The sequence below is a fragment of the Antarcticimicrobium sp. genome (assembly GCF_029212575.1).
GTDB lineage: Bacteria > Pseudomonadota > Alphaproteobacteria > Rhodobacterales > Rhodobacteraceae > Antarcticimicrobium.
Genome location: NZ_JARGPK010000080.1, coordinates 1 through 55924 on the forward strand (window position 1 = coordinate 1; position 55924 = coordinate 55924).

The 55924-nt window shown below is 67.4% G+C and carries 52 protein-coding genes, 1 tRNA gene and 1 pseudogene (1 of these 54 cut by a window edge); 26 read left to right on the forward strand and 28 right to left on the reverse strand.

Annotated elements, in window-relative coordinates:
- Positions 1–872, forward strand: an 872-nt coding sequence (locus P1U75_RS16995; RefSeq protein ID WP_300245316.1) for an aldehyde dehydrogenase family protein, incomplete at its 5' end; no start/stop codon positions are given.
- Here the strand turns inward: P1U75_RS16995 and P1U75_RS17000 are convergent.
- From P1U75_RS17000 to P1U75_RS17025, 6 genes are all read right to left on the reverse strand, one after another.
- On the reverse strand, positions 869–1264 hold the full coding sequence (locus P1U75_RS17000) for a globin domain-containing protein (protein WP_300245317.1): 396 nt from the start codon (positions 1262–1264) through the stop codon (positions 869–871). The two genes, P1U75_RS16995 and P1U75_RS17000, sit on opposite strands and share 4 nt — an antisense overlap.
- 183 nt (positions 1265–1447) lie before the next feature.
- Positions 1448–1921 carry an Hsp20 family protein gene (locus tag P1U75_RS17005; protein ID WP_300245318.1) on the reverse strand — a complete coding sequence of 158 codons (474 nt, stop codon included), beginning with the start codon at positions 1919–1921 and terminating at the stop codon, positions 1448–1450.
- A 145-nt stretch (positions 1922–2066) separates the two neighbouring features.
- The gene (locus P1U75_RS17010) at positions 2067–2885 is read right to left on the reverse strand and encodes a trypsin-like peptidase domain-containing protein (protein WP_300245319.1); all 819 of its coding nucleotides are present in this window, start codon (positions 2883–2885) and stop codon (positions 2067–2069) included.
- Between the two features lie 100 nt (positions 2886–2985).
- Entirely contained in the window at positions 2986–4302 is a 1317-nt protein-coding gene (glcF, locus tag P1U75_RS17015; protein ID WP_300245320.1) for a glycolate oxidase subunit GlcF, read from the reverse strand.
- Positions 4302–5399 (reverse strand): FAD-binding protein, encoded by a 1098-nt coding sequence (locus tag P1U75_RS17020; RefSeq protein ID WP_300245321.1) that lies wholly within the window; start codon positions 5397–5399, stop codon positions 4302–4304. Before P1U75_RS17020 ends, glcF begins: the two co-directional genes overlap by 1 nt.
- An 85-nt stretch (positions 5400–5484) precedes the next feature.
- Positions 5485–6933, reverse strand: a complete 1449-nt coding sequence (locus P1U75_RS17025; protein WP_300245322.1) for an FAD-linked oxidase C-terminal domain-containing protein — start codon at positions 6931–6933, stop codon at positions 5485–5487.
- Between the two features lie 80 nt (positions 6934–7013).
- On the opposite strand from P1U75_RS17025, the gene P1U75_RS17030 reads away from it, so the two are divergent.
- Entirely contained in the window at positions 7014–7724 is a 711-nt protein-coding gene (locus tag P1U75_RS17030; protein ID WP_300245324.1) for a DUF599 domain-containing protein, read from the forward strand.
- Between the two features lie 36 nt (positions 7725–7760).
- Entirely contained in the window at positions 7761–8123 is a 363-nt protein-coding gene (locus P1U75_RS17035) for a hypothetical protein (RefSeq protein WP_300245325.1), read from the forward strand.
- Positions 8124–8147: 24 nt separating this feature from the next.
- Here the strand turns inward: P1U75_RS17035 and rlmH are convergent, their stop codons facing one another.
- From rlmH to P1U75_RS17050, 3 genes are all read right to left on the reverse strand, one after another.
- A complete protein-coding gene (gene rlmH / locus P1U75_RS17040) occupies positions 8148–8618 on the reverse strand; it encodes a 23S rRNA (pseudouridine(1915)-N(3))-methyltransferase RlmH (RefSeq protein WP_300245326.1) in 471 nt (156 codons plus the stop codon).
- A gap of 54 nt (positions 8619–8672) precedes the next feature.
- Complete coding sequence (gene rsfS, locus P1U75_RS17045) at positions 8673–9029, reverse strand: ribosome silencing factor (RefSeq protein ID WP_300245428.1); 357 nt, start codon at positions 9027–9029, stop codon at positions 8673–8675.
- A 178-nt stretch (positions 9030–9207) separates the two neighbouring features.
- Positions 9208–10548, reverse strand: a complete 1341-nt coding sequence (locus P1U75_RS17050; protein ID WP_366915062.1) for a mechanosensitive ion channel domain-containing protein — start codon at positions 10546–10548, stop codon at positions 9208–9210.
- An 85-nt stretch (positions 10549–10633) separates the two neighbouring features.
- On the opposite strand from P1U75_RS17050, the gene P1U75_RS17055 reads away from it, so the two are divergent.
- Both P1U75_RS17055 and leuC read left to right on the forward strand, forming a co-directional pair.
- Positions 10634–10768: an isopropylmalate isomerase gene (locus tag P1U75_RS17055; protein WP_300245327.1), complete on the forward strand. Its 135-nt coding sequence runs from the start codon at positions 10634–10636 to the stop codon at positions 10766–10768.
- A gap of 54 nt (positions 10769–10822) precedes the next feature.
- Entirely contained in the window at positions 10823–12244 is a 1422-nt protein-coding gene (gene leuC, locus P1U75_RS17060; protein ID WP_300245329.1) for a 3-isopropylmalate dehydratase large subunit, read from the forward strand.
- 46 nt (positions 12245–12290) lie between these two features.
- Here leuC and P1U75_RS17065 read toward each other — a convergent pair whose 3' ends face one another.
- The gene (locus P1U75_RS17065) at positions 12291–13220 is read right to left on the reverse strand and encodes a DUF6492 family protein (RefSeq protein WP_300245330.1); all 930 of its coding nucleotides are present in this window, start codon (positions 13218–13220) and stop codon (positions 12291–12293) included.
- Positions 13221–13335: 115 nt separating this feature from the next.
- On the opposite strand from P1U75_RS17065, the gene leuD reads away from it, so the two are divergent.
- The 3 genes from leuD to P1U75_RS17080 all read left to right on the forward strand — a co-directional run bounded on the left by leuD (position 13336) and on the right by P1U75_RS17080 (position 16143).
- Positions 13336–13941 carry a 3-isopropylmalate dehydratase small subunit gene (gene leuD / locus P1U75_RS17070; RefSeq protein ID WP_300245331.1) on the forward strand — a complete coding sequence of 202 codons (606 nt, stop codon included), beginning with the start codon at positions 13336–13338 and terminating at the stop codon, positions 13939–13941.
- Between the two features lie 289 nt (positions 13942–14230).
- Entirely contained in the window at positions 14231–15064 is an 834-nt protein-coding gene (locus tag P1U75_RS17075; protein ID WP_300245333.1) for a hypothetical protein, read from the forward strand.
- A complete protein-coding gene (locus P1U75_RS17080) occupies positions 15061–16143 on the forward strand; it encodes an endonuclease/exonuclease/phosphatase family protein (protein WP_300245335.1) in 1083 nt (360 codons plus the stop codon). The genes P1U75_RS17075 and P1U75_RS17080 overlap by 4 nt, the downstream gene beginning before the upstream one ends.
- Here P1U75_RS17080 and P1U75_RS17085 read toward each other — a convergent pair.
- Entirely contained in the window at positions 16027–16989 is a 963-nt protein-coding gene (locus P1U75_RS17085) for an NAD-dependent epimerase/dehydratase family protein (RefSeq protein WP_300245337.1), read from the reverse strand. The genes P1U75_RS17080 and P1U75_RS17085 overlap by 117 nt on opposite strands.
- Positions 16990–17085: 96 nt before the next feature.
- Between P1U75_RS17085 and P1U75_RS17090 the strand changes: the two genes are divergently transcribed.
- Together P1U75_RS17090 and leuB are read left to right on the forward strand one after the other, a co-directional pair.
- Positions 17086–17973, forward strand: coding sequence for a LysR family transcriptional regulator (locus P1U75_RS17090; protein ID WP_300245339.1), 888 nt, complete (start codon positions 17086–17088; stop codon positions 17971–17973).
- A gap of 135 nt (positions 17974–18108) precedes the next feature.
- The gene (gene leuB, locus P1U75_RS17095) at positions 18109–19212 is read left to right on the forward strand and encodes a 3-isopropylmalate dehydrogenase (protein ID WP_300245340.1); all 1104 of its coding nucleotides are present in this window, start codon (positions 18109–18111) and stop codon (positions 19210–19212) included.
- 4 nt (positions 19213–19216) lie between these two features.
- Here the strand turns inward: leuB and P1U75_RS17100 are convergent, their stop codons facing one another.
- The gene (locus P1U75_RS17100; RefSeq protein WP_300245341.1) at positions 19217–20812 is read right to left on the reverse strand and encodes a Na/Pi symporter; all 1596 of its coding nucleotides are present in this window, start codon (positions 20810–20812) and stop codon (positions 19217–19219) included.
- A 115-nt stretch (positions 20813–20927) separates the two neighbouring features.
- Here P1U75_RS17100 and P1U75_RS17105 point away from each other — a divergent pair.
- A tRNA-Pro gene (locus P1U75_RS17105) sits at positions 20928–21004 on the forward strand.
- Between the two features lie 232 nt (positions 21005–21236).
- Here the strand turns inward: P1U75_RS17105 and P1U75_RS17110 are convergent.
- Positions 21237–21482 carry a hypothetical protein gene (locus tag P1U75_RS17110; protein ID WP_300245343.1) on the reverse strand — a complete coding sequence of 82 codons (246 nt, stop codon included), beginning with the start codon at positions 21480–21482 and terminating at the stop codon, positions 21237–21239.
- A 205-nt stretch (positions 21483–21687) separates the two neighbouring features.
- Between P1U75_RS17110 and P1U75_RS17115 the strand changes: the two are divergent.
- Positions 21688–21993 (forward strand): annotated as a pseudogene (locus P1U75_RS17115) (transposase); the annotation flags it as partial.
- A 263-nt stretch (positions 21994–22256) separates the two neighbouring features.
- Here the strand turns inward: P1U75_RS17115 and P1U75_RS17120 are convergent.
- The 5 genes from P1U75_RS17120 to P1U75_RS17140 all read right to left on the reverse strand — a co-directional run bounded on the left by P1U75_RS17120 (position 22257) and on the right by P1U75_RS17140 (position 28982).
- Positions 22257–23540 carry a folylpolyglutamate synthase/dihydrofolate synthase family protein gene (locus P1U75_RS17120; protein WP_300245345.1) on the reverse strand — a complete coding sequence of 428 codons (1284 nt, stop codon included), beginning with the start codon at positions 23538–23540 and terminating at the stop codon, positions 22257–22259.
- Positions 23541–23560: 20 nt separating this feature from the next.
- Complete coding sequence (locus tag P1U75_RS17125) at positions 23561–23866, reverse strand: monooxygenase (protein WP_300245347.1); 306 nt, start codon at positions 23864–23866, stop codon at positions 23561–23563.
- Positions 23867–23974: 108 nt separating this feature from the next.
- Positions 23975–24925 (reverse strand): acetyl-CoA carboxylase, carboxyltransferase subunit beta, encoded by a 951-nt coding sequence (gene accD, locus P1U75_RS17130; protein ID WP_300245349.1) that lies wholly within the window; start codon positions 24923–24925, stop codon positions 23975–23977.
- Positions 24926–24988: 63 nt separating this feature from the next.
- Positions 24989–25876, reverse strand: a complete 888-nt coding sequence (locus P1U75_RS17135; RefSeq protein ID WP_300245351.1) for a CPBP family intramembrane glutamic endopeptidase — start codon at positions 25874–25876, stop codon at positions 24989–24991.
- Complete coding sequence (locus P1U75_RS17140; protein WP_300245352.1) at positions 25869–28982, reverse strand: ABC transporter transmembrane domain-containing protein; 3114 nt, start codon at positions 28980–28982, stop codon at positions 25869–25871. Before P1U75_RS17140 ends, P1U75_RS17135 begins: the two co-directional genes overlap by 8 nt.
- Positions 28983–29182: 200 nt before the next feature.
- Here P1U75_RS17140 and ilvD point away from each other — a divergent pair, with 200 nt between their 5' ends.
- The 5 genes from ilvD (at position 29183) to P1U75_RS17165 (ending at position 33475) form a co-directional block, all read left to right on the forward strand.
- Positions 29183–30946, forward strand: coding sequence for a dihydroxy-acid dehydratase (gene ilvD, locus P1U75_RS17145; RefSeq protein ID WP_300245355.1), 1764 nt, complete (start codon positions 29183–29185; stop codon positions 30944–30946).
- Positions 30927–31634, forward strand: coding sequence for a hypothetical protein (locus P1U75_RS17150; RefSeq protein WP_300245357.1), 708 nt, complete (start codon positions 30927–30929; stop codon positions 31632–31634). Before ilvD ends, P1U75_RS17150 begins: the two co-directional genes overlap by 20 nt.
- Before the next feature lie 66 nt (positions 31635–31700).
- On the forward strand, positions 31701–32462 hold the full coding sequence (locus tag P1U75_RS17155) for a DUF6478 family protein (protein ID WP_300245359.1): 762 nt from the start codon (positions 31701–31703) through the stop codon (positions 32460–32462).
- An 11-nt stretch (positions 32463–32473) separates the two neighbouring features.
- A complete protein-coding gene (locus tag P1U75_RS17160) occupies positions 32474–32851 on the forward strand; it encodes a hypothetical protein (protein ID WP_300245361.1) in 378 nt (125 codons plus the stop codon).
- 108 nt (positions 32852–32959) lie between these two features.
- Positions 32960–33475, forward strand: coding sequence for an ATP-binding protein (locus P1U75_RS17165; RefSeq protein WP_300245364.1), 516 nt, complete (start codon positions 32960–32962; stop codon positions 33473–33475).
- Positions 33476–33670: 195 nt separating this feature from the next.
- Here the strand turns inward: P1U75_RS17165 and P1U75_RS17170 are convergent, their stop codons facing one another.
- Genes P1U75_RS17170 through P1U75_RS17185 form a run of 4 tightly spaced genes read right to left on the reverse strand, consistent with a single transcriptional unit; the run spans position 33671 to position 40715 of the window.
- Complete coding sequence (locus tag P1U75_RS17170; RefSeq protein WP_300245366.1) at positions 33671–35002, reverse strand: S41 family peptidase; 1332 nt, start codon at positions 35000–35002, stop codon at positions 33671–33673.
- A 6-nt stretch (positions 35003–35008) separates the two neighbouring features.
- A complete protein-coding gene (locus tag P1U75_RS17175; protein ID WP_300245367.1) occupies positions 35009–36154 on the reverse strand; it encodes a peptidase M23 in 1146 nt (381 codons plus the stop codon).
- Positions 36151–37668, reverse strand: a complete 1518-nt coding sequence (gene gpmI, locus P1U75_RS17180) for a 2,3-bisphosphoglycerate-independent phosphoglycerate mutase (RefSeq protein WP_300245370.1) — start codon at positions 37666–37668, stop codon at positions 36151–36153. Before gpmI ends, P1U75_RS17175 begins: the two co-directional genes overlap by 4 nt.
- Before the next feature lie 35 nt (positions 37669–37703).
- Positions 37704–40715, reverse strand: coding sequence for an error-prone DNA polymerase (locus P1U75_RS17185; protein WP_300245372.1), 3012 nt, complete (start codon positions 40713–40715; stop codon positions 37704–37706).
- Between the two features lie 323 nt (positions 40716–41038).
- Between P1U75_RS17185 and P1U75_RS17190 the strand changes: the two genes are divergently transcribed.
- Positions 41039–41218 carry a zinc-finger domain-containing protein gene (locus tag P1U75_RS17190; protein ID WP_300245374.1) on the forward strand — a complete coding sequence of 60 codons (180 nt, stop codon included), beginning with the start codon at positions 41039–41041 and terminating at the stop codon, positions 41216–41218.
- Between the two features lie 88 nt (positions 41219–41306).
- Here P1U75_RS17190 and P1U75_RS17195 read toward each other — a convergent pair whose 3' ends face one another.
- Both P1U75_RS17195 and P1U75_RS17200 read right to left on the reverse strand, forming a co-directional pair.
- Complete coding sequence (locus P1U75_RS17195; protein WP_300245376.1) at positions 41307–41558, reverse strand: DUF6552 family protein; 252 nt, start codon at positions 41556–41558, stop codon at positions 41307–41309.
- Positions 41548–42252: an SDR family oxidoreductase gene (locus P1U75_RS17200; RefSeq protein ID WP_300245378.1), complete on the reverse strand. Its 705-nt coding sequence runs from the start codon at positions 42250–42252 to the stop codon at positions 41548–41550. Before P1U75_RS17200 ends, P1U75_RS17195 begins: the two co-directional genes overlap by 11 nt.
- Positions 42253–42351: 99 nt before the next feature.
- Here P1U75_RS17200 and P1U75_RS17205 point away from each other — a divergent pair, with 99 nt between their 5' ends.
- The 3 genes from P1U75_RS17205 to P1U75_RS17215 all read left to right on the forward strand — a co-directional run bounded on the left by P1U75_RS17205 (position 42352) and on the right by P1U75_RS17215 (position 46695).
- Positions 42352–43227: a LysR substrate-binding domain-containing protein gene (locus tag P1U75_RS17205; protein ID WP_300245381.1), complete on the forward strand. Its 876-nt coding sequence runs from the start codon at positions 42352–42354 to the stop codon at positions 43225–43227.
- Between the two features lie 88 nt (positions 43228–43315).
- A complete protein-coding gene (polA, locus tag P1U75_RS17210; RefSeq protein WP_300245384.1) occupies positions 43316–46120 on the forward strand; it encodes a DNA polymerase I in 2805 nt (934 codons plus the stop codon).
- Positions 46120–46695 (forward strand): NADPH-dependent FMN reductase, encoded by a 576-nt coding sequence (locus P1U75_RS17215; RefSeq protein WP_300245386.1) that lies wholly within the window; start codon positions 46120–46122, stop codon positions 46693–46695. The genes polA and P1U75_RS17215 overlap by 1 nt, the downstream gene beginning before the upstream one ends.
- A gap of 169 nt (positions 46696–46864) precedes the next feature.
- Here P1U75_RS17215 and P1U75_RS17220 read toward each other — a convergent pair whose 3' ends face one another.
- A complete protein-coding gene (locus P1U75_RS17220; RefSeq protein ID WP_300245389.1) occupies positions 46865–47617 on the reverse strand; it encodes a TIM barrel protein in 753 nt (250 codons plus the stop codon).
- A 146-nt stretch (positions 47618–47763) separates the two neighbouring features.
- On the opposite strand from P1U75_RS17220, the gene P1U75_RS17225 reads away from it, so the two are divergent.
- The 3 genes from P1U75_RS17225 to P1U75_RS17235 are packed head-to-tail and all read left to right on the forward strand — an operon-like array spanning position 47764 to position 50712.
- Positions 47764–49266 (forward strand): caspase family protein, encoded by a 1503-nt coding sequence (locus P1U75_RS17225; protein WP_300245392.1) that lies wholly within the window; start codon positions 47764–47766, stop codon positions 49264–49266.
- A complete protein-coding gene (locus P1U75_RS17230) occupies positions 49263–50060 on the forward strand; it encodes a hypothetical protein (RefSeq protein WP_300245394.1) in 798 nt (265 codons plus the stop codon). The genes P1U75_RS17225 and P1U75_RS17230 overlap by 4 nt, the downstream gene beginning before the upstream one ends.
- 4 nt (positions 50061–50064) lie before the next feature.
- The gene (locus P1U75_RS17235) at positions 50065–50712 is read left to right on the forward strand and encodes a hypothetical protein (protein ID WP_300245396.1); all 648 of its coding nucleotides are present in this window, start codon (positions 50065–50067) and stop codon (positions 50710–50712) included.
- Between the two features lie 9 nt (positions 50713–50721).
- Here the strand turns inward: P1U75_RS17235 and P1U75_RS17240 are convergent, their stop codons facing one another.
- Complete coding sequence (locus P1U75_RS17240; protein ID WP_300245398.1) at positions 50722–51555, reverse strand: M15 family metallopeptidase; 834 nt, start codon at positions 51553–51555, stop codon at positions 50722–50724.
- Between the two features lie 177 nt (positions 51556–51732).
- On the opposite strand from P1U75_RS17240, the gene P1U75_RS17245 reads away from it, so the two are divergent.
- Both P1U75_RS17245 and P1U75_RS17250 read left to right on the forward strand, forming a co-directional pair.
- Entirely contained in the window at positions 51733–52311 is a 579-nt protein-coding gene (locus P1U75_RS17245) for an OmpA family protein (protein WP_300245401.1), read from the forward strand.
- Positions 52312–52341: 30 nt separating this feature from the next.
- Positions 52342–54504 (forward strand): serine/threonine-protein kinase, encoded by a 2163-nt coding sequence (locus P1U75_RS17250; RefSeq protein ID WP_300245403.1) that lies wholly within the window; start codon positions 52342–52344, stop codon positions 54502–54504.
- A 114-nt stretch (positions 54505–54618) separates the two neighbouring features.
- On the opposite strand, the gene P1U75_RS17255 is transcribed toward P1U75_RS17250, so the two are convergent.
- A complete protein-coding gene (locus tag P1U75_RS17255) occupies positions 54619–55341 on the reverse strand; it encodes a protein phosphatase 2C domain-containing protein (RefSeq protein ID WP_300245406.1) in 723 nt (240 codons plus the stop codon).
- Positions 55338–55924, reverse strand: partial view of a type VI secretion system-associated protein TagF gene (tagF, locus tag P1U75_RS17260; protein ID WP_300245408.1) — the 3' portion only. 91 nt of this gene lie beyond the right edge of the window; 587 of the gene's 678 nt are visible here — the last part of the coding sequence; the start codon falls outside the window, past its right edge; the stop codon is at positions 55338–55340. Before tagF ends, P1U75_RS17255 begins: the two co-directional genes overlap by 4 nt.

Below are 55924 nucleotides of genomic sequence, written 5' to 3' on the forward strand. Positions count from 1 at the left end.
TGCTGGCTGAACGCGCTGGCATCCCGGCAGGTGTGCTGAACATCGTCCCGTCGTCCTCGGCGTCCGAGGTCGGAAAAGAGATGTGCGAGAACCCGGCAGTCCGTAAGATCACCTTCACCGGCTCCACCGAAGTGGGCCGCATCCTGCTGCGTCAGGCGGCGGATCAGGTGATGAAATGCTCAATGGAGCTGGGCGGCAACGCACCCTTCATCGTGTTCGACGATGCCGATCTGGATGCGGCTGTCGAGGGTGCCATCATGTGCAAGTTCCGCAACAACGGCCAGACCTGCGTCTGCGCCAACCGGATCTACGTGCAGGCCGGGGTCTATGACGCCTTTGCCGAGAAGCTCAAGGTCGCGGTGGAAAAGCTGAAAGTGGGCGACGGGCTGGACGAGGGCGTGACCACCGGACCGCTGATCAATCAGGACGCCATCGACAAGGTGCTGGAGCATCTGGGCGACGTCACCGCCAAGGGCGGCGCGATCCTGACCGGCGGGCACCGGTCCAACCTCGGCGCCAATTTCTTCGAGCCCACCGTGGTCACCGGGGTCACGCAGCAGATGAAGGTCGCCAAGGAGGAAACCTTTGGCCCGCTGGCGCCGCTCTTTAAATTCGAGGACGTGGACGAGGTGATCGAGATGGCCAATGACACCATCTTCGGGCTGGCCGCCTATTTCTATGCCAAGGATCTGAGCCGCGTCTACAAGGTGGCCGAGGCGTTGGAATACGGCATCGTCGGCGTCAACACCGGCATCATCTCGACCGAAGTGGCCCCCTTCGGCGGCGTCAAGCAATCCGGGCTGGGCCGCGAAGGCAGCCACCACGGCATCGAGGAGTTCCTCGAGATGAAATACGTCTGCATGGCGGTCTAACCCGACAGGTCGATCATGCGCTGGACGAGGGTGTCGGCAACCTTTGTCCAGCGTTCGATCTGATCCGCCGCAACCTCGCCCGTGAGGCTGTTTTCCATCGCCTCGGTCAGGGCGAGGCCGGCGACCCGGAATTCGTCGGCGCTTACCCCGTGGCGGCGATGCGCGGCGACCATTTCGCGGGCAATCTCCTCCAGCGCGTCGGGCGAATCGGCGCTTTGCGCGACCCTGACGATCAGCGTGGCAAAGACGGCCTTTTGCTTGCCAAACCCGCCCATGAAAAAGGCGCGGGTTTCCGGGGCCAGCCGGAACATCGCCTGATAGAACCGATCCGCGATCCGCGCCTTGTTCTGGTAGACCAGCGGCAGCGTCTCGCGCAGGTCGCTTGATGGCATTCCGCCCCTCCGACGTCTCCTCCCCCGGATCAGTCAAGACAGAAAAACCGTAACAAATTGTAAAGGGGGCTTATCCGCCGCGCGCGCCCTGGCACGAAAATCGCCCCGCGCATGGGCGTCGGCTGGGGGGCTTGAAACGGGGGGGCGCCGGGCCGAGGCCCGGCGCGGTTTTCGGTCCGGCGATCAGTTGACCGGCTTGCTCTCGGCCTCCAACACCTCGCGGGTGGCGGGTTTGGAGGAGGCGATCTCGATCCGGCGCGGTTTCAGCGCCTCTGGCACCTCGCGCTTGAGGTCGATGTGCAGCATGCCGTTTTCATGGCTGGCGCCGGTGACGCGCACATGATCGGCCAGAGTGAAGCGGCGCTCAAAGGCGCGGGTGGCGATGCCGCGGTGCAGATAGGTGCGCCCGCCCTCGTCCTCGGCCTTGCGGGCCGCGACGACAAGCTGATGCTCCTTCACCTCGACCGAGAGGTCGGCATCGGCGAAACCGGCCACCGCAATGGAGATGCGATAGGCATCCGCGGCGGTCTTTTCGATGTTATAGGGGGGATAGCTGGGTTGGGTCATGTCATTGGCCATGACCCGGTCCATCAGATCGGCGATCTGGTCAAAGCCGACTGTGGCACGGTGCAGCGGTGCAAAATCAAATGTACGCATGTGTCGTCATCCTCATGGTTCGAGCGATTCACGAAAGGCCCTCCGGTACGGACGGGCGGGTTGGGCCCGGACCCCTGTGCGGCGATCCGGATATCGAAAATGTGGGAAACGGGACCGTGCGTTTCAAGCCCCCGCGCGGGGCGGCTCAGCCGCCGGGGCGGATGAACTTGGCGCCGGTGTCGCGCCGGGCGCGGCCGACAACGACGCGGTTGGCGTCGGGCGCCGGCGGCAGCCCGTAGCCGCGCCCGGCCTTCATGATCGCGCGCAGAAGCGCCAGCGGCTCGCCCAGTTCGGTGCCCAGCGCGACCCGGTCGCCGCGCACCTCGGCCTTGGCCGAGACCACCGAGACGATGCGCGGGGCGTCGCCGGCAAAGGAAAAGATCGGCGCCCCGGAGGAGCCGAAATCGACATCGCAGGACATCACCAGGATTCCCTCCTGCCGGGCCATGACGCCGCAGACCTCCTGCAGCGACGGCGCCTCGGCGCGGTCGCGCGCGTAGGAGACGACGCCGACCTCGTCGCCGGTGGCGGGCCGCGTGGCGGTGTCGAAGGGAATCACGGTGGTGTTGCGGATCGGGTGCTGAAGTTGCAACAGCGCCAGGTCGCGGCGGACCCGGTCGGGCGAGACCACGCTGTCAAAGATATAATCGGGGTGCACCACGGCGCGCCGCACCTGCCGATAGGCCGAGGCGCGGCCATTGCGCCAGCCGGCCAGAAACTCGATCCGGGTGGGGTCGATGCGCCGCTTGCTGGACTTGTCGTAGAGGCAATGGGCGGCGGTCAGCACCAGATCGGGGGCGATCAGCGTGCCGGTGCAGAACCCGATCCCGCCGATGTCGAGCCGCCCGACCGCCTGCCAGGCGCGGCCCGCATCCAGGCTGTCGAGCCGTTGCAGGCGCGAATCGCCGGACTGCGCCGCAAGGGGCAGAACCGCCAGGATGAAAGCCGCCAAAACCCGTTTCACATGCCCCTCCGCCTTAAACCCGCGTTGCCGAAGTCGTCGCCTCTGTCTAGCCGGGGGCTGGGGCGAAAATGCGGCGCGGGCCGGGCAATTAGACGGGCAATCAGGCGCGCAGATCCGGGATCGCGGGGTCGTGTGCGCCCAGTGCCGGGGGCTGCGGTCCGCCGGTGGCCCAGTCGAGCAACTCCACGGTGTGCACCACCGGCACGCCGGTGCCCGAGCCGATCTGCATCATGCAGCCGATGTTGCCGGCGGCGATGATGTCGGGGCTCCTGGCCTCGAGCGTGCGGATCTTGCGGGTCTTGAGCTGGGCGGAAATCTCCGGCTGCATCAGGTTGTAGGTGCCTGCCGAGCCGCAGCACAGGTGGCTGTCGGCCGGTTCCACCACGGTGAACCCGGCGCGTTTCAGCAGGGTCTTGGGGTGGGTCTTGATCTGTTGGCCGTGCTGCAGCGAGCAGGCGGCGTGATAGGCCACGGTGAGCCCCCGGTCGCCGCCCTCGGGCAGGTCGAGTTTCATCAAGACCTCGCTGACATCCATCGCCAGCCCGGCCACCCGCGCGGCATCCCCGGCCAGCGGATCGCCAGCGAACATATGGCCGTAATCCTTGACCGTGGTGCCGCAGCCCGAGGTGTTGATGACGATGGCATCCAGCCCCTCGCCGTCGATCTCCTCCGTCCAGGCGCGGATGTTGCGGGCTGCGCTGGCGTGGCTCTCATCGGATTTGCCCATGTGATGGGTGAGCGCGCCACAGCAACCCGCCCCCCTGGCCACCACCACCTCGCAGCCCAGCCGCCGCAACAGGCGGATGGTGGCATCGTTGATGTCGGTGTTCAGCGCCTTTTGCGCGCAGCCGGTCATCAGCGCCACGCGCATCTTTTTCTCGGCCTTCGGCGCGAAGCTTTGCGGGCTGTCGTTGCGGCTGACCGGCGGAATGGTTTTCGGCGCCATGTCGAGCATGGCGCGCAGCCGCGCGTCGGGGATCATCCCGCGGAACGGCTTGGCAATCTTGGCCCCCAGCAGCGCCAGCCGGAACCGCCCGGGATACGGCAGGATGCGCGCCAGCAGCCAGCGCAGGGCGCGGTCGTGCCAGGGCCGGGTATAGTTTTCCTCGATATAGGCGCGGGCATGGTCGACAAGGTGCATGTAATGCACGCCCGAGGGGCAGGTCGTCATGCAGGCCAGGCAGGACAGGCAGCGGTCGACGTGCTTGACGGTCTTGTCGTCGGGCACCTTGGCGTTTTCCAGCATGTCCTTGATCAGGTAGATGCGGCCGCGCGGGCTGTCCAGCTCGTCGCCCAGCACCTGGTAGGTGGGGCAGGTCGCGGTGCAGAACCCGCAGTGCACGCAGGCGCGCAGGATCTCGTTGGCGCGCGCGGTGCCGGGATCTTTCAGTTGCGCTTCGGTGAATTCCGTCTTCATCAGCCCATCAGCCCCGGATTGAAGATGCCCCTTGGATCGAATTTCGCGCGCAGCCCGGCCTCGATCGCCGCCAGGGGCTCCGGCTGCGGCTGGAACATGCCCAGGCGCGCCCGGGTGTCCGGCGCGGCGCGCATCAGGATGGCGTGGCCATCGTAGTCACCCGCCCGCGCGCGCAGGTCGGTGCCCTCGGGCACCCGCGCCCAGATCAGCCCGCCGCCCCAGTCGAGGAACAGCGCCTCGGCCTCCAGCCGCGCGGCAAGGTCGGGGGCCTGCGACGGCTTGCACGACAGCCGCCATACATCGCCGGGCGCGCCGTGGAACGGGGCGACATCGCGGATCGCGGTCCAGAGCGCCCCGGAGGCATCCGCCTCCACCAGTTCGCCCGCACCGAGCAGCTTGGTCAGCTCCCCCGCGCGATAGGCGACCGAGGCGGCGAATCCCTCGATCCGCAGCAAGGCCGCGCCCTGTGCCGGATCATAGGCGGCGCCGGTGACCTCGTAGGGCGCGCCCAGCGCCGCCGACAGCAGGCGCACCGCCGCCCCGGCATCCGCGGCCGCGATGCGCAGGGTCGCCTCGGTCTCGGGACGCGGCAGCACCTTGAAGGAGACCTCCGACAGCACCCCCAGGGTGCCCCAGCTTCCGGCCATCAGCTTCACCAGGTCATAGCCGGTGACGTTCTTCATCACCCGGCCACCGTTCTTGATCGCCCGGCCCATGCCATCGACGTAGCGCACGCCGAGCAGGAAATCGCGCGCCGCGCCCGCCTGCACCCGGCGCGGACCGGCGGTATTGGTTGCGAAGACCCCGCCGATGGTGGGCGTCCCGTCGGTGCCCAGCAGCGTGCGATAATCCATCGGTTCGAAAGCAAGACGCTGGTTCTCGGCGGCCAGCGCCGCCTCGACCTCGGCCAGCGGCGCGCCGGCCTGCGCCACCATGGTCAGCGCGCCGGGCTCATAGAGGCTGATGCCGCTGAGGCCGGAAACGCTGAGCGTCATGCCCGCCTGCCCGGTCAGCCTTGTGCCGCCGCCACGGATGGCCAGTGGCCCGTCGGCCTGCCGGACGGCCTCGCCCAGCTCTTTTTCTGTCACAGGTTTCAACATCGCCGTCCTGTCAAATCTCGTCTTTTTTTGGCTCTAACTATTCCGGGGGAGTCGCGGCTTGCCGCGATGGGGGCAGCGCCCCTTACTCGGCGGCCATCGGCCGGGCGCGCCGAGTCTCGGTCAGCGCCAGCGGGAACACCTTGGCCGGGTTCAGCAGCCAGGCGGGGTCGAACACGTCCTTGACCGCCAGTTGCGCCTCCAGATCCTCGGGCGCGTACTGGTGCAGCATCAGGTCGCGTTTCTCGACGCCCACACCATGCTCACCGGTCAGGCAACCGCCAGCCTCGACACACAGCTTGAGGATCTCGGCGCCAAAGGCCTCGCAGGTTTCCAGATCGCCGGGCTTGTTGGCGTCGAACAGGATCAGCGGGTGCATGTTGCCGTCGCCGGCGTGGAACACATTGGCGACATCGAGGCCGAAGTCCTTGGACATCTCGCCGATACGGCGCAGCACCATCGGCAGGGCGGAAACCGGGATGGTGCCGTCGAGGCACATGTAATCGTTGATCTGCCCCATGGCGCCGAAGGCCGACTTGCGGCCCAGCCAGATGCGGCCGGCCTCGTCCTCGTCCGCCGCCTCGCGCAGTTCAACCGGATCGTGGCGCCGCGCGATCTGCTTGATCAGGCCCAGTTGGTGGTCGATCTCGGGATCCGATCCCTCGACCTCGATGATCAACAGCGCCTCGCAATCGGGATAGCCGGCATGGGCAAAGGCCTCGGTGGCGCGGATGCAGGGGCGGTCCATGAACTCGATCGCAACCGGCAGCACGCCGGCCTTGATGATGTCGGAGACGCAGGCGCCGGCCACCTCGGAATCGTCGAAGCCGATCAGCACCGGGCGGGCGCCCTCGGGTTTGCGCAGGATGCGCAGCGTCGCCTCAGTCACCACGCCCAGCTGCCCCTCAGAGCCGCAGATCAGCCCGAGCAGGTCGAGCCCCGCCGCATCCAGATGCGCGCCGCCGATCTCCGTCACGGTGCCGTCCATCTGCACCAGGGTGACGCCGAGCAGGTTGTTGGTGGTCACCCCGTATTTCAGGCAATGGGCGCCGCCGGAGTTCATCGCGATATTGCCCGCGATGGCGCAGGCGAGCTGGCTGGAGGGGTCGGGGGCGTAGAAGAACCCCTCCTCCTCGACCGCGCCGGTGACGGAGAGGTTGGTGCGCCCGGTCTGCACCTTGATGATGCGGTTGTCGTAGTCGGTTTCCAGCACGTCGTTCATCCGGGCCACGCCCAGAATCACGCTGTCGGCGGTGGGCAGCGCGCCGCCCGCCAGCGATGTGCCCGAGCCGCGCGGCACCACCGGTACACCGTCTTCGTGGCAGATCCGCAGCACGTCGGAGACCTCTTGCGTACTGGCAGGCAGAACCGCCAGCATCGGCGCGCATTTGTAGGCGGTCAGCGCGTCGCATTCATAGGCGCGGGTCTCCGCCGGATCCTGGATCAGCGCATCCGGCGGCAAGAGCTGCGACAGGCGCGCGACCAGCCGCGACTTGCGCGCCAATATACCGGCGTCGGGTTGTGGCATCTGCATCGGGAGGCCTCCTTTTGGTAAGTTAATATTACCAATTTGACCTGCTGACAAGGAGAATAGATCGAGCCTAGGGTGAGCGCATGAGCTGGATCGACCGATTGTACATGTTCTCGCCGCTGGATTACAGCGCGCTGGCCCTGCTGGTGCTGGGCTGGGCCGGAATCGGCTGGTGGGTCGAAAACCCGCCGCAGGGGCGCCCCTCGGTCGCGCGGATCATGAACGATTATCGTCGCGACTGGATGCGCCACATGGTGACCCGGCAGCCGCGCATTTTCGATTCCAGCCTGATCGGCAACCTGCGGCAGAGCACGGCGTTTTTCGCCTCGGCCACGATGATCGCGCTCGGCGGCGGCCTTGCGCTGATCCGGAACCCGGACCCGGTCGCGGATCTGGCCAGCGATCTGGCGCTGGGTGCGCAGCCCGACGTGGTCTGGGAGATCAAGCTGCTGGTTATGCTGCTGTTCCTGACCAGCGCCTTCCTCAAGTTCGTCTGGGCCAACCGCCTGTTCGGCTATTGCTCGGTGGTGATGGGGGCGGTCCCCAACGAGGTCGAGGACCCGCAGGCGCTGGTGCGCGCGGCGCAGGCGGCCGAGCTCAACATCACCGCCGCGCGCAGTTTCAACCGCGGGCTCAGGACGACCTATTTCGGGCTGGCCTCGGCAGCCTGGCTGCTGGGGGCCGGGGCGCTGGTGGCGGCGGTGCTGCTGACGCTGGCGATGGTGTACCGGCGCGAGTTCGGCTCTTCCTCGCGCGAGGTCCTGCTGAAGGCGCCGCCGGACACGCGGACGTGAGTGTTGCGCCTTCGGTCTGGCGGATAGGCTGCCGCCATGAGACTCCTGACTTTCTCCTCGCTGGCGCTCTGCGCCCTTGCCGCCCTGCCCCTTCGCGCCGAGCCGCCGGTGATCGAGGCGGTCCACGCCCAGCGCAACGGCGAAACCTGGCGATTCGACGTCACCCTGTCCCACCCCGACACCGGCTGGGATCATTACGCCGATGGCTGGCGGGTGCTGGACATGGCCGGAAACGTCCTGGGCCTGCGGGTGCTGGCGCATCCGCACGCGCAAGAGCAACCGTTCACCCGATCGCTCTCCGGCGTGAAGATCCCCAAGGGAACCCCACAGGTGCAGGTGCAGGCGCGCTGCCTGGTGGATGGCTGGAACGCTGGGACCACGGTGATCTCGCTGCCCTGATCCGAGGCCCTCAAGCCCATCGAATCAGGCCCGGTGATAGGGAGAGCCGGCCAGGATGGTGGCGGCGCGGTAGAGCTGCTCGGCGACCATCACGCGGGCCAGCATGTGCGGCCAGACCATCTTGCCGAAGGAGAGGCTGAAATCGGCCTCGGCGCGCAGCCCCGGGTCGATGCCGTCGGCGCCGCCGATGACAATGGCCAGATCGCCGCGGCCCTGGTCGCGCCAGCCGGCGAGCTTCCCCGCGAAATCGGGCGAAGAGATCTGCGCCCCGCGTTCATCCAGCGTGCAGATCACCGCACCCCCGGGCAGCGCCCGGCGCAGGAGCGCGCCCTCGGCGACCATTCCCGCGTTCTTGCGGTCGCCCACCTCCAACACCTCAGCCGGTCCGAGGCCCAGCGCGCGCCCGGTGCGGTCGAAGCGTTTCAGGTAATCGTCGATCAGGGTTTTCTCGGGCCCGGCGCGCAGGCGCCCGACCGCGCAAATCCGGATGCGCATTCAAGGTCCGTTTCCCGGCCCGCGGGGGCGGGCCGACGCCGTCTCGGGCGGATCTCAGGCGGTGGCGGCGCCCTGCGGCAGCCACATCTTTTCCAGCTGGTAGAACTCGCGCACTTCCGGACGGAAGAGATGCACGATCACGTCGCCGGTGTCGATCAGCACCCAGTCGCCGGTGTCCTTGCCTTCGACCTTGGCAATGACGCCGAACTCCTGCTTGAGCCGGTCGACCAGTTTCTCAGCCATCGCCGAGACCTGCCGCGAGGATCGGCCCGAGGCGATCACCATGTAATCGCCAATGGCTGTGCGGCCGCGCAGGTCGATCTGCACGAGCTCTTCGGCCTTGTCGGAGTCCAGAGAGGAAAGAATGCGCGCCAGCAGCGCTTCGCTGCTCGGCAGAGTCTGGGCCGCCATCATACCGGCCCGGTCATCAGCGGGCATCGCCGCTTCTGCGTGGGGTGACAGGACATTGTCCTCCTTCGTGGGCGCCGGCCTGACCCCCGGCGCGGGGTAGTTTGAAGGTAGCAAGCCGCAGGTGACATTTCAATGAATCGTGGGCCTGAGGGGCCGCGAGTGGCGCCAATTGGCCACGTCAGCCGTTTTCCGTGCTGTTTCCGGCGCGCGCGGGGTCGTTGAGGTGGCGCACCTCGCGCTGCGGGAAGGGGATGGAAATGCCGTTCTCCTGGAACGCGTCCCAGAGCGCGAGGAACACGTTGCCCTTGATGTTGGTCAGCCCGTCGGACGGATCGGTGATCCAGAACCGCAGGATGTAATCGACGCTGCTGTCGCCGAATCCTGTGATGTGACAGACTGGCGGATTCGGCTGGCTGAGCACGCGGCTGACCTTTTTCGCCGCTGCCACCGCCACCGCGCGCACCTTGTGCGGGTCGTCGCCATAAGAGGTGCCGAAATGGATGTCGAGGCGGACGAACTTGTTGGTATAGGACCAGTTGACCACCTGGCTGGTGATCAGATCCTCGTTCGGGATCAGGTATTCCTTGCCGTCGCGGGTGACCACCGAGACATAGCGCGCGCCCAGCGAATCGATCCAGCCGAAGGTTTCGCCCAGGCTGATCACGTCGCCCGGCTTGATCGAGCGGTCGAGCAGGATGATGATGCCCGAGACCAGGTTGGAGACCACCTTTTGCAGCCCGAAGCCGATGCCGACGCCCACCGCGCCGGACAGCAGAGCCAGCCCGGTCAGATCGAAGCCCAGCGCGCGAATGCCGGTGATGACCACGAAGCCATAGACCACGACCTGCACCGCCTTGATCGCCAGCACCCGCATCGAGGGGGACATGTCCTCGTTGCCCTGCAGGCTGCGGGTGGCGGTCTGGGTCAGCAGCCGCGCCAGAAGCAGCAGCGCCACGATCATCAGCAGCGCCTTGAGCATGGTCAGGACCGAGAGGCTGAGGCTGCCGACGCCCAGCACGAGGGAATCGAGAAAGGCCAGCGTGCCGTCAAGCACCTCCAGCGCGAAGAGCGTGGCATAGATCCAGGCGCCCCAGGTCAGCAGCCGGCGAAGGGTGCGGTTCTGCACGAAGCGCGACAGCATCGCGATGACCAGCCAGGCGGTGGCCAGGGTGGCCGCGATCCCGATCAGGTAGCTGCGCGAGGGCCAGGTGACCTGCTGCATCACCAGATAGACCGCCCAGGCCCCGAGGGCGAAATAGATCAGCCCCAGCCGCTGGCGGATCTGCACCATCATCCGAAGCCGCCATTTCGGCCAGCCGTCACGGTCCCTTGTCCAGCCCTGCACCCGCGCCTCGGTCAGCAGGCGCAGCAGCCAGGCCAGCGCGATCAGCCCGAGAACGATCAGGATCTGGTTCTGCCGCCAGCCCGGCGTCAGGAACATCTGAACCAGGTCGCCGCCCTTGTCCAACAACGCTGTCAGATGCTCGGCAAGGCCCGGGACGTCGGTGTTCTCTTCCATGCGCTGCGCTCCTTGTCTGGCAGGTTGGAACGGATTGGCGGGGCTGGCAAGCTGCCCCGATCGCGCGGGCCGGCGGTTTCGCACCTTGATCGAAACCCGCGGCGGCTGTATCTGGGACAGCATGACACCGGAATTCGCCCCCTGTTTCGATCTTCAGGACCGCGCGCGGCTGCGCGAACGGTTCTTCGGGGCTGCCCGCACCGTTCTGGCCCGGCTATAATCCGGCCCCGCCAGCCCACGCACGCCATTTCCATGCAAGAACGGGAGAGGACAGATGTCCCCCAAGACCCTTTATGACAAAATCTGGGATGCCCACCTGGTCGACGCGACCGAGGACGGAACCAGCCTTCTTTATATCGACCGCCACCTGGTGCACGAGGTGACCAGCCCGCAGGCCTTCGAGGGGCTGCGCATGGCTGGGCGCGGCGTGCATGCGCCGGACAAGACCATCGCGGTGCCGGACCACAACGTGCCGACCACGCCCGACCGCGAGAAGGGCATCGAGAACGAGGAAAGCCGCATCCAGGTCGAGGCGCTGGACAAGAACGCGCGCGAGTTCGGCGTCAACTATTACCCGGTGGACGACATCCGCCAGGGCATCGTGCATATCGTCGGACCGGAACAGGGCTGGACCCTGCCGGGGATGACGGTGGTTTGCGGTGACAGCCACACCGCCACCCACGGCGCCTTCGGCGCGCTGGCGCATGGCATCGGCACCTCGGAGGTGGAGCATGTGCTGGCCACCCAGACCCTGATCCAGACCAGATCGAAGAACATGAAGGTCGAGATCACCGGCGAGTTGCACCCGGGCGTCACCGCCAAGGACATCACCCTGAGCGTGATCGGCAAGACCGGCACCGCCGGCGGCACCGGCCACGTGATCGAGTATTGCGGCGAGGCGATCCGCAAGCTGAGCATGGAAGGGCGGATGACCGTCTGCAACATGGCGATCGAGGGCGGCGCACGCGCCGGGCTGATTGCGCCGGACGAGACCACCTTTGACTACATCAAGGGCCGCCCGCACGCGCCCAAGGGCGCCCAGTGGGAGGCCGCGCTGGCGTGGTGGAAGACGCTTTATTCCGATGACGACGCCCATTGGGACAAGGTGATCACGCTGGACGCGGACGAGATCGCGCCGGTGGTGACCTGGGGCACCAGCCCCGAGGATGTGCTGCCGATCACCGGCACCGTGCCAAACCCCGAGGATTTCACCGGCGGCAAGGTCGAGGCGGTCAAGCGCGCGCTCGATTACATGGGGCTGACCCCGGGCCAGAAGCTGGCCGACATCGAGATCGACACTGTCTTTATCGGGTCGTGCACCAACGGCCGGATCGAGGATCTGCGCGCCGTCGCGGAGATCGTGAAGGGCAAGAAGATCAAGGAGGGCATCCGCGCCATGATCGTTCCCGGCTCGGGCCTTGTCCGCGCCCAGGCCGAGGAAGAGGGGCTGGCCGAGATCTTCAAGGACGCCGGCTTCGAATGGCGCCTGGCGGGCTGCTCCATGTGCCTGGCGATGAACCCCGACCAGCTTTCCCCCGGCGAGCGCTGCGCGGCGACCTCGAACCGCAATTTCGAGGGCCGGCAGGGCCGCGGCGGGCGCACCCACCTGCTGAGCCCGGCAATGGCCGCCGCCGCCGCGCTGACCGGTCGGCTGACGGACGTGCGCGAGCTGATGGCCGAATCGGAACCGGCCTGAGGCGATGCCCGCCGTTTCGCATGATCCGGCGCCTGCCGCGCCGGGATCAGACCGCCGCGCCGGAGAACATCCGCGAGGCGGCCTCGAAGGACTGCGCGCGCTCCGCGACCGGGAAGCCATGGGTGGACTGCACCGCCATGGCGCAATTCTTCGGCGTCATCCGCGCGACCTGGGTCTTGAAATCGAAAGCAGCGTTTGCGGTCTCCGGCCAGAACGAGTTGCAGAAGGAGTGGGTCTCGGCGGCAAGTCCGCGGTTTTGCGCCACCAGATCGGCGTAGATCCCGTAGATGAAATACTCCGAGATCGTCCCGTGCCGCAAAAGCACCTCGTGATAGGGGCGGCCGTGCGCCGCCTCGATCCGGGCGACCATCCCGCGCGCGGTTTCGCTGCTCCACAGAACGCAGTTGTCGATGTAATGGGTGGCGAAATCCGCCGGCACTTCGATGCCGAGACAGTCGGCCGCCGCCTCGATCCACGCCCGGTGCGCGGCGATGGGCTGCTGGCCCGGCACGTGAAAAAACCGGACCCGGCCCTGGGCGTCGACGGCATCGCGGGCCGACAGGCGGCGCACGAAGAAGACGTCGCTGTCCACATGCATGACCGCGCGCGCGGGACTGTGTCGGGCGAACTCGATCTTCAGGATCTGCTGGATCATCCAGCCGCGCATAAGGGACAGGCGGGGCGTCAGGTAAAGTGGACGCCGCAAGGCGCCGCTGAGGAAAGACAGCGCGGACAGACGGCGCGGCAGCGCGAACAGCCGCATCGGCAGCACGCTTTCCTGCGCGACGATCCGGCGCCGGTCCGAGGCGTATTGCGCAAAGGCGGCACAATCTGCCGCCGGGACGATGACAGTATGGCGGATGTCCGGGTCGACGTGGCGGTCGACGGAGCGCGCCAGCACATCGAAGATTTCGATGTCGCGCGCCATCGAGCAGGTCAGCAGGCCCAGCCCATCGGCGGGGACGTCGTCGGGCATCTGAGATCCCTTCCCTTGTATCCGGCCGCAGCATTGAAAATGGCCGGGCACAAATCAACCCATCATCACAAGGATCGCCGCGCCGATGCGCGCGGCTGAGCATCGAGGACACCCCATGGACAAATTCACCAAGATCACCGGCGTCGCCGCCCCCCTGCCCCTGATCAATATCGATACCGACATGATCATCCCCAAGCAGTTCCTGAAAACCATCAAGCGGTCGGGGCTGGGCGTGAACCTGTTCGACGAGATGCGCTACCTCGACGACGGCAGCGAGAACCCCGACTTCGTGCTGAACAAGCCGGCCTATCGTAAGGCCGAGGTCCTGGTCGCGGGCGACAATTTCGGCTGCGGCTCGTCGCGCGAACACGCCCCCTGGGCGATCAAGGATTTCGGCATCCGCTGCGTGATCGCGCCCAGCTTTGCCGACATCTTCTTCAACAACTGCTTCAAGAACGGCATCCTGCCGATCGCCCTGCCGCAAGAGCAGGTCGACGTGCTGATGAAGGACGCGGAAAAGGGCGAGAACGCCCGCATGACCGTGGACCTGGAGGCGCAGACCGTGACCACCTCGGACGGCGAGGTGTTTTCCTTCGAGGTCGATGCCTTCAAGAAACACTGCCTGCTCGAGGGGCTGGACGACATCGCCCTGACGCTGGAAAAAACCCCGGCGATCGAAAGCTTCGAGGCCAGGGCCGAGATGGAACGCCCCTGGGTCTGAGCCCGGCGTGATGGCCTGCGGCCGCCCGAGCAGCCGCGCAAGACCGGTACAAGATATGGTGTCCGCCCCGCTTTCGGGGCGGATTTTCGTGGTGCATTGATGCAAACGCGCACCAGTTTCTCCATGTTTTTGCCGTAAATTCAGTCTTTTGTGAGAGGGCAGCTTGAGCCCGTGGCTGAAAGTCGGCACAAATATGTCCTAATTGAGGCAAGCCGTCCTTCGGGGCGGGGTCAAGTTGGAACAAAGGCGCGGCATCGTATCGCCCTGTCCAGGTTGAAGGGATCGAACAGTGTTTGCACGCTTCGCTGGCGCGGCCTTGCGGGCAGTCCTGGTGGCTGTCGTCTTGGCGATTCCGTCGCTCTTGCTGCCGGCTTCGGCGGCGGGCGGACCCGAGATCGTGACACTTCTGGCGCTGGTCGCCGGGCTGCTGACCTTTGCCGAATACAGCTCCAACTATCCCAGCATCGTCGAGTTCCGCGATGCGCCGCCGCTGAACCGGATGCGTTTTGCCGCCCTGACGGCGATGGTTCTGGCGCTGACGCTGATCGCCAAGCACGCGGTGGAGCCGACCAACCTGACGGCGCTGTTCGCCGGTCTGGGCCGGCTGATCGGCGGGCTGACCGATTTTCCTTATTCGCCGGTGCGGCTGGCGGTTTTGATGCTGCCCGCCTCGGCGCCGCCCGAATTGCTGGATGCGGTGCGGATCGCCGCCGGCGTGACCTATGCGATCGCGCTGACCGCCGTTGTAACCTTTGTGTTTGCGGTGCGCGTCCTGGGCTGGCCGGTCGGCAACGGGTCTTTCAACGTGTGGATCAACCTGCCGCTGTTCGACCCGACCGCGGGCGGCGACGTGGTGCACCGGCTGCAGCGTGACGGGCAGATCAACATGGTGCTCGGGGCGCTGCTACCCTTTGCCATCCCGGCGCTGGTCAAGCTGGGGTCGGACCTGATCCGGCCCGACGTTCTGCAGGATCCCCAGACCCTGATCTGGGCGATGAGCGCCTGGGCCTTCCTTCCGGCCAGCATGGTGATGCGCGGAGTGGCGCTGTTGCGGATCGCGGTGCTGATCGAAGAAAAACGCCGCCGATCCTATGCCGATACCGAGGCCGTGCAGACCGCATGAGCCGGGCCACCGCCCTTTTCATTCTCCTTTTGTGCGGCCTCTGCGCACCGGGTCACGCCGAGCCCCTGCGGATTGCCAGCTTCAATGCCGAGTTGCAGCGGCAGGGGCCGGGGCTTTTGCTGCGCGACATCGAGCGGGGCGAGGATGCGCAGGTCATCGCCGTGGTCGAGGTGATCGCGCGCTCCGGGGCCGATATCCTGGCGCTGCAGGGTTTCGACTGGGATCACGAGGGGCGCGCGCTGACGGCGCTGGCCGCAAGGCTGGAGGCCGCCGGGGCGCCCTACCCGCACCGCCTGGCGCTGCGGCCCAACAGTGGGCTCGCCTCGGGTCTGGATCTGGACGGCGACGGGACGCTTGGCGGCCCGGGCGATGCGCAGGGGTACGGGGCGTTCACCGGCCAGGGCGGGATCGCGGTGCTGTCGCGGTTCCCGATCCTGCGCGACGGGGTTCGGGATTTCAGCGGGTTGCTCTGGCGCGACCTGCCCGGCGCGCTGCTGCCGGTTCATCCCGACGGATCACCGTTCCCCTCGCCTGAGGCGCTCGCGGAGCAACGGCTGTTCTCCACAGGCCATTGGGTGGTGCCGATCGACGCGCCGGGCGGGGTGGTGACGCTGTTGACCTTCCAGGCCGGACCGCCGGTGTTCGACGGGGCCGAGGACCGCAACGGGCGGCGCAACCACGACGAAATCACCTTCTGGCTCCGATTTCTCGACGGGGCCTTCGGCGCCGCGCCACAGGCGGGGTTCGTGATCGCGGGCGGCGCCAATCTCGATCCCAGCGACGGTGCCGGGCGGCACGCGGCGATTCGTGCTCTGCTGGACGACCCGCGCCTGACGGACCCGCGCCCGGCCAGTGAAGGCGCGGCGCGGGCCGGGGATCAAACCCACGCCGGGCCCGACCGCCTTGATACCGTGGACTGGGACGGGCCGGGGCGGCTGCGGGTGGATTACGTGCTGCCCTCGTCAGACTGGACGGTCGAGGGCGCCGGCGTGGTCTGGCCCGGTCCCGGAGACCCCGGCCGTGCCGCCGCCCTGCGCGCCAGCCGTCACCGGCTGGTCTGGGTGGATCTCGGGCGGTAGCCCGGCCAGCATCACCTCGCGCGGATCACTGGGCTCGAACCCCGGCAGCAGGCGGTGAAACTTTTTCCCCGACAGCCGGTGCGGCATGTCCCAGAGATAGCGCATCTCGCACAGTTCCCGCGCCAGTTCCCAGACCGGCGACGCGAGGCGCATCATCCACCACGGGAACCGCGACAGGCGCAGCGGGCGGTGCAGCTCGACCTCCAGCCGCGCACGCAGTTCGTTGACGGAAAAGCTGTGGCCGGGAAAGGGGACATCCTCGAAATCCGCAAGACTGTCGCGCATTTCGACCAGCGACACCACCGCGCGCGCCCAGTCGGGCATATAGGCATAGGGCTGCATCGCATCCGGGTCGCCCATCGCCTGGATGCGGCCGCGCTTTGCGCCGCCGAGCAGCAGCATGCTCATCACGTCGCCGTTGCGCTCGGGGTCGATGAAGTTGCCGGCCCGCAGGATCAGGGTCTGCACGCCGCTGTCGCGATAGGCGCGCTCCATCTCGACCCGGATCCTGCCCTTGCGCGAACAGGGGGTCTGGGGCGTATCCTCGTCGATATCGTGCAAAACGCGCCCGAAATTGTACACATTGCCCGGGATCACCACCATCGCGCCCGAGGCACGGGCGGCGGCGATGACCTGTGCGGTGATCTTGGGGATGATCCCGGCCCAGTCGTGGTAATTGGGCGGGTTCAGCCCGTTGACGATCACGTCGCAGCCCAGGGCGGCCTTTGTCATGTCGTCGCGGGACCGGTCGAAGAGGCGGACCTGCCAGCCGGCCTTCCGGAAGGCGGCGGCGGAATGGCGGCCGATCTTGCCGGACCCGCCGAGGATGAGAACAGTCTTGGTCATGGGATCGCTCCTTTGCTTGTGCATCTGACAGGAAGATGAGCGAAACATATTCGTTTTGAAATTGCCCAGGATTGACGACATGATATTCATTATTGAATGACAGAATCGCTCGACTGGACCCTGTTGCAAAGCTTCGCCGCCGTGGCGGAGACCGGATCGCTTTCGGCTGCGGCCCGCAAGCTGGGCCAAAGCCAGCCCACCCTCGGACGTCACATCCGGGCGTTGGAGGCGGCGCTGGGGGTCGAGTTGTTCACCCGTGGGCCGAAGGGGCTGATCCCGACCGAGGCGGCGCGCGGGCTGATCGGGCCGGCAGAGCAGATGCGCGCCGCCGCCGCCCGGCTGCGGCTTGCCGCCGAGGGGCAGGATGCGGGGCTGGCCGGAACGGTGCGGGTGACCGCGTCAAGCGTGGTGTCGCATTTCATCCTGCCGCCGATCCTCGCCGCGATCCGGCGCGCGCACCCGGAAATCCAGATCGAACTGGTGCCTTCGGACAGTTCGGAGAACCTGCTGTTCCGCGAGGCCGATATCGCCCTGCGGATGTACCGGCCGACGCAGCTGGACCTGGTGGCGGCCCATGTCACCGATCTGGAGATGGGCCTTTATGCCGCCACCGGGTTGCTTGACCGGGTCGGGCGGCCGCGCACGGTCGAGGATCTGCTGAAGCTCGACTTCGTCGGCTTCGACGCCAGCGACACGATCATCCGCTTCATGCGCGAGGCCGGGCTGGAGGTGGGGCGCACGTTCTTTGCCGTGCGCTGCGACGATCAGGCGGCCTATTGGCAACTGGTGCGGGCCGGATGCGGCATCGGCGGCATGCAGGCGGTGATCGGGGATGCCGAGCCGGGGGTTGAACGGGTGCTGCCCAGACTGGATCTGCCGAGGCTGCCGGTCTGGCTGGCCGCACCCACCGCGCTGCGCCACACCCCGCGCATCCGGCTGGTCTGGGACCGGCTGGCCGAGGCGCTGCGGCACATGCAGCGATAGCCGCTTCTGCCGCCGTCAAAGCACCGGCCCCGCACCGATATCCGGCCGGTTTTCCGCCCCGGCCCGTCGTGGCGATATTGACCGTGGGGAAGCGCCGCGCTAGGCCCTGCCCAACCCAGAAAAAGGAGTGCCCCCATGTCGAACCCTTCGCTTCTCATCCTGCCCGGCGACGGGATTGGTCCCGAGGTCATGGCCGAGGTGTCCAAAATCATCGACTGGTACGGCGCCAAGGGCGGCCTGACCTTCGAAGTGAGCGAGGATCTGGTGGGCGGCTGCGCCTATGACAAGCACGGCGTGCCGCTGGCCGACGCGACCATGGAAAAGGCGCAAGCCGTGGACGCGGTGCTGCTCGGCGCTGTCGGCGGGCCGAAATACGATGCCCTCGATTTCTCGGTGAAGCCCGAGCGCGGGCTCTTGCGCCTGCGCAAGGAGATGGACCTCTTTGCCAACCTGCGCCCGGCGCAGTGCTTTGACGCGCTGGCCGATTTCAGCTCGCTGAAAAAGGACATCGTCGCCGGCCTCGACATCATGATCGTGCGCGAGCTGACCTCCGGCATCTATTTCGGCGAGCCGCGCGGCATCTTCGAGGAGGGCAACGAGCGCGTCGGCATCAACACCCAGCGCTATACCGAGAGCGAGATCGATCGTGTCGCGCGGTCGGCCTTCGAGTTGGCGATGAAGCGCGACAAGAAGCTGTGCTCGATGGAAAAGGCCAATGTGATGGAATCGGGCATCCTGTGGCGCGAGGTGGTGACCAAGGTCGGCGAGGACTATCCGGAGGTCGCGCTGAGCCACATGTACGCCGACGCCGGCGCGATGCAGCTGGTGCGGGCGCCCAAGCAGTTCGACGTGATCGTGACCGACAACCTCTTTGGCGACCTGCTGTCGGATGCCGCCGCGATGCTGACCGGAAGTCTCGGCATGCTGCCCTCGGCCAGCCTCGGCGCGCCGATGGCCAATGGCCGGCCCAAGGCGCTTTACGAGCCGGTGCACGGCTCGGCCCCCGACATCGCTGGCCAGGGCAAGGCCAATCCGATCGCCTGCATCCTGAGCTTTGCGATGGCGCTGCGCTATTCCTTCGACCAGGGGGCCGAGGCCGACCGGGTGGAAGCAGCGGTGGAAAAGGTGCTGGCCGACGGGCTGCGCACCGCCGATCTGCTGGGCGAAGAGGGCGTGCAGCCGGTCACCACGAGCCAGATGGGCGATGCCATCGTCGCGGCGCTGGACGCCAGCCTCTGACGGTTTACCCCTCGGGCAGGGCCTCTTGCTGGAGGCCCTGCCGCGCGGTGCGGTCGTAATACCCGATCCGTTCCGCGTGATGCACCGCGCGCTGAAGCCAGCGCATCGCATCGGTTCGGGCGAACACCTGGGACAGGGTGTAGAGCCCCGCATGTTCCCCCAGAAGCAGCCCACGCCGGTGGCGCGCGGTGCGATGCACCGCCAGGGCCTGTAGCCGCGCCAGCCGGTCCGGTTCCAGGTCGCGGGCGTCAGGGGCATTGGCCCGCGCGAGGATCGCGCCCATCAGCTGCGCGGGACGGCGCAGGTCGGGATCCTCCGACAAGGTGGCGATCCGGTCGGTCTGGTCGACCCGGTGCAGCAGGCGGCGCAGGTGGTCGGCCTCGTGCAGCAGGGCGGAATAGACCTCTTCCTCGGCCGGCAGATCGGCGGGCAGGCGGATATCGGCAAGGAACTGCTCCAACTCGTCGATGGCCTTGCCCATCTCCGGCTTCAGCGCGGCGAGCGGTCGGTAGTCGGGCGTGTCCCGCAGCGCGGCCGAGAGCGCGGCGAACACCCGCCCGGCGATCAGCGTGGCGCCCCCCCGCGCCGCCATCAGCGCCGCCCGCGCATCGGTAAGCAATATCCGGTCGAGCCCCAGCGCCACCCCCTCATCCCCGCGCCCGGGCACCAGGCGGGCGATCAGCGCGGTATACGGACCGGTCACCGGCAAAAACAGCGCGGTTCCCGCCAGGTTGAACCCGGTGTGAAAGATCAGCAGCGCGGTCAGCGGATCGACAAGCTCGGCCAGGTGCTCCAGCCCCGGCCCCAGCGCCAGCAGCAATGGAAAGGCGATCGACGATGTGACGATGTTGAAGCCGAGGTTCGCCACCGCCGCCTGCCGCATCACCCGGGCACCTCCGACCGAGGCCAGCAGCGCGGTAAAGGTGGTGCCGATGTTCAACCCCACCACCAGCGCCGCCGCCTGCATCAGCCCGATGGCCCCGCCCTGGAGCATTACCAGCGCCAGCGCCACCATCGCGCCCGAAGACTGGATGATCACCGTCATCACCAGCCCTGCAAGCGCCAGCGCCAGCATGCCCCAGAGCCCGCCCTGCGGCAGCGTCTCGGGGTTCAGCAGGCCGGTGGCGGTCTCCATCGCGGTCTGCATCAGCTCCAGCCCGGTCAGCAGCAGGCAGAGCCCGGCCAGCACCTGACCCACCCGTGCCACCGCGCCGCGTCCCAGCAGGACCGCCAGGCTTGCCGGCAGCAGCCCGACCATCGCCAGCGATCCCAGCTGCAGCTTGAGCCCGAGCAGGGACACCAGCCAGCCATTCGCCGTGGTGCCGATATTGGCGCCGAACAGGATCCCCATCGCCTGGGGCAGGGTCATCAACCCGGCCCCGACAAACCCCACGGTCATCACCGTGGTGGCGCTGGACGACTGGATCAGCGCGGTCGCCACCGCCCCGGTCAGCACCCCGCGCAGCGGCGTGGTGGTGAACCGCGCGAGGATCGCGCGCAGGTTCGACCCGGCGATATCTTTCAGCGCACGGGTCATGGCATCCATCCCCATTAGGAACATGCCGACCCCGCCGATCAATAGAAAGATATCCGTCTTCATGCGCCCCGCTCCCGGCTGGTAAAGATGCCCCTTCCGCGACCGGCTGACAAGCCGCGCAGCCGTCGATATTGTCCTTGCATATCCTTTGGGAGGCGTATAATTCCGCCGGCACGGTCGGAGTGTAGCTCAGCCTGGTAGAGCACTGTCTTCGGGAGGCAGGGGCCGGAGGTTCGAATCCTCTCACTCCGACCATAAAAACAAGGCGCCTGCGGGCGCCTTTGTTGTTTTCAGATCTGCCGATTTCTGGGGCGCGCCCCAGAAATGGTTGGTATCCAGTCTGAATCAACGCCTCTTTTGGCCCGTCGGCATTGATAAATTCAGCAGGCGCATCCAGCCCGTCTGCATGGCCAAAGCGCGATAAATCTGGCCCTGACCGGGGGCACATCAACATTGGGATCCGGATTCCGATAAAGAAGACCTTTTGTCATGCCCCCGATGCCGTTGTCTTTGACAGGGCTTCCTTAATGCTCTGATACCAAGACAATTTGAAAGCCTGGTCCTGGGCGTGCAGCTTGTAGAGTTCGAGCTCCTCCTTCCTGCGACGCAGCATCACATCCTTCATGATCTTCTCGAATGCGATGTCTCGTGAATACGGATCTGAGTTCTCGCTGTATTTGTCCCGATAGTCTGGATGCGCCTGAACGCTCTTAACGATGTTCAGGAACTTCACCCGTTGCTCCTCGGGGGTCGCGCTCCAGCCTTGGAACCAGCGCTCGTTGAAACTGCGGTTGATTTCTTCGAGTGGATCCTCCTTGACCTCCCCCCTCGGTAGCCTCGGAGATATAGCTGAAAGTTGGTGATGGCCCCTGAGGGGCGGCATATCATGGCGGTGTTCAAGACGCCGTCAATTCTCTGAAGAGAAAGGGATATGCCACATGACGAAGACTACCATCACGCCATTGCCTGATCCAATGGGATTTTTGGCTGATCCGCTGACGGATGTGTTGCGCTCGGGCGCTCGGCGTTTGATCGAGCAGGTCGTGGAAGCGGAGCTGGCCGCTTTGCTTGCCGCCCATGCCGATGACAAGACCGAAGACGGCCGGTCCCGCGGCGTGCGCCATGGCCATCTTCCGGAGCGCGAGATCATGACCGGGATCGATCCGGTGTCGGTAAAGGTGCCCCGCGTGCGGGACCGTGGTGACGGGGAGAAGAAGGTCCGTTTCACCTCCGCGATCCTGCCCCCTAGCCAAGTCATGACGCCGCTACCCACCAATGCGAGAACGGCCGTCCAGATAAGGTTGGCGAGAGATCAATACGATTCCATTCGGACCAGTTTGTCGCCAACACGTGCCATGCGAACCGTCTTATCAATCTTCGCGAGGCAATGCTATTCTTGGTGCGTTTGATACATAAGGCCGACAATACTCTCGCCGAAGGCATCGCGACGTTGCCGCGATCTGGATACGCCCCGGCGGGGATATTCTCGGCGAAAGGAACGGCCGGATCAGCCGTTCTCGCGCAGCACCCCGCCGGCGAGGTAGAGCGAGCCGCAGATCAGGATGCGTGCGCGCGGGTCGGAGCGCGCGACATGCTGCACCGCACCCAGAACGCTGCCGGCGGTCTCGGCCAGCATCCCCACCGCCCGCGCTGCTGCGGCGGTCTCCTCGGCGGGGAGGGTATTGGCCTCGCCCGGGATCGAGACGGCGGTGAGGCTTTGGGCCTGCGCCGCCAGCGGGCGCAGATAGCCGGTCACGTCCTTGGTGTTGAGCATGCCGCAGATCAGATGCGTGGGCCGGTTCGGAAGGCTGGCCAGATGCGCGCCCAGCGCCTGCCCCGCCGCCGCGTTATGCCCGCCGTCGAGCCAAAGCTCGGCCAGCGGCGCGGCCTCGGTGAGCGGGCCGGATTTCAGCCGCTGCATGCGGGCCGGCCACTCGGCGCGGGTCACGGCGGCCTCGCAGGCGGGCTCCTTCAGCCCCAGGTGACGCAGCGCGGCCAGGGCGGCGCCGGCATTCTGGATCTGGTGTGCGCCGGGCAGGTTCGGCAGCGGCAGGTCAAGCAGCCCGCGCTCGTCCTGATAGACCAGCCGCCCGCGTTCCTCGTATGTGTGCCAGTGCTGGCCGTGGGCGATCAGCGGCGCGCCGAGGCGGGCGGCCTGCGCCTCGATCACCTCAAGCGCCTCCTCGGGTTGCGGACCGACAACGCAGGGCACGCCGCGTTTGAGAATTCCCGCCTTTTCAAAGGCGATTTTCGCCAGCGTATCGCCCAGGAACTGCTCGTGGTCGATGGAGACCGGGGTGATGATGGTGAGCTCCGGCCTGGCGATCACGTTGGTGGCGTCGAGCCGCCCGCCAAGGCCCACCTCGAGCAGGGTGTAATCGGCAGGCGTGCGGGCAAAGGCCAGCAGCGCGGCACAGGTGGTGATCTCGAAATAGGTGATGCTCTCGCCGCCGTTGGCGGCGTAGCATTCGTCGAGAACGGCGGTCAGGTCCGGCTCCGAAATCAGTTTCCCCGCGACCCTGATCCGTTCATGGAACCGCGCCAGATGCGGCGAGGTATAGGCATGCGCGCGCCGCCCCGCCGCCTCCAGCCCGGCGCGGATCATCGCCTGTGTCGACCCCTTGCCGTTGGTTCCGGCGATGTGGATCACCGGCGGCAGCCGGTCCTGCGGATCGCCCAGCGCGTGCAACAGCCGCCAGACCCGGTCCAGCGTCAGGTCGATGATCTTGGGGTGCAGCGCCATCATCCGTGCAAGGATGACGTCCGACGCCGCGCGGTTGTGTGTTTGCATCTGGGCCTGCCTGTTCCGCCTCAGAGCGGCGCGCGGGTGATCGCGGAAAGATCTGCGTTCACGTCAAAGCTCAGCGCGTTGATGCCGGTGATGCCGAAGGCACCCAGCCGGGCGGAATGCTTTTCGGTATAGGCCGCTGCCGCCTCGGGCGTCTCGAAGACATAGATGCCGCCAGCCCGCCCCGCCGCCTGATTCTCGGTCCAGATTTTCCAGACGAGGCCTTCCTCTCCGGCGATGTCGCGGGCCAGATCGCCCATCGCACCGGCCATCTCCGCGCCCCAGGGGCCGGAATAGGGAAAGTCGAACTGCACCAGTGTATGGGCCATCATCATCCTCCTGCCGGGGGCTGCGCCCCGTTTGCACCATCCGCACAATGTAGCCGAGTCCGCCGGCCCCGCCAGCCGAATTGTACCGCGGCGGGGTCGGTTTGCGCCCTATGCGTCGGGATCTTGCGGGCTGCCCGCCTCGCCCGCCTCTGGCAGGGCGGCGGCAGTCCCGGCGGGATCGGGCGCGGGCAGGTCGCCGCGGATCGCCGGCGGCAGGCCCAGCAGCATCCGGGTGATGGTGATCAGCTCGTCGCGCATCCCGGTGCGTTTGGTGACCCGGTCCAGCATGCCGTGATCCAGCAGGTACTCGGCGCGCTGGAACCCCTCGGGGAGCTTTTCGCGGATCGTCTGTTCGATCACGCGTGTGCCGGCAAAACCGATCAGCGCATTGGGCTCGGCGATCTGCACGTCGCCCAGCATCGCATAGGAGGCGGTGACGCCGCCGGTGGTGGGATGGGTCAGCACCACGATATAGGGCAGCCCGGCCTCCTTGAGTATCTGGACCGCCACGGTGGTGCGCGGCATCTGCATCAGCGACAGGATCCCCTCCTGCATGCGGGCGCCGCCGGCGGCCGAGAACAGGATCAGCGGGCGCTTCAGCTTGACCGCCTGCTCGGCGGCGGCGATGATGGCATTGCCGACGTACATGCCCATGGAGCCGCCCATGAAGGCGAAATCCTGTGCGGCGGCCACGATGGGTGTGCGTCCCATCTCGCCGGTCGCGACCAGCATCGCGTCTTTCTCGCCTGTGGCCTTCTGCGCCGCGCGCATCCGGTCCGGGTATTTCTTCTGATCGCGGAAATGCAGCGGGTCGGCCACCGGTTCAGCGACCTGCACCTCGGAGAACACGCCACCGTCAAACAGCGCCTCGAACCGCGACCGCGGGCTGATCGCCATGTGATGCCCGCAATTGGTGCAGACGTTCAGGTTGTCGCTGAGCTCGCGGTGGAACAGCATGGTTCCGCACTCGTCGCATTTCTGCCAGAGATTCTCGGGCACATCCCGGCGCGAGAAGATCGAGTTGATCCGGGGGCGGACGTAATTGGTGATCCAGTTCATGTCGGGGCCTCTCGCGGGTGCGTGCACGCTGCGTCAGATAAGCCGGGGCGCGGGCAATTGCAATCAACGCCTGATGGCGATGCGTGCGACCAGCCAGGTGAGCAGCATCAGCGCGAAGTCCACCGCCAGCCAGGCCCGCATCAGGCCGGTATCGGCCGAGGAGAACGGCAGAATGAAGAGCGCCAGTCCATTCAGGCTCTCGGGGACGGAAAAGATCAGCAGCGCCACGACATTGTTGAAGAAATGCACAGCGACCGCCGGGCCAAGGGTTCCCGCCCGGGCGGTGAGATCGGCCATAAGGACCCCGAAGCACCCGGCCCAGAGCGCGATCATCCCGGCGTTCGGCCCGGCCTCGGCCGGTACGAAGTGGCCCAGCGCGAACAGGGCAGAGGGCAGGATCAGCCAGACCACCGGATGTCGGAACCGCGCCGCCAGCGCCTGCTGGAGATAGCCGCGGAACAGGATTTCCTCGGCGCTGACCTGGATCAGGATCGCGATCAGCGCCAGCGGAAGCAGCATCAGCCAGCGCCCGAACGGAAGATTGGGCAAAAGCGGCGCGCCCATGTGGTAGGGCGGCAGGGCGACCAGCACCAGCCCGAACAGCAGCAGCAGGCGCAGCACCCGCCAGAACTGCAGCGCCGCGCGCCCCGGCGGGCCGATCAGCCCCAGCGGCGCGCGCCGCTGAACCTGGTGCGCCGCGGCAAAGACGCCGACGATGACAAAGCCGAAGCTTGCCAGCAGGATCAGCATCGGGCCCGGCCGATGCCCCGTCGCCAGGTCCGCCGCCCAGCCGATCGGACCGGCGGAAAGGAGCGCGGCCTGAACCACCGCGTTCAGGCCAAAGGTGATCACGGCCACCATCACCAGCCCCGCCAGCAGGCGCCAGAGCGCCTTGCCCGGCCGGGCCGGGGCGACCAGCCATTCATGCGCGGCATAGGGGCGGTCAGTCATCGAAATACTCGTTGAACGACTCGGGCGGGATCGGCAGGTTCTTGTCCCGCACGACCTCGGAAAGGTTGATCTGGGCCGAATGCAGCAGTTCGGTGGCGCCGGTCAGATGTGCCGCCACGGCCTCCAGCAGGGCCATCGCCACAGAGGCGTCGTTCTCGATCACCGCGCGGAACTCCTCGGCACCGATGCGCAGGAACCGCGTCGGTTCTATCGCCACAAGATCGAGAAAGCGTTTGTCGCGCGTGATCACGGCCAGGTCGCCGATCAGTCGCCCCGGCCGCACGAAGGAAATCGGCGGCGCCTTGGGGTCGCCCTCCTGCCAGCGCAGTTCCGCCAGCCCTTCGAGACACAGGTAGACCGCGTCGGCAGGCTGGTCGTGAGAGAAGACGATCTGCCCTTGCGCCGCCTCGTACCATTGTGCCGAGAACGCCAGCAGGCGCCGGTTGCGCAAACTGAGTCGCCCGAACAACTCATTGCGCGACAGGGTCGCAAGTTTCCGGCCGAGGTCGTCGGTCCCCTCCGCCCCGAGCGCCGGTTGCAGCGCGCCGCCGTCGATCCTTCCGTCGCGGATCTCGACATACATGTCATAGGCGTCCGGGTTGTCGAACCGGTCCTCAAGAAACAGCATGGTGGTGTTGGGCAGGAGTTCGCGCAGCCGATGGCGCGTGTTGTAACGGCTTTCCGCGTCATGGCTGGCCAGGATGTTGTCCATGATCAGAATGTCGGGGCGCTTGATGCCCGCCCGGCTGAAGCCTGCACGCTCCTGGAAAACGGTGGGCAGGTTGGTGCCGCCGAGCCCGGCGCGCAGATCGTAGAGGATCGCGGCCGCCCGGTGACGCAACCCGTGCGCCTCGAGCACCTCGGCGACGACATTCTCGATCTCCTCGGCCTTGGCGCCGGCCATGATCGAGACCCGGCCATAGATGGCGTTCTCGACCACCGTCAGGAGCGGCACATAGGCCTCGGGATCGACCGGCACGAACAGGTCGGCCAGCCGCCGGCGCAACTCCCCGCCCCGGCTGCGGCGGATCGACAGGATCTTTTCCTTGTATTCCTCGGGAAAATTCGGGCCGATCTGCTCGGCGGTCAGCATGAAGGGTACGATCAGCAGCATCGCCCGATCTTCCTGCGACAGAGATGTCTCGCCGCGCCGCGCCGCCCGCGCCGCGATATCGGACACCCGCAGGTAAAGCTCCTGGTCCAGTCCCAGGCGCAGAAACAGCGGATGCTGGGTTCCGTCCTTGCCGAAGGTCCGGTTGAGCGTGTCGATCACCCCCATGGAGACGGCGATGGCATCATCGGCAAGGCCCTGATCCTGCAACATCTGCATGAACCGTTTCTCTCCTGCCAGCGCCTCGGGCAGGATCTGGCGCGCCGGAGTAGCGAACAGCAGGTTGCCCGCCAGCGGCAGTGCCGGGTTGAACCGGTCCGGGTCGAACCCGAAAACGGCATCGTCCAGCCCGCGTTCGCGCAGCTTCTCCCGGATCTCCGGACGCAGATCGACGATCGCGCGCGCCAGGCCGGGGTGCTGCGCGGGAACGAACCGCGACCGCAGCGTGCGGCGGAACATCAGCTCGTCGATCCCCATCGCCTCGATCAGTTTGAACCACCAGTCGCGCACCTCTGCCCCGTCGGACAGACCGGCGATCTCGGGATCGACCCAATCGGCCAACAACGGATCGGTGCTGTTGCCCGCGCGCGTGGCTTCCAGGGCATGCGCATCATGCGCCGCAGCGAGGTGTTCGGTGTCGCGCGGGCGCATCTTGAGCGGCATGAGCAGGTTGTCGCCCAGGGTGCCGTCGAACAGGTAGGGGCGTGAATTGGCATAGCCGATGCGCGCCGCGATGACCGACTGGTGCAACTGCTCCAAAGGGTAGCCCGACAGCACCACGTCGCCCCGCGTCGGCAGCGTCTCGCGCACCAGAAGCTCGGCCAGCGCGCTGCGCTCGCTCGCCTTGTCGCTCTGGATCGCGACGCGGCTGCGGGGTGGAATGGTCAGGTTGATATCCTCCAGGATGGTATTGCCGTCCTGGTCGCGCACGGTGACATCACGCAGCTCGATCGCCCCGAACAGGTGCGGAATGTTCGACGGTTCGCCGTCGAACAACTCCTCCGGGATCATGTCGCGCGGCGCAAAGCGTTCGGTCACCACGTCCCAGCGCAGGGACATGTCCTGGATCTGGTTGTAATAGGTCAACAGCTCTTTCCACGGGCTCGACAGATCCTTGTAGGCCGACAGCGCCGCCACCAGCGCCCCCACGGTGATGTCCCCCCGGATCGCCAGGTAGCCGCCGACCGAATAGAACATGAAGGGCGTCAGATGCCCGATCATGTTGTTGAGGAACTTCATGAAGTATTTCTTCTGATAGATCCGGAACCGGACCTCGAACAGCTTGCCCAGCCGATCCGTGATCATCGCCTGCCGATACCGCCAGCCGCCGTTGATGCGCAGATCGCTGATGCCCGCGGCGCTTTCGCCGATCTCGGTCGCCAGGTGCCGCAACTCGACGATCCGGTCCTTGTTCAGCAGGTTGATCTGGCGCTGGATCATCGGAATCAGCCAGGCCTGCAGCGGGATCAACGCCACCGAGGCCAGCCCGAACCACAGGCTTTGCATGAACAAAAAGGTCACGATGGTCATCATCTGGCCGAACTGGAACACCGGCTGGGCCACGGCATCGCCCATCAGCCCGCCCATTGGCTCGGCCTCGGATGTTATCATCGCCACCAGCTCGCCCTGGCTGGTGGTGCGGAAATAGGGCCTGGGAAAGCGCAGCATGCGGCTGATCAACGTATAGCGCAGCCGCCGAAGCATGCGCTCGGACAGCACCCCCTTGCGGGTGTTGATATGCATCTTCATCAACCCGCCGATCAGCACCGTCACCAGAAAGGCGACGCAGAGCACAAAGAGGAACTGCACCTGGGTCAGCTCGATCCCCTGGATCTCGGTCCGCTCGGTCGTGGCGCCGATGGCGTCGTTGATGATCCGCTTGGGCAGTTCCAGCGAGGCATAGAGGAACGGGAAGGACACCAGCGTCAGAACCAGCAACCAGAGTTGCTGACGCTTGGAGTGCTTCCAGATGAACGCAAACAGCGTGGATTCCATCACCTGGCCCTTGCCCGACTTGCCAACACCCCGCAACAGAAAAGGCTCCGGCGCCAAGGGGCATTCCGACGGTAAGCATTGCCCCACGCGATTACAAGCCAGCCGGCATCCCGTACAGGGAGTCGCGGGCGGGCGGTTGTCCCTTGTCTCGATCCGGGCGCGGGGCTATTGCCGAGGGAGCATTTTTTTGGAGGCCAGCCATGCTCAACAGCCGTTTCGACAAGTCAAAACTGCCAAGCCGCCATGTGACCGAGGGGCCAGAGCGCGCGCCGCACCGGTCGTACTATTACGCGATGGGCATGACCGACGAAGAGATTCACCAGCCCCTGGTCGGGGTGGCCACCTGCTGGAACGAGGCGGCACCGTGCAACATCGCGCTGAGCCGTCAGGCGCAGGCGGTCAAGGGCGGCGTGAAAGAGGCCCACGGCAGCCCGCGCGAGTTCACCACCATCACCGTGACCGACGGCATCGCCATGGGGCACGAAGGGATGCGCAGTTCGCTGGCCTCGCGCGAGGCGATCGCCGATACGGTCGAGCTGACCATGCGCGGCCACTGCTACGACGCGCTGGTCGGGCTGGCCGGCTGCGACAAATCGCTGCCGGGGATGATGATGGCGATGGTGCGGCTGAACGTGCCCTCGGTGTTCATCTACGGCGGGTCGATCCTGCCGGGCAAGGCGCCGAACCTGGAGGAGATCCCCGAGGATTTCCGCACCCGCGACCTGACCGTGCAGGACATGTTCGAGGCCGTGGGCCGCAACCAGAATGGCACCATGTCGGACAAGGCGCTGGAGATGCTGGAACGCGTCGCCTGCCCCAGTTCCGGCGCCTGCGGCGGCCAGTTCACCGCCAACACCATGGCCTGCGTCTCCGAGGCGATCGGCCTGGCATTGTTGAATTCCTCGGGTATGCCGGCGCCCTATGAGAGCCGCGACCAATATGGCGAGGCCTCGGGCCACGCGGTGATGAAGCTGCTGGAAAAGAACATCCGCGCGCGCGACATCGTGAATCGCCAGTCGCTGGAGAATGCCGCCCGCGTGGTGGCCTGCACCGGCGGCTCGACCAACGCCGGTCTGCACCTGCCCGCCATCGCGCATGAGGCCGGGATCGACTTTTTCCTCGATGACGTCTGCGAAATCTTCCGCGACACCCCCTATTTCGTCGATCTGAAACCGGGCGGCCAGTATGTCGCCAAGGATCTTTTCGATGCCGGCGGCATCCCGGTGGTGATGAAAGAGCTGCGCAAGGCCGGGCTGATCCACGAGGATTGCGTCACCGCGACCGGCCGCTCCATCGGCGAGGAACTGGACCTGATCGAACGCGAGGCAGACGGTCAGGTGATCTATCCCATCGACAACCCGCTGACCAAGACCGGCGGCGTGGTGGGGCTCAAGGGCAACCTCGCGCCCGAAGGCGCCATCGTCAAGGTTGCCGGCATCCCCAGCCAGCACCAGCGGTTCGTCGGCCCGGCGCGCGTGTTCGAATGCGAAGAGGACGCCTTCGAGGCGGTCAAGCAGCGCAGCTATCAGGAGGGCGAGGTGATCGTCATCCGCAACGAGGGCCCCGCCGGCGGCCCCGGCATGCGCGAGATGCTGGCCACCACAGCCGCGCTCTCCGGTCAGGGCATGGGCAAGAAGGTGGCGCTGATCACTGACGGCCGGTTCTCCGGCGCGACCCGTGGTTTCTGCGTCGGCCATGTCGGCCCCGAGGCGGCGCAGGGCGGGCCGATCGCGCTGCTGAAAAACGGCGACGTGATCACCATCGACGCCGTCACCGGCGAGATCAGCGTCGATCTGAGCGACGAGGACCTGGCGGCGCGCAAGGCCGCGTGGAGCGGGCCGCGCGACACCATCTATGCCTCGGGCGCGCTGTGGAAATACGCCAAGCTGGTCGGCCCGACCTATATGGGCGCGGTGACCCATCCCGGCGGCAAGGCCGAGAAGCATGAGTACATGGACCTTTAAGGGGTCCCTCGCGGCTCTGGTTCTGGCAGCTCTGACAGGGTGCGGCGACGGCAGCTTGCCGTTCGGCGCCCCTGCCGATCCGGCCAACCGCGCCGAGCTTGCCGGCGGCGCGGTCACGGTGGCGGCGCCGCCGGGGTATTGCATCGACCAACAGGCGCTGCGCCACGGCCCGCGCGGGGATTTCGTGCTTCTGGCGCGCTGCGACACGCTTGGGCTGCGCGGGGTCTTTCCCGGCCGGCAACTGGCGGTGATGACCGTCACCACAGCCCCTCGTGCGGACGAGGGCCCGCCGCCAAGTCTGGAAGAGTTGCAGCGGTCGGTGCGGCCCGCGAGGGTAATCGAGGCGGGCCAATCGGGCGACCTGCCCCTGGTGCGGCTGGATGCGGATGGCGGCGCCGTCGAAGGGGCCGCGCCGCAGCACTGGCGCAGTGCCTTCGCGCTCAACGGTCAGTTGGTCGCACTTGCGCTTTATGCCCCGGAGAGTGCCTCTGCGGCCCCTGCGGCGGGGGCCGACCTCCTGGCGGACCTGGCCAGCCGGACCCGACGGGCCAGCGCCCGCCCGGTCAAGGAAGCCGTGCCTCCGGCCGATACCGGCGACCCGGTGCAGCCCGTGGCCGAGCCCGGCCCGGAAGACACCGAACAGAAACGATTTTCACCGCTGAAGTTGATTGGCGGTTTGTTTGACTGACCGGCTTTCGCTAAACTGACCTCAATCACGGCAATTTCGCCCGAGAGGCGCGGGACGGAACGGAACATGGGCAGTATGTTGGATCGGCTGTTACACAGGCGCGCGCTGCGCAAATGGCGACTTGCGGCAAGTCGCGCCGACGACACCTCTTTGTCCCTGCTCCGGGTAGAGCGCAACCAGGCGCGCCAGTTGCGCACCCATCTGGACCAGTTGATCCATGTCGCCGATGGACGGCTGGCCCTGCCGCAGATCGGAACCTCCTATTTCCCCAAGCCGCATGGCACCGACTGGTCCTGGCGCCCCGAGCTTTGGCGGGGGCCGCTTCCGACGCCGGGCCTGAGTTCGGCGCCCAGCAAATCGAAGCTGGGCAACGAGGTGACGTTGTTTCACGATTGCCACTTCTCCGAGCTGACCCTGCGCCAGCTGCGCAACACCCGCGAGGCGGACCTTGCCGCCTATGGTCTGCGGATGGACGTGTTCAAATTCGACGGCTCCTTCCTGTCGATCGTGATCGACCTGCCGGATTCGGCTAGACACGGGCTGACGCGCGAGCACATCCTGCGCGTGGACACGATCATCGAGACCGAGAAACCGTTGGAAATCTTCGCCCGGCTGAACATCGCCAACGGCCCCAACACCGAACAGATCGTGCGGGAACTGCCGCTCAACGAAGCGCAGGTCACGGTGGAATTCGACCTCGCCTATTCGCGGTTGAACGAGAAAAGGGTTGAAAAGATCTGGCTCGACCTGATCTTCGAGGCGCCGCAAATGAACCAGGTGATCCTGCGCGACCTGACCCTGTCCCGGCGGCGCCGCGCCGCGCTCTAGGAGACCCCGAGATGAGCGATTTGACCCTGACCAAGATCCGCCTGCACAACCGCCGCTGGGAGGGCCGGCTGACCGGCGCGCCCGCCGGGGGACCGCCGCCCGATATCCGCGTCACCTATCTCGATCACCCGGTCGAGGCGGTCGAACTGTCCGAGGCCGGCGAGCCGGGCGTCTGGACCCTCACGGTGACGATCCCGGACGAGGCGGTGGCCGACGGCGTGCATTGCTTTTTGATCCTGGATGGCGCCAGCGGCACCAAGCTGGGGGATTTCGCACTGATCGCGGGCGAGGCGATTTCGGACGATCTGCGCGCCGAGGTGGAACTGCTCCGCGCCGAGCTGGACATGCTCAAACGCGCCTTTCGCCGGCATTGCATCGAGACGATGTAGACCCGGCGTCCGGACATCCCGCGGCATGGGCTTGCGACCCGGTCCGCCGGGCCGGGGTGTCGGCATCAGGAATTCAGCCGTGATCCAAGCACGTGACAGGGGTCTCTCATGACGCAAGACACACCGAAATTGCTCCTTGTTTGCGGCAAGGCGGGATCGGGAAAATCAACCATGGCCGCGCAACTCGGTCGGCCCGCGCGAACGGTTGTCATCGCCGAGGACGATTGGCTCGGAACGCTGTTTGGCGATCAGATGTCGTCGGTTTCGGACTACGCGCGGTGCGCTGCCAGATTGCGCGGCATCATGGGGCCGCATGTCGTTGCTTTGCTCCGCTCGGGCATGTCCGTCGTTCTCGATTTCCCGGCAAACACCATTGCGACCCGGGCGTGGATGCGTGGCATTGCGGAACGCGCGCAAGCGCCTTGCGAGCTTCACTACCTGGATATCCCGAACGAGCTGTGCAAGGCGAGGTTGCGGGCGCGAAACGCAAGCGGCACGCACCCGTTCAGCCTGACGGACGCGCAATTCGATCAGCTATCCCACCATTTCGTGGCCCCTACCCCCGATGAGCGGTTCGACATCGTCGTGCACCGCCCGGATGATGATGCGCGGAGCCTGCAATAAGCTTCTTGCGGAAAAACCGGGCAAGATCGGATTTGGCTGGCGCCCCAACATCAGAGGCCTGACGCTCTCGCGGAAATCGACGTGAGCCTGCGCCGATGCGAACCGTCAGAATCCGCCCCGGCCTGGCGTCGGGTCCGAATGGCAGGGGCCGCGCCCTGTGGCGCGGCCCCCTGGTCTCGCGGTCCGCTTGGCGCCTTACTTGGTGCTCAGCGCCCCCAGCCCCTTGAGGATGTCGATGGCATAGGCCAGCTGGTAATCCTCCTCGCGCAGGCGTGCGGCGGTCTCGGCCTTGGCGCGGTCCGCCTCGATCTGGCGGATCTCGTCCTCGGTCAGGCTGTCGTTGTTCAACCGCCCGCGCAGGTCGGCCTCCGAACGCGACCGCGGCCGTTTCGGTTCTTCCTCCTCCACGGCCGGCTGGCGGCGCGGCTGCGCCACCACGATGTCCGGCGACACGCCCAGCGCCTGGATCGAGCGCCCCGAGGGGGTGTAATAGCGCGCCGTGGTCAGCCGCATCGCGCCGTCGCCGCGCAACGGCATCACCGTCTGCACCGAGCCTTTGCCAAAGCTCTTGGTGCCCACGACGATGGCGCGGCGGTGATCCTGCAACGCACCCGCGACGATCTCGGAGGCCGAGGCCGAGCCGCCGTTGATCAGCACCACCATCGGCTTGCCCTGTGCCAGGTCGCCGGGGGTGGCGTTGAACCGCTCGCCATCTGCCGGGTCACGGCCGCGGGTCGAAACGATCTCGCCTTTTTCCAGGAAGGCGTCGGACACCTTGATCGCCTGGGTCAGCAACCCGCCGGGGTTGTTGCGCAGATCGAGGACAATGCCGTTGACGTTGTCGATGCCGCCGGCCGCTTCGATCTGCTCGGCCAGCCCGGCCTCCAGGTTCGGCGTGGTCTGGTCGTTGAAGGTGGTGACGCGCACCACCACGGTTTCGCCCTCGGTGCGGGCGCGCACCGCCGTCAGCTTGATGGTGTCGCGGATGATCGACACGTCAAAGGGTTCGTCCTCGCCCTCGCGCACCACGGTGATGACGATCTCGCTGCCCACCGGGCCGCGCATCAGCTCCACCGCCGCATCCAGCGTCAGGCCCAGAACGCTTTCGCCGTCCACATGGGTGATGAAATCGCCAGCCTCGATCCCGGCCTCGTCGGCGGGGGTTCCGTCGATCGGCGAGACCACCTTGACGAAGCCCTCTTCCTGCGTGACCTCGATGCCCAGACCGCCGAATTCGCCCCGGGTCTGCACCCGCATCGCGGCGGCATCCTCGGGCGAGAGATAGCTGGAATGCGGATCGAGCGAGGACAGCATACCGTTGATCGCCGCCTCGATCAGCTCGGCCTCGTCGACCTCCTCGACATATTGCGACCGGATGCGCTCGAAGATGTCGCCGAACAGGTCGAGCTGTTCGTAGACATTGGTGTTGCGCGCGCTCTCCTGCGCCAGCAACGGCCCGGCAATCTGCGTTGTCGCAATGATGCCTGCGACCGTGCCGCCGACCGCGGCCATCAGGAATTTCTTCATGTTCGTCTACCCATCCTTATCGGTTCGAAACCACGTTTCCGGGTCCACCGGGCTGCCGCCTTGTCTGACTTCTATATAGAGCGTTTCCGAACGCTCAGTTCCAGTGCCATCACCGCTTAGTGACAGAATCGCCCCGATTTCGGGGACCGCGCCGCCCATCAGCCCCACCGGCGTGCCCGCCGGGATCACCTGCCCCGCCTCGCCGTAAACCTCGGCCAGCCCGGACAGCACGAAAAGCGTATCGGGTTGTGGTTCCAGGATCATCACGTTTCCCAGATCCAGCAGCGGCCCGCGATAGCGGATCGTCGCCGGCGTCGGCGAGGTGACCAGCGCCCGCGGGCGGGCCGCCAGCACCAGACCGGCGCGCGTCACCCCGGCCGCGTCTGCCTCTCCGGCGCGGTGCAGGACCAGGCCCTGCACCGGCAGCGGGATCTGCCCCTTGAGCGCACCGATGTCGGCGCGGCTTTCGGCGATGTCGCCGGCGACGATCTGCGACAGCCCGCTGGCGAAGCCGTCAAGCGTCTCGGTCGAGGAGATCAGGATCGCGGTGCGCACCGGGTCCTCGGTAAAGCGACGCGGCAGGTCGGTCCGGTCGGCAAGGGCCAGGCTCAGCGCGCTGCGCGCCTCCTGCACCCCGGCCAGCCCCTCTTCCAGCGTTTCCGCGGCACTTTGCTGGAGCAGCCGCAGCGTCTGCACCTCTTCAAGGTCGTGGCGCAGCCGTTCGGCCCGCAGGTTCAGCGCCGGGGTCACCTCGGCCAGCATCATGCCCGACCGCGCGCTGCCCAGCGGCCCCTGCGGGTGCAGCATGCGCACCGGCGGCGGGGCCGTCTCGATGGTCAGCAGCACGCCGATCAACTGGGCGATCTCGCCCTCGCGCGCCTGCAGCTTGCGGGCCAATTGTCCCTCGCGCGTGGCCGCGCGGCGCAGCCCGTCGCGCATCGCCGCGAGGCCCGCCTCATAGGCGCGCACAGTGTCGGTCAGGGCATGGACTCGGTCGCGCGCGCCCTCGGCCGCCTGCAGGCCCAGCGCCGCCTGTTCCAGTTGCACCGAGGCCGCCCGCGCCGCCGCCGCCGGGTCGCCCTGCCCCGCCGCCGCGCCAGCCCAGAGGGTGGCGCCGGTCGCGAGGACGGAAAGGGCGCGGTGCAGGCTCATTTGATCAGGCTTTCCCCCGTCATCTCGTCCGGTTTCGGCAGCCCCATCAGCGCCAGCACGGTCGGCGCAAGGTCCGAAAGCCGCCCGTCGCGCAGCGTGGCCCCCTCCGGCCCGCCGACCAGCGCCACCGGCACCGGGTTCAGCGTGTGCGCGGTATGCGGCCCGCCGGTCTCGGGATCGACCATCTGTTCGCAATTGCCATGATCGGCGGTGACGATCATCGCGCCCCCCGCCGCCCCGAGCGCGGCAATCACCCGCCCCAGCCCGCGATCCACCGCCTCGCAGGCCGCGATCGCCGCGGCCAGATCGCCGGTATGACCGACCATGTCGGGGTTCGCATAATTCACCACGATCAGATCGTAGCCCGCGCCGATCGCCGCGACCAGATGGTCGGTCACCTCCTCGGCCGACATCTCGGGCTTGAGATCATAGGTCGCAACATCGGGCGATTGCGCCATGTAGCGTTCCTCGCCTACCTCCGGCTCTTCCTTGCCGCCGTTGAGGAAGAAGGTGACATGGGGGTACTTCTCGGTCTCGGCCAGGCGGAACTGCCGCAACCCCTGTTTCGCCACCCAGGCGCCCAGCGTGTTGACGATCTCGCGCGACGGAAACACCGTCGTCATATAGGCGTTGTGGGCCTCGGAATATTCCACCATGCCCAGCATCCCGGCCAGCCCGGGCCGCGCCCCGGTGTCGAAGGCGTCGAAGCCCGGCTCACCGATGGCGCGCAGGATCTCGCGGGCGCGGTCGGCGCGGAAGTTCAGGCAGAACAGCCCGTCGCCGTCCTGCATGCCGGCATAGTCGCCGATCACCGTGGCGGTGATGAACTCGTCGGTCTCGCTCTGGTTATAGGCATGGGTCACCGCGTCATGGGCGCTGGCGACATGCTGCCCCTCGCCCCGGACCATCGCGGCATAGGCCTCCGACACCCGGCCCCAGCGGTTGTCGCGGTCCATCGCGAAATAGCGGCCGGTCACGGTGACGATACGCGCGCCCTCGGGCAGGTGCTCTTCCAGCTCGGCGAGATAGCCATAGGCCGATTTCGGCGCCACGTCGCGCCCGTCGGTCATCGCATGCAGCGCCACCGGCACGCCCGAGGCGGCGATGGTCCGCGCCGCCGCAGCGATATGGTTCAGATGCCCGTGTACCCCGCCGTCCGAGACCAGCCCCATCAGATGCGCGGTGCCCCCGGTTTCCTTGAGCCGGGTGATGAACGCCAGCAGCGCCGGGATCTCGAAGAACGAGCCATCCTCGATCGCCAGGTCGATCTGGCCCAGGTCCATCGCCACCACCCGGCCGGCGCCGATATTGGTATGGCCCACCTCGGAGTTGCCCATCTGCCCGCTGGGCAGGCCCACGTCCGGCCCGTGGGTGATCAGCCTCGCATGCGGCCCCTTGTCCATGATGGCGTCGAAATTCGGCGTCTGCGCCAGATAGGGCGCGTTGGCCTCGGTCTCCTCCGACAGGCCCCAGCCATCGAGAATGCACAGGATCACGGGTTTGGGGGCGGTCATCGGCGGGCTCCGCTGCGGTTGTCATCCCGCGCCTTCTAACGCCTTGGGGCGGCGGGGTGAACCGGTTTCGATGCCGCGCCCTGCTTCTTCTCTTTGCAAGGGCTCGAATCCGGCGGGCTGCCGCGCCCACGCGCCTCCATCCCCGGCGTCAACCGGTGACGCAGCAGCGCCACGGGATGCGCGCGCAGGCTCAGCCGCAGGGCGACGTAATCCTCGACCACCTGCTCGCCCAGGGTCATCTGCGGCAGATGCGCGGCGGGCTCCTCGATCACCTCGCCGCCCAGATCCTGGGCAAACAGCGGCAGCGGCCGGTCGGCGGCCACCGCCTTGGCCGCCCAGAGCGCGGCGCGCCGGCTCAGCCCGCAACCGGCAAAGGCATCGGCCTCGGCCAGCCGCGCGATCACCGCCGGGCCCAGCCCGGCGCGGCGCCACAGGTCGGCCACCTCGTGATAGCCGTTGCCGCGCGCCGCGGTCAGCCAGGCGGCGTCCTCCTCGCCCATCCCCTTGATCTGGCGGAACCCCAGCCGCAGCGCCAGCCCGCCGCGCCCGTCGGGTTCCATCACGTTGTCCCAGTAGCTGGCGTTGACGCAGACCGGGCGCACCTCGACCCCGTGGGCGCGGGCGTCGCGCACGATCTGCGCCGGGGCATAGAACCCCATCGGCTGCGCATTCAGAAGCGCGCAGGCGAAGAGGCCGGGATGATGGCACTTGATCCAGGCGCTGGCATAGACCAGCAGCGCAAAGCTGGCCGCGTGGCTTTCGGGAAACCCATAACTCCCGAATCCCTCGATCTGCGAGAAACACCGCTCGGCAAAATCGCGGTCATAGCCGTTCCCGGCCATCCCGCGCAGGAACAATCCCCTGAATTCGCTGACGTTTCCGTGTTTCTTGAAGGTGGCGAGCGAGCGCCGCAGCCGGTCGGCCTGTTCCGGGCTGAACCCCGCGCCGACGATGGCGATCTGCATCGCCTGTTCCTGGAACAAGGGCACGCCCAGCGTCTTGCCCAGCACCGCGCCCAGCGCGTCGGAGGGGAAACTCACCTGCTCCTCGCCGTTCCGCCGCCGGATATAGGGGTGCACCATGTCGCCCTGGATCGGGCCGGGGCGGATGATCGCCACCTCGATCACCAGGTCGTAGAAGCTGCGCGGTTTCATCCTGGGCAGGAAATTCATCTGCGCCCGGCTCTCGACCTGGAACACGCCCACGGAATCGGCCCGGCACAGCATGTCGTAGACCTTCGGATCCTCGGGCGGCAGGGTGGCCAGCGTATACTCCGCGCCGTGATGCTGGCGCAGCAGATCGAACGCCTTGCGGATGCAGGTGAGCATGCCGAGGCTCAGCACATCGACCTTGAGGATGCCCAGCGCGTCGATGTCGTCCTTGTCCCAGCAGATCACCGTGCGCCCCTCCATGGTGGCGTTCTCGATCGGCACCAGCTCGTCGAGCCGCCCCTCGGTGATGATGAACCCGCCCACATGTTGTGACAGGTGGCGGGGAAACCCCTCGATCTCGTGGACCAGCGCGAGGGTCTGGCGCAGCCGGCGGTCGGCGGGATCGAGCCCGATCTCGCGCAGCCGGTCTTCCTCCACGCCGCGCGACCCGCCCCAGCCCCAGAGCTGCGAGGACAGCGCGGCGACGGTATCTTCGCTCAGCCCCATGGCGCGGCCGACCTCGCGGATGGCGCGCTTGCCCCGGTAATGGATCACCGTGGCGCAAAGCCCGGCGCGGTGACGACCGTAGCGTTGATAGATCCACTGGATCACCTCCTCGCGACGCTCGTGCTCGAAATCGACGTCGATGTCGGGCGGCTCGTCGCGCGCCTCGGAGACGAAGCGTTCGAACACCATGGTGCCGATCTCGGGGCTGACAGAGGTGACGCCGAGGCAATAGCAAACCACAGAATTTGCCGCCGACCCGCGCCCCTGACACAAGATCTTGCGGGATCTGGCAAAGGCGACGATGTCGCGCACGGTCAGGAAATAGGGCTCGTAGCGCAGCTTGGCGATCAGGGTCAGCTCATGCTCGAGCATGTTGCGCACCCGCTCCGGCGCGCCGGCGGGATAGCGCCAGGCGAGGCCTGCGCGGGCGAGGCGGTCGAGGCGCTGGGTGGGGGTTTCGCTGTCTTCGGCCTCGCTGGGGTACTCGTAGCGCAGTTCGTCGAGCGAGAAGGTGAGGGTTTGGCTCAGCGCCCCGGCGCGATCCACCGCATCCTCATGCCCGGCGAAGAGGCGGCGCATCTCGCCCTCCGACCGCAACCGGCGTTCGCCGTTGGCCAGCGCGGCATGGCCCAGTTGCTCGACCCGGCGGCGCAGGCGGACGGCGGTGAGCACATCGGCCAGACGGCGGCGGCGGCCGTGGTGAAACAGCGGCGCGGCACTGGCCAGCGTCGGCAGGTCGAGCCGGGCGGCCTGCGCCGCCAGCGCATCAAAGCGGGCCGCGTCGCGGCCGTCGTAGCGGGGGCTGAGCAGCAGGTGCATCCGGCCCCGGAAAGGGGCGCCGAGCCGGGGCAGGAACGGCGCCCATCCGGTCGCCTCGATCTGCCCGGAGGCTCCTTTTTCCCCATGTTTTTCAATTGGGTGAAGCAGAACCTGCAGCCCCCCTGAAAATTCAAGAAGGTCGCACAGAGACAGATCGCAACCGCCCTTCTCGGCCCGCAAACGCCCGCGGGAGATCAGCCGGCAGAGGTTGGACCAACCGGCGCGGTTTTCGGGCAGGGCGGTGATCGGCGGGGCGTCGGAAAACACCAGCCGCGCCGCCGGGATCAGCCGCGGGACAAGGGTGATCGGGAACGAGGGCGGCGGCGGGATATGCGCGGGGCACGGCGGCCCGATGGGGGAATGGGCCGCGTCCCAGGCCCGCCGCTCGGCGACCAGCCGGGCAATCTCGCGCGCGGCGCTGTGGGCGCGGACGAGTCCGGCGACCGAGTTTTCGTCGGCGATGGCGATGGCGGGCAGGCCCAGCGCGGCGGCGCGCTGAACATACTCCTCGGGGTGGGAGGCCCCGGTGAGGAAGGTGAAATTTGAGGTGATCGATAATTCTGCGTACATGCGAGTCGGGAGTATATTCACCTTTTGTTCTCATTTGGAGTCCCGAAGCGCGGGGCCGGATCGGGGAGTTTACGAGCGGTTTTGTACAGTCCGCACCCGGCCCGAGGCCCCCGGCTTCCGCCCATCGGGGAGTTTTCGGGCGATTTCGTACGATTTGCGTTACCGCCACCGCCCGCGACCGGCAACGCGCGCCGGGACAGGGCGGCGTTAACCGGGGCGCGGCAGGCTGGCCGATACGCACCGGCCCTTGCCCCCGCCCCGGGCTTGGCCCATAAACGCAGCCGACCCGAACCGCCACGGCATCAAGAGGGAGCCGCACAGCCATGACCATCGAGGCGCCGGAAACCAGGATCGTCGACAGCTACCGCATCGCCTGCGACGGCGGCGAGGGGGCGCTGGGCCACCCGCGCGTCTGGCTGCAGATCCCCGAGGACCTGGGCTGGGTCGAATGCCCCTATTGCGACTGCAAATACGTCCACAAGGATTTCGAAGGAAAGGTCTGAGCCGGGCGCCCGGAGCGGCCGACCGCGCGCCCCGTGGGGGCGGGCGGGATTTGAGTATTTGTGAACGAGAAGAAGCCGGGGGCGGCGCTCAGCCGCTGTTCATCCCGGCCAGCATGGCACCGAGCGCGACGATGTGGATCAGCATGATCGCCTTGTCGTTCCACAGCACACCGACCGTGAACCAGCCCAGCAGGCCGACCAGGAACAGGTAGATGTTCCAGGGGGTCCAGCCGGCGGCGGTCGCGGTGTAGCCCATGATCTGGATGACCGAGGCGCCCCATTTCAGGGCGAAGGCAGCGCGGCCGGGCGCGGGCGTGGCCAGGGCGACATCAGACGGCACGGGTCAGCCCGCCGTCGATACGCAGGTTCTGTCCGGTCATGTAGCCGCCCTCGCCCGAGGCCAGCCAGGAGATCAGCGAGGAGACCTCGCCGGCGTGACCATAGCGACCAAGGGGAATACGTGCCTTGCGGTCCCCGGTCTCGGGCAGGCTGTCGATGAAGCCCGGCAGCACGTTGTTCATGCGGATGTTGTCCACGGCGTATTTGTCGGCGTAGAGTTTGGCAAAGGCCGCCAGGCCGGCGCGGAACACGCCGGAGGTGGGAAACAGCGGATCGGGCTCAAAAGCCGCGAAGGTCGAGATGTTGATGATCGCGCCACCGCCCTGGGCCTGCATGATCGGGGTGACCAGCCGGGTCGGGCGGATCACGTTCATCAGGTAGACCTCCATGCCCTGGTGCCAGTCCTCGTCCGGAATCTCCAGCACCGGGCCCTTGGGGCCGTGCCCGGCGGAGTTGACCAGAACGTCGACGCGCCCCCAACGCTGTTGCGCGCCCTCGACCAGGGCGGCGAGATCGTCGGGCGAGAGGTTCGAACCGGTCACGCCGAAGCCGCCAAGCTCGGCGCCCAGCGCCTCGCCCTTGCCGGAGGAGGAGAGCACGCCGAGTTTGAAGCCGTCGGCGGCCAGCCGGCGCGCCGCATCGGCGCCCATGCCGCTGCCGCCTGCGGTCACGAGAGCTACCTTTTCTACAGTCATTCCGATCTCCGATCCTGATTTCAGGGTCTGTATACATGGAATCGGGCGGCCTATCGCACCAGAATTGATTTCCCGTGGATGTAGAAATACTATCACCTCATGAGTTCGCTTCCGCCCCTCAATGCGTTGCGCGCCTTTGACGCCGCCGGCCGCCACCTGAATTTCCGCATCGCGGCGGAAGAATTGGGGGTGACGCAGGGCGCGGTGGCCCAGCAGGTGCGCCTGCTGGAGGATCATCTGGCGGTGCCGCTGTTCGAGCGGCTGCCGAAGGGGCTGGCCTTTACCGCCGCCGGGCGCGGGTTTCACGGGCGGGTGGCCTCGGCCTTTGCCGAATTGCGCGAGGCCACCCGCAGCCTGCGGCCGGAGGCGGGAAAGGTGCTGATCAGCGTCACGCCGACCTTTGCCGCCAAGTGGCTGATCCCGAACCTGCCCGCCTTTTCGGAGTGCCACCCCGACATTGACCTGCGCATCCTGGCGACCGAGCGGGTGTCGAGCTTTCACGGTGACGGGGTCGACCTGGCCATCCGGCAGGGCGCGCCGCCGTTCGGGGCCGCCGTGGAGGCGCGGCTGCTGTTCGCGCATGAGCTTGTCGCGGTGGCCGCGCCGACGCTGGTGGGGGGGCAGCAATTGCCGCTGGCGCCCGGGGCCTTGGCGCGGATGCCGAAACTGCACGACGCGCATGATGCCTGGCCCGCGTTCCTGGCGCGGCTCGGGGTGCGGGACGGCGGCACCCGGGGGCTGCGGCTGAGCCAGACCGCGCTGGCGATCGATGCCGCGATCTCGGGACAGGGGGTTGCGCTGGTCGGCCGGGTTCTGGCCGCGCGCGACATCGCCGCCGGTCACCTTGTCCAGGTCTGCGAGACGCGGCTGACCGGGCGGACGGGCTTTTTCCTGCTGGCCCTGAAGGGGAACCGCAACCGCGACGCGGACCGGGTCGCGGACTGGCTGCTGTCGGCGACCGGGGCGGAGCGCTGATCCCGGGACATCGCCCCATTCCCCACTGGCCCCCGTGCCGCGTGCGTGGCATTACGGGCGGGCATCACCGGCAAGGGGGACGAGGGCAATGACATTCGGCAAAGGCTGCCATCTGCACCTGATCGACGGCTCGGCCTTCATCTTTCGCGCGTTCCATGCGCTGCCTCCGCTGACGCGCAAGTCGGACGGGCTGCCGATCGGGGCTGTCGCGGGATTCTGCAACATGCTGCAGAAATACGTCGAGGAGGCCAGCGGGCCCGATGCGCCGACCCATGTGGCGGTGATCTTTGACAAGGGCAGCCACACGTTCCGTAACGACATGTACGACCTGTACAAGGCCAACCGCGAGGAGATGCCCGAGGCGCTGCGGCCGCAGATGCCGTTGACGCGGCGGGCCACCGAGGCCTTCAACATCGCCTGCAAGGAGATGGAGAATTACGAGGCCGACGACATCATCGCGACGCTGGCGGTGCAGGCGCGCGCGGCCGGCGGGCGGGTGACCATCATCAGTTCCGACAAGGACCTGATGCAGCTGGTCGGCGGCGGGGTGGAGATGCTGGACGCGATGAAGAACCGGCGCATCGACCGCGACGGGGTGGTGGAGAAATTCGGCGTCTACCCGGAGCGGGTGGTGGACGTGCAGGCGCTGGCCGGGGACAGTGTCGACAACGTGCCGGGCGCGCCGGGGATCGGGATCAAGACCGCCGCGCTGCTGATCAACGAGTTCGGTTCGCTGGAAGAGCTGCTGGACCGGGCGGACGAGATCAAGCAGCCCAAGCGGCGGCAGACCCTGATCGAGAAGCGTGCGCAGATCGAGATGAGCAAGAGGCTGGTGCAGCTGGATTGCGAGACGCCGCTGGAGTTCACGCTGGACGATCTGGAGGTGCGCGACCCGGACCCCGACGTGTTGTTGCCGTTCCTGGCTGAGATGGAGTTCCGCACCCTGTCCCGGCGCATCGCCGAGAAGATGGGGGTGGAGACGCCGGTGATTCCGGAGGTCGCGGCGGCGCAGCCCGGCGAGGAGGCGGCGCCGGAGGCGGTGCCCTTCGATACCGCCGCGTATGAATGCGTGCGTGATCCGGCGGCGCTGGAGCGCTGGGTCGCGATGATCCGCGACCGGGGCGTGGTGGCGGTGGATACCGAGACCACGGGGCTCGACGAGATGGTGGTCGATCTGGTCGGCATCTCGCTGAGCACGGGGGCCGGTAAGGCCTGTTACATCCCGCTGATCCACAAGGCGGCGGGGCGCGGCGATGACCTGTTCGGCTCGGACGATCTGGCCGAGGGGCAGATCGGGGTGGAAGCGGCGCTGGAGCTGTTGAAGCCGGTGCTGGAGGATCCGGCGATTCTAAAGGTCGGGCAGAACATGAAATATGACGCCAAGATATTTGCCCGTTACGGGGTGAATGTGGCGCCGATCGACGACACCATGCTGCTGTCCTACGCGATGCATGCGGGGCTGCACGGGCACGGGATGGACACGCTGAGCGACCGCTACCTCGGGCATCAGCCGATCCCGATCAAGCCGCTCTTGGGCTCGGGCAAATCGGCGATCACATTCGACCGGGTGCCGATCGGAGAGGCCAGCGCCTATGCCGCCGAGGATGCCGATATCACCTGGCGCCTGTGGGAGACGTTCAAGCCGCAGTTGCACCGCGAACAGGTGACCACGGTTTACGAGACGATGGAGCGGCCGCTGGTGCCGGTTCTGGCCGAGATGGAAATGACCGGCATCAAGGTCGACCGCGATGTGCTGAGCCGGATGTCGAACGCCTTTGCCCAGAAGATGGCCGGGCTGGAGGCCGAGATCCACGAGTTGGCGGGAGAGACGTTCAACGTCGGGAGCCCCAAGCAGCTGGGCGAGATCCTGTTCGACAAGATGAGCCTTGAGGGCGGCAAGCGGGGCAAGACCGGGGCCTATGCCACAGGGGCCGACGTGCTGGAGGATCTGGCCGCCGAGGGGCATGATCTGCCGGCGCGGGTGCTGGACTGGCGGCAGCTGAGCAAGCTGAAATCGACCTATACCGACGCGCTGCAGGACCACATCAACCCCGACACCGGGCGCGTGCATACCAGTTACATCATTTCCGGGGCGGCGACCGGGCGGCTGGCCTCGACCGATCCGAACCTGCAGAACATCCCGGTGCGCAGCGAAGAGGGGCGGCGCATCCGCGAGGCCTTTGTCGCGGAAGAGGGCAAGGTCCTGCTCAGCCTCGACTATAGCCAGATCGAGCTGCGGATATTGGCCCATATCGCCGATCTGGGTGGCATGAAGGCGGCCTTTGCGGAGGGGCAGGACATTCACGCCGCCACCGCATCCGAGATGTTCAACGTGCCGCTGGAAGAGATGACGCCGGAGATCCGGCGGCAGGCCAAGGCGATCAATTTCGGGGTGATCTACGGGATTTCCGGTTTCGGGCTGGCGCGCAACCTGCGGATCCCGCGGGCCGAGGCGCAGGGGTTCATCGACCGCTATTTCGAGCGCTTCCCCGGCATCCGCACCTATATGGATCAGACCAAGGCATTCGCCAAGGAACACGGGTTCGTGCGAACCCTGTTCGGGCGCAAGATTCATACGCCCGAAATCAACGCCAAGGGGCCGCGCGCCAGCTTTGCCTATCGCGCGGCGATCAACGCGCCGATACAAGGAACAGCGGCGGACGTGATCCGGCGGGCGATGATCCGGATGCCGGCGGCGATCAAGGATCTGCCGGCAAAGATGCTGTTGCAGGTGCATGACGAGCTGATCTTCGAGGTCGACGAGGCGGCCGCCGACACGGTGGCCGCGCGCGCCCGCGAGGTGATGGAAGGCGCGGCCGATCCGGTGGTGCATCTGGACGTGAAGCTGACGGTGGATGCGGGCAAGGGCGCGAACTGGGCCGAGGCGCATTGATGGGCGGGCGGACAGGTGGCTCCGCCCTGAGACTGCTGGCGATTTCGGGCAGCGCGCGCCGCGCCTCGACCAATACCGCGCTGCTGCAGGCGGTGGCCGAGGTCGCGCCGCCGGGGATCGAGATTTCGGTGTTCGACGGTGTCGGGCGGTTGCCGGTGTTCTCTCCGGATCTTGAGGACGGGCCGCCGCCGCCGGGCGTGCAGGCCTTCATGGAGGCCATTGCGCGGGCCGACGGGCTGATCGTGGCCAGCCCGGAATATGTACATGCGATCCCCGGCGGGCTGAAGAACGCGATCGACTGGCTGGTTTCGGGCGAGCATATCATCGGCAAGCCGGTGGCCCTGATGCATGCCTCGCATCGGGGCGAGAACATGCTGGCGGCGCTGCGGCTGGTACTCTCGACCGTGACCGAGCGTTTCGCGCCGGATATCTTCCTGCGGCTGCCGCTGATGAAGATGACGCCGGAGGCGATCATGGAAGCAGTCGGCGCGGGGGCGTATCGGGACGAGGTGCTGGGGTTTCTCGACGGGTTCGCCGGTTATTGCCGGGCCACAGGGGCAAGACCCCCTCTCTAGCCCTCCCTCCGCCTGGTGGGGAGAGGGGATGGCGGGACTGCGGGGCGATGCCTTGGGTTCCGAGCCAGTTTTTTCGGCAGCCCAAGCCGCGCAAGCGCCGGACCGTGGGCTGGCGCTTGCGCGGCGGCCTTCGGCCGTGAGTCCGCGCTGGGGAGCCTGGCTCGGCGATTTAGCCCGACATCCACCCCAGGCTGTCCTCGGTCCGCTCGGTACTCGGGGTGTATTCCGCGCTGATCCATCCGTCGTAGCCGCTGGCCGCGATCTGCGCCAGCAGCGCCGGGAAATCGACCGGGCCGCCGTCCAGCCGCGGTTCGCTGCGGTCCGGCGGCGCGCCAAGCTGGACGTGGCGCACCAGAGGCGCATGGTGACGCCATGTGGCGAGTGCATCGCCGTGAATCCGGTGGGCGTGATAGCTGTCGTATTGCAGCCCGAGGTTGGGGCGCGCGACCCGCGCCAGCACCCGCGCGGCGCGGTCGTAGGTGTTCATCACGTAGCCGGGCTGATCGGCGGGATTCAGCGGCTCGATGGTGAAGGGCTGATCCGGCGCGTGATCGGCCAGCCATTGCAGGTTGGCGATCAGGGTCTCTTCGGCGCGCGGATCGTCGGTATATCCCGCCATCACGTGGATCGCGCCGGGGCGCAGGATCTGGGCGCGCTGCAACACCTGTTCCATGGTGGCGCGAAAACCGGCCTCGTCCCCCGGCAGGGCGGGAAAGGCGGCATCGGGACCCGGCGGCGGTGCGTTGATCAGGGCCAGCGCCAGCCCCTGGGCGTCCAGCGCCGCGCGGATGTCCCGGGCGGCGTGATCATAGGGAAAGAGGATCTCGACCCCGTCGAACCCGGCGCGGGCGGCGGCGGCGAAACGTTCCATGAACGGCAGCTCGGCGAAGAGCAGCGAGATATTGGCGGCAAGGCGCGGCATGAGCCGACTATCCGGGGTGGCACCGACGCTGGCAAGAGGCGGCGGGCGGGGGATGCTGCGCGGCGGGAATCCTTTCTTTCCTTTTCACTGACGTTGGGTAAGGTTGAGGGCAGATTTGAATCAGGTTTTTCAGAACTGGAATTGACATGCGAGCGCTGCGCGTTGTCGTGATATGGGCGATGTGCCTGTTGGCCCCGGCGGCCTGGGCGGCGGGGGACCGGGTGGCGCTGATCCTGGGGCTGGGGGCCTACAGCGCGATCCCGGCGCTGGACAACACCCGCAACGACGCCACCGACATGGCCCGCACGCTGGAGGGGATCGGGTTCGACGTGACGCTGTCGCTCGACACCACGGCGCAGGAGATGCGGCAACTGCTGGAGGATTTCGCCTTTCGCTCGGAGACGGCCGATCTGGCGCTGATCTATTTCGCCGGTCACGGGGTCGAGGTGCAGGGCGAGAATTTCATGATCCCGGTCGATGCGCAGGTCACCAGCAATCTCGACGTGCAGCGGCAGTCCATCTCGCTGAAACAGATGCTGGCGGCGGTGGAGCGGGCGCGCAAGATGCGCATCGTGATCCTGGACAGCTGCCGCGACAACCCGCTGGGCGATGCCATCGACCTGAACCAGAGAACGCAGGCGGCCACAAGCGAGACCAGCGAGACCACGCGCGGCGGCGGCGGGCTGGCGCCTGCGGACCCCGATCGCGGCACGCTGGTAGCCTTTGCGGCGCGCGACGGGCAGGTCGCGCTGGACGGGCGCGGCGACAACAGCCCGTTTGCCCGCGCGCTGATGGACAAGATGGTGCAGCCGGGGCTGGAGATCAGCCTGATGTTCCGCCAGGTGCGCGACATGGTGCTGAGCGAGACCGGCAACCTGCAGGAGCCGCATACCTATGGTTCGCTCACCGGGGTGCCGTTCTACCTCGCCGGGCCGGGCGCGCAGGGACAGGACCCCTCGGCGGCACCCAGCGCGCTGGATGCCTGGGCAGCGATCAAGCCGGATCAGGAGGAGCAGCTTTTGGCGCTGGCCGAACAGGGCGACACGCGCTCGATGCTGGGGCTGGCCTATATCCGGCTGAACCCGAACGAGGGGCGGTTCGACCCGGTGGCAGCGGTGGATTTCCTGACCCGCGCGGCGGAGGCGGGATCGCCCGAGGCGCAGTTCGAGCTGGCCAAGCTTTATGAGCGGGGCACCGGGGTGGAGCGTGACGAGCCGCGCGCGTTGGCGCTTTACCGCGAGGCGGCGGACCAGAACTATGCCGACGCGATCAACGACCTGGGGTTCCTGCATTACCAAGGCGGGCTGGGGCTGCCGGCGGACCCGAAGAAGGCACTGGGGTTCTTTGAGCGCGCGGCCGATCTGCGGCACCCGCAGGCGCAGTTCAACTTCGCCGCGCTGATCGATGACGGGCTGATCCCGCAGAAGGGACCGGAGGATGCGGCGCATTACCTTTACGAGGCGCTGCGGTCGGGGAGTGCGGATGTTCTGCAACTTCTGAGCGACCGGCCGACCATGTTCAAGGATGCCACGCGGCGGGCCCTGCAGGCCAAGCTGAAGCAGCATGAATTCTATGCCGGCGCGATCGATGGCGATTTCGGCCCCGGCACCCAGCGCGGCATCCGGCGGGCCTATGGGATCGAGGAATGAGGCGGGACGGCCTTGCCCTTGCCCGCCTGCGCGGGGCGTTGATCGCGCTGGCGCTGGCCGGTGGGCTGGCGGCGCCTGCGGCGCGGGCGCAGGAGGCGGTGGGCATCGGGTCGCTGCCCCCGGCGCCGCAAGCGGTGAAGAACCTGACGCTGCTGTCGATCCCCTCAGCCACGGTGGCGCCGCGCGGGCTCGGCTTCGGCTCGCTCGGGCTGACCTCAAAGCGCGGCGGCACCGGCAACGATTGGGACGGCTCGATGGCGCTGGGTGTCGGCCTGGGCAATGCGGCAGAGGGGTTGGGCCTGCAGATCACGGCGAACATCACCTCGCTGTCGAACAATTTCGGCGACTCGGGGTATTTCGAGGCCAAGATCGCGCGGCTGATCGCGCCCGGGGACTCGCCGCTCTACATCGCGGCGCAGGTCGAGGGGCTGGCCCGCTGGGGCCAGGCCAGCACGGTGCCCGAGCGCGGCCGGATCATGGGCACCTGGTTCACCGATCTGTCGGCGGGCGGCGATGTGTTCCCGCTGATGGTCACGCTGGGCTATGGCACCCACCTGCGCAACGGCAGGACCGACCCCGGTATCTTTGCCGGGGCCGGAATCGGGCTGACCCGCAATCTCGGGGTTTCGGCGGCCTGGACCGGCGAGACGCTGGATGTGGGCGCGGCGTGGCGGTTCGAGGGCGCGCCGGGCATGACGGTGAGCGCCGAGATCAACGATGTGACCGACCGGCTTGGCAGCCGCCGCTTTTCGATCACCTTCAGTTTCCTCAGACCGAACCTCTACCGGAGTTGACCTGATGTCCCTGTCCCTGTCCCTTCCCGCCCTGACCGCCGCCGCAGCGCTTGCCCTGTCCGGCGGGGTCGCGGCACCCCGGTTGCACCTCGCCGGGGGCGATGCGGTGGGATCCTCGCCCACCTTCGTGCCCTATGGTTATGGCACCGGGGCCGGCGCACGGAAGAGGGCGACGGAGACCAGCGCGGCGGCGACGGCGCAGATCGTGGCGGCGCTGCAGCAGGCGACGCGCTATTGCGGCTGGCTCAAGCGCGACGGAAAGGGCGAATACGTGATCGACTGCCTTGCCGAACGGATCGACGACGTCAGCCGGGGCATGGCGGGCCAGCGCGGCTATGCGCAGGTGCGCGCGGTACTGGACGAGACCGCGCGTGGACTGAACGATGTCGCCCGCGCCAACCGTGCCGCTGCGCAGCGCCCGACCCGGTTCCGCACAAAGGACAAGGGCGGCGCGGTCACCACGACCAACCGGCGGCTGGTGCCGGTGGAGCCTGCCCGTCAGCAGGCGGCGGTGGCGCAGGCGCTGGCGGTGATCGGAGAGGCCGAGACCAGGCTGCTGCGCTCGGCCGAGGACCCGTCGACGCGCGGCGCCCAGTTCCAGCGCATCGCGGCGGCGATGGGATCGAACAAGGTGTTGCTGCGGTCGCTGTAGGAGGGCGGCTCAGATCAGCCCGGCTTCGAACCATTCGTCGAACATTTCCTTGCTGACCTCGAAGTGCATGCTGTCCTCGCGCCCGAAGCCGGCGCCCCAGACCCAGCCCTCGGCGCGGAAGAAATCGGCGAGGATGGTGAGGCCGAGCTGGGTCTTGCCGTCGGCGAGGTTGTCGAGGTGGCCGTCGATGTTCAGGTCCAGCGCCATGCCGTAGCTGTGGTTCGAGATCGAGGTCGAGGAGCCGCGGATCAACCGGGTGCAGAGCGAGCCGGAAGTGTTGATCTTGGAATAGAGGTCGGGGTCGGCGCGCTTGATCTTCTCGAACACGGTGCGCAGGGATTCGGCGGCCGGTTTCAGCATCCTGACCCGGACCGGGCCGACCTTTTCCAGCACCAGAAGATCGGCCAGACGCTGGTTGGTGATCGACTGGCACTTGTCGGTGAGATCCTCGCGCGGGCGGCCCAGCTTGCTGACCAGGTAGCGCGAGGTGAGCACGGTAAACTCCCGGTTCACGTTGCGCCGGTCGGCGATGAAGACGAGCTGCGCGTAGGCGTCGAGGATGTCGTTGGGGCCGGACTGGCGAAACGCCTGATCCTCAGGGCCCGGTTGCAGCGCCATGCCCTGGCCGGATTCGACCCGGTTCAGCGCGCCCTCCATCCCGTCGAGACGGGCGTTCAGGCTTTCGACCTGCTGGCGCAGCATCTCGATCTCGATCCGCGCGCCGGAATCGATGCCGCCGCCGCCGTAGTCGTCCTCGGCCAGCAGGTGATCCAGCCCGACCCAGATCACCGGCACCAGCAAAAGGGCGGTGGCGATAATCAATGCGGGGACGAAACGCAGCATGGGCCCTCCTGTACTAGGGGCCATTTGAGCCCGTTCCGGTGCCGCGAGTAAAGGGGCAATCCGGCGGTGCCCGGGATTCGGCCGAGGCCTGCCGGGTCTGAAAAACCTTTGCCCGACGCGGGACCGTGGTATAGATTTTCAGGTGTCTTCATTCATTTTTTAACAGGGGGACAGGACATGGTCCGAACCGCCACGATTCGCGCAATTGCCATTTCCACCGCCCTGGCCCTTGGCACCATAGCGGCCAGCGCGCAGACCGAGATGTCCGCCGAGGAGATTACCGAGGCCTTCAAGAAGCAGAAGACCCGTGGGTTGGTGATCGTGCCCTCGGGCCAGCAGAGCGACGGCGCCAGCAGCACCACGGTGGCCTCGGCCCCGGCCGTGGCGGCACCGGCCGAAGACTATGCGGCGGTGGACAAGGCGGATCAGGTCAACATCCAGATTTCCTTCGACTTCGACAGCGCCGCGCTGCGCGAGGACCAGAAGCCCAAGCTGGCCACCCTGTGCCAGGTGATGCAGTCGGTCGACGTGGCGGTGTTCCAGATCATCGGCCATACCGACAGCTCGGGCGGGGCGGCCTATAATCAGCGGCTGTCGCTGTTGCGCGCGCAGGAGGTCAAGCGCCACCTGGTGGGTGAGTGCGGCATCGCCGAGACCCGGCTCAAGGCGATCGGAATGGGCGAAAAGGCCCCCTTTGACAGCGCCGCGCCGCGCGCCGACGTGAATCGCCGTGTCGAATTCCAGGCCCTGGGCTAGGCGCGCCGGGGCGGGTCCGGGGGTGACGCGATGAGCGAATCGCGCCCCGGTGACACCTTTCAGCCCGGCGATCTGGTCAACAACACCTATCGGATCGAGGCGATCCTGGGGCGCGGCGGCACCTCGGACGTGTACAAGGCGCGCAACGAGATTTCGGGGCGGCTGGTGGCGCTGAAGATGCTGAAGTCGGAATTCTCGGGCAACGAGGATTACCTGACGCTCTTGACCCGCGAGGAGGAGATCCGCGAGATCCGCCATGACGCGGTGGTGCGCTATTCCGGGAATCACCGCACCGAGGACGGGCATGTCTATCTGCTGATGGATTACGTCGAGGGGCCGGGGCTGGAGCGCAAGCTCAAGCAGGGGCCGATGGCCGCCGACGACCTGCTGACCGTCTGCCGCCGGGTGGCGGGGGGCCTGCAGGTGGCGCATGCGCGCGGCATCGTGCACCGCGACCTGAGCCCGGACAACATCATCCTGCGCGGCGGCGATCCGGCGGAGGCGGTGATCATCGATTTCGGCATCGCCAAGGACACCAACCCGGGCGCACAGACCATCGTCGGCAACGAGTTCGCGGGCAAATACGCCTATGCCGCACCGGAGCAGCTGAGCGGAAAGACCGACGCGCGCTCGGATATCTATTCGCTGGGCGCGCTGCTGCTGGCGAATTTCCGCGGCGCGGCGCCAAAGCTGGGCAATTCCCCGATGGAGGTTCTGCAGCGCAAGGGCGACCCGCTGGACACCGGCGGCGTGCCGGAGCCGCTGAAGACGCTGATCGACCGGATGAGCGACCCGGACCCGGAGCGCAGGATGCAGAGCGCGGCCGAGGTTTTGGCGTTTCTCGACGCGCCGGAGGTGGGGAGCGCGGCGGCGGAGGAGGACGACGGCGAGGCGACAGTGATCGCGCCCGCGGTGCAGGCTGCCCCGAAGCCCGAGGGGCTGCCCGGGAGCGGGCGGGCAAGTGTCGCGCCGGCGCCGGAGCCGAAGCGCTCGCGCGGCGGGCTGATCGCAGCCCTGGTGGCGCTGCTGCTGGTTGGCGGCGGTGCGGGGGGCTATTTCGCCGGGCTGTTCGACGGGCTGTTCGGCCCGGCCTACCCGGTGGCCGAGCCCTATACCCTGCTGGCGCAGAAGGCCGACGGCGCGGTGGAGATGGTGGGCAACGCCCCCTCGGAGGAGGTGCGCGATGCGCTGAGCGCGATTGCAGGCGGCGGTGCCGAGCTGACGCTGGCCAGCGGCACCATCGCGGCGAGCTGGGGGGCGGACGTGCTGGCCGCCCTGCAACCGCTGGAGGGGCTGGAGGACTGGCGGTTTTCGGTCAGCGGCAATCGCGGCAAGCTGAGCGGGACCACCACCGACCGCGCCGTGCAGGAGCGGCTGGCGGCGCGGTTCGGCGGCCAGCTGCCCGGCGCGCTGGAGGGGCCGGTGGAGATCGTCCTGCGCGCGCTGTTCCTTTCCGCCGACGCGCTGCGCCCGATCCTGGCGGCGCAGGCGGACTGCGGCGCGCTGGCGCTGCTAGATCCGCCCGCTACCGGCTATGGGCCCGAGGCGCCGGTGACGGTAACCGGGCGGGTGGCCGGGACCGCGACGCGGGTGGCGCTGTTCGACGCGCTCAGGGCGCAGGCGGGGGACCGCAAGCTGGTGCTGGACGTCGAGGTTCTGAACCCGACGCTCTGCCTGATCGAAAGCCACCTGCCGCGCGCCCCCGAGAGCGGCATCGGCGTGGGTTTTCGGGTCGGGGAAACCGGCGCGCCGAACCCCTCGGGGCGGTTCTTTGTCGGCGAGAACCCGGTGATCGATGTCACCCTGCCGGCCGATGTCACCGACGGCTTTCTGACGGTGTCGATCCTGGACGTTTCGGGCAACGTGTTCCACCTGCTGCCCAACATCAACCGGCCTGACAACGCGGTGCCGGCGCTGCGCGGCGGCGCCGAGGGGCCGGTCGCGGTGCGGATGGCCTTCAGCCTGGCCGAGGCGGCCGAGAGCGGCGGGCTGGCGTTCAAGGTGGATGACAGCACCCTGGGCAAGAGCAAGGTGGTGGTGCTGCATTCCAGCGCGCCGCTGTTCGACGGGATGCGGCCGACCTCGGAATCGGCGATCGGCTATGCCGAGGCGCTGGAGGCCCATGCGCAGGGCAACGACGGGGCGATCCTGTCGCTGGACAGCCGGATATTGGTGACCGCGGCGAAGCCCTGATCCGGGGCGCGGCGAGAGCGGCGGCAAACCCGTTTCGCCCGGCCACAAGGCCGGGCAGCGCCCGACCCTCCCCCCGGGAGGGCGCTGCCCTTTGCTTTGTCCACTTGGCGCCCGCTAAAGCACGTCCACCACGATGATCGAGATATTGTCGGCGCCGCCGCCGGTCAGCGCCACCTGCAGCAACTCGTCGCCCAAGGTTTCCAGCGGGGCGCGGGCGAGCAGCCGTTGCAGCAACCCCTGGGTGGCGTATTTGGTCAGCCCGTCGGAGCAGATCAGGAAACGGTCGCCGGTGGCGACCTCGCCGCGGATCTTGTCAAGCTCCAGTTCCTCGCCGACGCCGACGGCACGGGTGATGGCGTTGGACTGCGGGTGCTGTTCGGCCTCGTCCCAGGTCATCTGGCCGGCGAGCACCAGTTCGGCCACGGCGGAGTGATCGGTGGTCAGCATCTCGATCTGACCGGCGCGCAGCCGGTAGATCCGGCTGTCACCGGCCCAGAGTCCGACGAAATGGCCGTTGGCCATCATCAGCGCCGCGACGGTGGCACCGATCACGCCGCGACCGCGCGCCTCGGCCTCGGCGCGGATGGCGCGATGGGCGCCCTGGATCGCGTCGCGCAGGGCATGCATCCGCGCGGTGGGGTCGAGCCCGGCGGGAATCGTGGCAATGGCATCGGTGACCAGCCGACTGGCCAGATCGCCCGCCTCGTGCCCGCCCATGCCGTCGGAGACCACCCAGATGTGGTGATCCGGCAGCGCCAGCACCGCGTCCTCGTTGACCTTGCGTTTCAGCCCAACGTGGGTCTGGACGGAGTAGCGGTAGGGATGCAGATCGGTCATATCGGGCGGGCCTCGCTCCAGATCGGCGCGTTGAGGTCGAACAACCCCCGCGCGCTGCCGTCGTCCGGCAGCCCCTCGCAGATCATCATCCGGGGGGCGCCCGCGACCTCGGCGCTCCACAGGCTGGGGGTGGTGTAGCGCCCGGCCAGCAGGCCCGCCGCAAGATCGCCCGGCAGGGTTCCGGGCGCCGACTGGGTCAGCACCAGGCAGCCGCCGGCCTGGCGCAGCGGCGCGGTGGCGCGCATCTGAGGCGCCGGGATCGCGGCCAGGTCGGATTCCAGCGTGTCGCGCGTGGCGGCGTCGTCGAGTGCTGCGAGTGCCACCTCCTCCAGTCGCGCGAACAGCGCCGCCTCGCGGAAATGATCCAGCGGGGCGGGGCCGGGCGTATCGAGGGCCGCCATCAGCGTGAGCGGAAAGCGCCGACCGACCCGGTCGACCGAGGGCATCAGCACGCCCATGACCTTGCCGCGCCCGGCCAGCCCGGCGGCCAGCGCGAAACGCCAGATCGGTGCCGACATGTAATGACTGTCCCAGGCCGCGCCCAGCGCCGATTGCCCCGCCAGCAACGCCCCCTGCAGCCAGG

Coding starts and splice junctions, on each gene's coding strand:
- P1U75_RS17160 (WP_300245361.1), top strand. CDS start 32,474: ATGAGCGATTTGACCCTGACCAAGATCCGCCTGCACAACCGCCGCTGG.
- P1U75_RS17000 (WP_300245317.1), bottom strand. CDS start 1,264: ATGCCATCAAGCGACCTGCGCGAGACGCTGCCGCTGGTCTACCAGAAC.
- P1U75_RS17255 (WP_300245406.1), bottom strand. CDS start 55,341: ATGACCGATCTGCATCCCTACCGCTACTCCGTCCAGACCCACGTTGGG.
- P1U75_RS17150 (WP_300245357.1), top strand. CDS start 30,927: ATGAGTACATGGACCTTTAAGGGGTCCCTCGCGGCTCTGGTTCTGGCA.
- accD (WP_300245349.1), bottom strand. CDS start 24,925: ATGAACTGGATCACCAATTACGTCCGCCCCCGGATCAACTCGATCTTC.
- P1U75_RS17125 (WP_300245347.1), bottom strand. CDS start 23,866: ATGGCCCATACACTGGTGCAGTTCGACTTTCCCTATTCCGGCCCCTGG.
- P1U75_RS17140 (WP_300245352.1), bottom strand. CDS start 28,982: ATGGAATCCACGCTGTTTGCGTTCATCTGGAAGCACTCCAAGCGTCAG.
- P1U75_RS17230 (WP_300245394.1), top strand. CDS start 49,263: ATGAGGCGGGACGGCCTTGCCCTTGCCCGCCTGCGCGGGGCGTTGATC.
- P1U75_RS17205 (WP_300245381.1), top strand. CDS start 42,352: ATGAGTTCGCTTCCGCCCCTCAATGCGTTGCGCGCCTTTGACGCCGCC.
- P1U75_RS17030 (WP_300245324.1), top strand. CDS start 7,014: ATGAGCTGGATCGACCGATTGTACATGTTCTCGCCGCTGGATTACAGC.
- rsfS (WP_300245428.1), bottom strand. CDS start 9,029: ATGGCGGCCCAGACTCTGCCGAGCAGCGAAGCGCTGCTGGCGCGCATT.
- P1U75_RS17220 (WP_300245389.1), bottom strand. CDS start 47,617: ATGCCGCGCCTTGCCGCCAATATCTCGCTGCTCTTCGCCGAGCTGCCG.
- leuD (WP_300245331.1), top strand. CDS start 13,336: ATGGACAAATTCACCAAGATCACCGGCGTCGCCGCCCCCCTGCCCCTG.
- polA (WP_300245384.1), top strand. CDS start 43,316: ATGACATTCGGCAAAGGCTGCCATCTGCACCTGATCGACGGCTCGGCC.
- P1U75_RS17185 (WP_300245372.1), bottom strand. CDS start 40,715: ATGTACGCAGAATTATCGATCACCTCAAATTTCACCTTCCTCACCGGG.
- P1U75_RS17155 (WP_300245359.1), top strand. CDS start 31,701: ATGGGCAGTATGTTGGATCGGCTGTTACACAGGCGCGCGCTGCGCAAA.
- P1U75_RS17225 (WP_300245392.1), top strand. CDS start 47,764: ATGCGAGCGCTGCGCGTTGTCGTGATATGGGCGATGTGCCTGTTGGCC.
- P1U75_RS17240 (WP_300245398.1), bottom strand. CDS start 51,555: ATGCTGCGTTTCGTCCCCGCATTGATTATCGCCACCGCCCTTTTGCTG.
- rlmH (WP_300245326.1), bottom strand. CDS start 8,618: ATGCGCATCCGGATTTGCGCGGTCGGGCGCCTGCGCGCCGGGCCCGAG.
- P1U75_RS17190 (WP_300245374.1), top strand. CDS start 41,039: ATGACCATCGAGGCGCCGGAAACCAGGATCGTCGACAGCTACCGCATC.
- P1U75_RS17170 (WP_300245366.1), bottom strand. CDS start 35,002: ATGAAGAAATTCCTGATGGCCGCGGTCGGCGGCACGGTCGCAGGCATC.
- P1U75_RS17025 (WP_300245322.1), bottom strand. CDS start 6,933: ATGCAGATGCCACAACCCGACGCCGGTATATTGGCGCGCAAGTCGCGG.
- P1U75_RS17080 (WP_300245335.1), top strand. CDS start 15,061: ATGAGCCGGGCCACCGCCCTTTTCATTCTCCTTTTGTGCGGCCTCTGC.
- P1U75_RS17050 (WP_366915062.1), bottom strand. CDS start 10,548: ATGGAAGAGAACACCGACGTCCCGGGCCTTGCCGAGCATCTGACAGCG.
- ilvD (WP_300245355.1), top strand. CDS start 29,183: ATGCTCAACAGCCGTTTCGACAAGTCAAAACTGCCAAGCCGCCATGTG.
- P1U75_RS17100 (WP_300245341.1), bottom strand. CDS start 20,812: ATGAAGACGGATATCTTTCTATTGATCGGCGGGGTCGGCATGTTCCTA.
- P1U75_RS17250 (WP_300245403.1), top strand. CDS start 52,342: ATGAGCGAATCGCGCCCCGGTGACACCTTTCAGCCCGGCGATCTGGTC.
- P1U75_RS17065 (WP_300245330.1), bottom strand. CDS start 13,220: ATGCCCGACGACGTCCCCGCCGATGGGCTGGGCCTGCTGACCTGCTCG.
- leuC (WP_300245329.1), top strand. CDS start 10,823: ATGTCCCCCAAGACCCTTTATGACAAAATCTGGGATGCCCACCTGGTC.
- glcF (WP_300245320.1), bottom strand. CDS start 4,302: ATGAAGACGGAATTCACCGAAGCGCAACTGAAAGATCCCGGCACCGCG.
- P1U75_RS17165 (WP_300245364.1), top strand. CDS start 32,960: ATGACGCAAGACACACCGAAATTGCTCCTTGTTTGCGGCAAGGCGGGA.
- P1U75_RS17090 (WP_300245339.1), top strand. CDS start 17,086: ATGACAGAATCGCTCGACTGGACCCTGTTGCAAAGCTTCGCCGCCGTG.
- P1U75_RS17235 (WP_300245396.1), top strand. CDS start 50,065: ATGTCCCTGTCCCTGTCCCTTCCCGCCCTGACCGCCGCCGCAGCGCTT.
- P1U75_RS17135 (WP_300245351.1), bottom strand. CDS start 25,876: ATGACTGACCGCCCCTATGCCGCGCATGAATGGCTGGTCGCCCCGGCC.
- gpmI (WP_300245370.1), bottom strand. CDS start 37,668: ATGACCGCCCCCAAACCCGTGATCCTGTGCATTCTCGATGGCTGGGGC.
- leuB (WP_300245340.1), top strand. CDS start 18,109: ATGTCGAACCCTTCGCTTCTCATCCTGCCCGGCGACGGGATTGGTCCC.
- P1U75_RS17175 (WP_300245367.1), bottom strand. CDS start 36,154: ATGAGCCTGCACCGCGCCCTTTCCGTCCTCGCGACCGGCGCCACCCTC.
- P1U75_RS17085 (WP_300245337.1), bottom strand. CDS start 16,989: ATGACCAAGACTGTTCTCATCCTCGGCGGGTCCGGCAAGATCGGCCGC.
- P1U75_RS17035 (WP_300245325.1), top strand. CDS start 7,761: ATGAGACTCCTGACTTTCTCCTCGCTGGCGCTCTGCGCCCTTGCCGCC.
- P1U75_RS17245 (WP_300245401.1), top strand. CDS start 51,733: ATGGTCCGAACCGCCACGATTCGCGCAATTGCCATTTCCACCGCCCTG.
- P1U75_RS17215 (WP_300245386.1), top strand. CDS start 46,120: ATGGGCGGGCGGACAGGTGGCTCCGCCCTGAGACTGCTGGCGATTTCG.
- P1U75_RS17005 (WP_300245318.1), bottom strand. CDS start 1,921: ATGCGTACATTTGATTTTGCACCGCTGCACCGTGCCACAGTCGGCTTT.
- P1U75_RS17120 (WP_300245345.1), bottom strand. CDS start 23,540: ATGCAAACACACAACCGCGCGGCGTCGGACGTCATCCTTGCACGGATG.
- P1U75_RS17200 (WP_300245378.1), bottom strand. CDS start 42,252: ATGACTGTAGAAAAGGTAGCTCTCGTGACCGCAGGCGGCAGCGGCATG.